The sequence below is a fragment of the Bacillota bacterium genome (assembly GCA_040755295.1).
Classification (GTDB): Bacteria; Bacillota; Desulfotomaculia; order Desulfotomaculales; family Ammonificaceae; genus SURF-55.
Map to the genome: position 1 here is coordinate 1 of JBFMBK010000018.1, position 48,769 is coordinate 48,769.

Genomic DNA, 48,769 nt, shown 5'->3' on the forward strand with positions numbered 1-48,769 from the left:
AGGCGTTGGACGTAATTCCTCTGGAAGGAAGTGATCTGTCGGCTAACAATCCGTAGGTACCTTAAGTATACCTTGGGGGTCAAATTTCGAGTGCCAAAAGGGGTCAATTTTCAAGCGCTGTTGACAGTCTTCCAAAGCAGTCCGTTGGGGTAATATTCGTATGTCGTTACTCTGTTGTTCCAGTCGGAAACGGTCTTTAAACGGTTGTCCTTGTAATATGTGTAATTAACCTGCTTCCCGCCGGGGTAGGTAAGGACTTTGAGGTTGCCGACAGGGTCGTATTCGTACTGGATCACATTGCCCCGCGAATCGTTGTATCTGTCAACCCGGTTTAGATCGTCATACCGGCGTGTAATCGTATAGACGCCTTCGGTGACGGTCTCGATGTTGCCGTTGGGGTCGTATTGATACGATACGGTCCCGTCAGGGTCGGTGAAGCTTGACAGCCGTCCGTCGTCATAATACTGATAACCGGTTGCCTGTCCACGGGCGTTGGTCATCTGCTCGACAAGATTTCTGCTGCTGTAATCATAAGTGATCGTGCTTCCCGGATACGAAGACCTCTCGTGCCGGAGCATCCCGTTGGGGTGATAGTCGAGCCCGGTCTCGTAATTGTTGGGGTCGACCATGGCCTGAAGGTTGCCGTCATCGTCAAAGCGCTGGGCGCTCTCGACACCCGGCACCGGCGAATATACGTGAACAAGCCGGTCCAGCGCGTCGTACTGGTACCGGGTAACCCTGGTTAAAGGGTCGGTCGTCTGCTCAAGGCGGTCAAGAGCGTCATATTCGTGCACGGTACTGCGGTAAACAGCGTCGGTAACGGTCTGGGTGTTGTTCAAATCGTCATAGGCGATGGTCTGTGTCTTTATGCCCCGCGCGTCCCATTTCCCGGTCAGCCTCCCCAGTTCGTCGTACTGAAACTCGGTAGTGTGTAGTTCGGGGTCGATTATTTTCCAGAGGCTGCCGTCGTCGAAATACTGGTACTCGGTGGTGTAGCCGTTGGCGTCGGTCACATTCTTCAGTTGGTCTTCTCCGTCATACTGGTACGTTGCTTCGTAATAAACCCCGTCTACTACGGTTGAGACCTTTTCGAGGCCGCGGTTATTGTTGTACTGATAATAAGTCGTATGATTTCTGGCATCCGTCTCGGTGAGTTTGTTGTGATAACCGTCATAGGTGTAACTGGTGGTATGCCCCAAGGGGTCGGTAACGTTTAGCAGGTTGTCGTTATCATCGTACTGGGTTACGGTTGTTTTTTCGGCCCCGTCGGTGGTCGTTTCCAGCCTGCCGGCGGCATCATAACCGTAAGCGGTTTTCTTTCCCGCCGCGTCGACAACTTCATAAACCTGTCCGGCAACATAGGTATACGTTGTTTCGTGGAGAAGGGGAGAGATGACCTTCTCCAACAATCCGTTTCCGGGGTAGTATTCATATCTTGTCTCTTTCGTCAGCGGGTTGATCTTCTTTGTCACGCAGTTGGGGTTGGTTGTGTCTTCATAGTAATAGTAGACCGTTTCAGATACGGCGTTTGTCAGCGACTCCAGATTGTCGTCCGCATAGTACGACATGTATGTGGAGCCTAGTTCGGTACCGTTTAGCTCGCGCACTTCGCTGGTGAGATTTCCACGGTCGTCATAACCGTAGGTGGTGGTAATACCTTTGGGATCGGTGGCGGTTTCCATATTTCCGTCTTCGTAGTAGGTGTAGGAATTGGTATGATTAAGCTGATCCTTAACGCTCAAAATATTGTAACTACTGTCATGTGTATATACTTTAATTTTGCCGTTGCGGTCGTAAACGGTAGTGATTACCGTACCGGGCTGTGTGGTTTCATCATAGTGGAATTCGTTAAGTTGATTCGTTGTGACACCATCGTCCTGGGTGGCCACCCGGCCTAGTTCATCGTAGGTGTCGTAAAAGATTTGTACGCCTTCGTCATCGTTCGCTCCTTCGACGCGTCCGTCGGCGTTGTATGTGTAATCGATATAGTGCCCTTCTGCATCTGTGATGCGGGTTAGGTTGTGGCTGCCGTCATAACCGAAACTTATGAAGCGGCTTAACGGGTCGGTAACGCTGTCGATCAATCCGTAGACGTTATAAGTTACTGTTAAAGTACGGCCGGAAACGGCCTCGGTAATAGTTTCAAGACGGTTGTCGACATTATAGCTGAGATCTATCGGCTGACCGTACTTGTTTTTCACTTGAACCAGACGGCCGTTAGAGTCGAACTCGTAAACGCTCTTGTCTTTACGCTGTAAAGTAAAGCTGCTGTCGGCATTCTTGGTTATAGTGTCGAAACGAGTTGCCAGGTCAAGTGATGAATACGTGTCCGTTCCGTTATACACGAAATGGTTTACCCGGTTTGCCGTCCAGTGAAGGTCAATATTACCGTCAGACAGCGTTTCGAGACGTGCCTCGAAATTATGTCCCCATCCTCTGCCGAGCGATCCTTCGTTTAACAGGAGGGAATTATAACTCGCAATGAACGATAATTCCTGAGCACCGCGGACGGTCAGCAGGTTGCGTTCCATGACATGAGCGCCGGTGCCGGTGTCGATCGGTTCCGCTTCGCACGATGCTTCGCGCATGGCGTCATCAAGCTTGGCTAGGTAAGGTAAGGCGGGGTAACCTGAAATCGGCTTTCTGCCGCTACCATCTAAAGCAACTAAATAACCTGAGCAGAAATCTCCAATGTATACAGTGCCGTCGGAATCAATAGCAGGGTTTGACCAGGAACATATCGGAGTACTAGGACTGATTAGTACATGAACATCATCCGCTAAACTTCCATCAGTGTTTAATACTATCAAATGGCCTGGGGAACCGCTATAATAAAGGACGGGAAAAAGAATTTTCCCTTCGGCATCGACCGTTAAGGAAGCCTCACAATTGCACTCCCCGCCGAAATACTGCTCGGAGTTAAAACTCCACAAATAATCTCCTGTCTCGACATCAAAGGCGCAAATATAACCGTGATCTGTAACTGCATAGTAATTCCCTCCATCCGGTGAAAGCGCCCCGGAAGCCGAGAAACTACAATCAAAACCCACGTTGGTCTCCCATTTAAAAGATAGGTCCGGGTTAAAAGCAAATACGGAGTTTCCATCTAATGTTGGGACTAACACAGTTCCGTCAGACGTAATCGTAGGAGCGGCAAACATGGAGGGTTCTTTACCTTGAGTAAAACTGTAAGTATGCTGTATATTACCGTTAATATCGATTGCATATATGTTGCTACTGCCAAGACTCCAACCACAAACATAAATAAGACCGTTGACCGGGCTGACGGCAGGCCAATGCTCACCAAAACCCTCTTCGCAATAGACTTGCCAACGGACAGTCTGGTCAGGGTACAGTGCACATAAACTAGTATCCGATGTAAATATTATTGTCCCGTCATCGTTAATTACAGCCGGCGAGCTTACCCATCTTTCCGGCGTCTGATACGACCAGATGATATGGCCGTCATTATGGTCAACAGCATAAAAAATGCCCTCGCGCTCTGTCCCAATGTATATCGTACCGTCGCTGCCAATTGTAGGGGAGATATTCCAGCCAATATAATCGTCTTCCGATAGCACAGTATGCCACTTCAAACTGCCGTCCGGGTAAAAGGCAAGCAAATCCCCGTTATTTCCTGCGATATAAATACATCCGCCCAAGCCGATAACAGGCCCAGCCTTTTCTGCAAAGATGGAGTTTTCACCGAGCCCTGCGACTGCGCCTAAATCCTGATACCACTTGATACAACCTTTGGGCCTGCTGACGTATGGGCTAAGTCCGGTCGAAGCATTGTCGCGGGAGATCTTCGGCCAGGGACTATCAGCTAAACCGCCGGCATAGGCGCTATCCGGCCGAATGAATAATACGCAAATAGAGGCTACCAGCATAAAAGTTATAATAAAAACAACAGGTGCGTTTCTATTAAAGCAGCCGAATTTTTTAGTTAATCCGTTGATTGATATTGTCGAACGTAAATGTTCAATAATACTGCAATTTCCACCCCATCCCCCTGATTGGTGCCTTTCACGCCTTTTGCATAGAAAGATCATGATATAACCACCTCCAGGAACATTTAATTTCTATAACCCGGGATATTGAAATAGTGCCAAAAAAATTATTCAAGCATGGTCTACGTAATAACCAATTAGTCTATGGATAATTATGCTATTATTCGTGTAACATATCATATCTCACCATAATTTTACTTGTCAACTATTATTTCAACAATATTCAATTATTTTTTGTGAATTGTGTAGAAATCACTAATATCAAGTAGACTTCACGTTATTTGCATTTTTTAGGAATATGAGGTTGTGAGGTGGGGCTTGCCGAAAAACTCAGGTAGATTTGTGAGATTGTCTGCAGTCGCGTCAGCTGTGAGAGAACCACGCCCTCTTTCTAGGCCGGGGGGGGAACGCATGGACCGGTACAGAAATTAAGACCTTTACATCTTTTATGTGTTTTATGGTTTCTTTCATTGGAAACATAGGGATTTTAATATGAGGTCGCATAATTGCCATTATCCGTCGTAAGGAATGCTTTTACGGCGGATAATTGTTTCAATCCACTATGTTAAGTGGCAAAAAATGAACGGCGTGTAAGAACGCTAAATAACTAAAGTGATTCGCCTGTGTGAGAGAAAGTTAAGATCCTTCAGACGAGTGAATCTACTTAATTATTTATGAATCAGGTTACCGATTTCACCGCTGACAAGCAGTAGGATAAGTATTACATCCCTAGGTGACATCCCTTATCAATCGGGTCATTGATTTCTACCAAGTCGCTATCGTAGGCCAGAACGATCTCCCGGACACCGAGCGACCCTGCAATTTCCGCCACGCTCCCACGATCCCATGCCGGGTACCGCAAATGTATGTTAACCTTTGTCCATCAGTCCTCTCAGTACTTCCAGGTTTTCGATGTCCTCCTCCAGCTCCGGCCCTTTAGGGGTTTCCAGCACCATGGGCAGATCGCGCAGGCGCGGGTCGTTCAAAAGGAGACGGAAGGCCCCGGCGCCGAGCTTTCCCTTCCCTATGTGCTCGTGGCGGTCCACGCGGCTGCCGAGGTCACCCCTTGAATCGTTGAGGTGCACCGCTTTAAGCCGGTCAATACCTATTATTGCGTCGAGGGCGTCAAACGTCTCTTTAAACGCCGCGGGCGTGCGCAGGTCGTAACCCGCGGCGAAGACGTGGCAGGTATCCAGGCATACGCCGATACGCCCTGGGTACGTGCTGTCTCCGATGATCCGCGCCAGTTGTTCAAAGCGGCCGCCCAGGTTGGAGCCCTGGCCGGAAGTGGTCTCAAGCAGCACCGTCACCCCCGACTCCTCCGTCCGCTTAAGAACCTCGTCCAGCGCGAGCCTGACCCGCGCGAGGCCTGTTTCTTCGCCTGCTTCCGAAGAGCCCGGATGGGTCACCAGATAAGGAAGACCAAGCGCCGCGCAGCGCTCAATCTCCTCAATGAAACCGGCCATCGACTTGAACCATAAGTCCTCGTCCGACACCCCAAGGTTGATGAGGTAGGAGGTGTGGGCGAAAACCGTCTGTATCTCGCTCTCCTCCCAGACCTTTTTAAAACGCGCCGTATCTTCGGCGGTTAGCGGTTTTGCCCGCCACTGCCGCGGGCTTTTGGTGAAAATCTGGACCGCCTCGCAGCCGATGCTTTCCCCGCGAAGGACGGCGTTTTCCACGCCTCCCGCGATGGACATGTGCGCCCCCAGTAAGGGCATCCTTAGCACCACTTCCTTTTCGGGGGACGCAACGATAAGCAACGCATTGCTGCGTCAGCCCGGCGTAGCCGAATCCTCACGTACGCACCCGGTACGCTCCGGTTCGCTCCACCGGTCTTCCTTGCACTACATCACTTCTCGTTGCGCTCCGTGTGCGTTACAATACTGTTTCTAAGTTCCAAGCTTACGGGTCCATATTTTCATGCCAGGCGTATTCCGAATCCCGGGCTGAGGATTGAAGACTTGACCCGTAACCCGTGGCTCAGGACTCTTGACTCATACGTACGGCTCGGCAGTAGCGTGAAACAGGGCACTCCCCGCAGTGCGGCGATTTTTTGAGACAAATCCGGTGTCCCAGCGCGTCTATCTGAGCGTGGTACTCGTTGAACAGTTTGACGTCCGCCGGCAGGTGCCGCATGAAGAACTCCTGCATTTCCCCGTATTTAATCCGTTCAGGGAAGTAGCCGAGACGGTTGAAAACACGGTGGGTATATGCGTCAATCACAAATATCGGCTTACGTGCCGCATAAAGAATAATGCAGTCCGCCGTCTCCGGTCCGATCCCGCGAATCGCCAGGAGACGCCCCCGCAAAAGCCCGGTTTCCTGCGCTAAAAATCCATTGAGGTTGCCGTTATACTCTTCCAGAAGGACGCTGCAAAAATCTTTCAACTTCTGCGCTTTCTGAAAATGATAGCGCGCCGGGCGCAGGACCTCGGCCAGTTTTTCCCGGGGCGCCGCAGATATGGCTGCGGCTTCGAGCCATTCTTCCGCCTTAAGGTTGTCTATCGCCCTTACCGCCCCCCTCCAGGAGACATTCTGGGTAAGGATCGCGCCGATAATCATCTCAAAGTCGGTATCCGCCGGCCACCAGTGCCGGGGACCGAAATACTCATAAAGACCCCGGTATATCTCCAGCAGCGAATCACGTGTATTCCCGTTGTTGAGGTTTTGTCCCGTCATTTTCTTATTTTCCCGATCGCCCCTTTCGCCAATTCGCCGACCGTGGTTTGTTTTAACGCGCCGTCGATGTATATGCTCAGGCTGCCGGAGTCCGCCGCAAGCGGCTGCAGCCCGCCGACCGCCTCTTCGGCTCCCATCTGCCCGAGGGCCCATGCCGCGAGCCCGCGAACCCCAGGTTCCGGACTTCGCAAAAGTAATATCAGTTCCGGTATCATCTCGAGGACCAGGTCTGATTTCAAAACCGCCATGCGCCCGAAGGCCCAGGCTGCTCCTGCCTGAAGAAAAGGCTCGTCGAGCGCCGTCATGATTATCAGGGCGTTCTCCCCAAAGACCTCCGGTGAGCGTGTAACCGCCTCTCCCACCGCCGGCGCCGCAAAACAGCCGCTAGTGCCGGATTCGTCGTTCAGCGCCCAGTAAAGACGCCGCATCCTGTCCCTGCAGAGTTCTACATTAACTTCTTTATAAGCCGCAATCGCGCGGCCGAACCCCTCCACCGCCTTCCATGCCGTCTCTTCGTCGTTCTGGTAAAGCGCCCAGATCAGCGCGTCGATAAAACGCGGGTTGGCCTTAACTTCCGCTTCAAGCCTGTCCCAGTCGTTTGCGCGTAAAAGTTGTAAAATTATTTCTTTTTCTTTCATGCCCCACCCGCGACTTAAAATCTCTCATACTGACAGGTCTTTGGGGTCCGTTCGACGTTCGACGTGCAACGTTCAAAGTTCAAGGTTCAAATTTTAAAGTTCTTCGACTTTGGACTTTGCACTGATCCTTCTACCTTCTACATTCTACCTTCTACACTCTACCTGCTACTTGTTATCTTCCTCTTCGCCGCCGCCGCCAGTTCTCCCACTGTAGTTTCCGTTAAACGACCTTCACTGTAAATTCTCAACGGCGCCGAGTCGTTTTTCAGGACCTCCAGTTCCGCAACCGCTTCCTCAGACCGCATCTCTCCCAGCGCCCATGCCGCGTTCCCCCGCACGGCGGGGTCGGAACCCCGCAGCAGCGGGATAATCCGCGGCGCCGCCGCCATTACCAGGTCGGGCCGGACGCCGCCGATTCGTCCTACAGCCCAGGCGGCGCCCGCCTGGAGGCAAGGGTGCGCCAAAGCGAACAAAAGCATGGGCGCGTGTTCGATGAAGGTTTCCGGCACGCGGGCGATCGCCTCACCGAGGGCAGGCGCCGTAAACCGCGCGCTCACGCCGCATTGCTCATCGTTGAACGTCCCTACAAGACGCGCCATTCGGTCGCGGCAGAGTTCCCCGTCGGTTCCGGAGACTATCGCGGCGGCGCGTCCGAACCCTTCAGCCGCCCTCCAGGCCATTTCTTCATCCGCCAGGTTGAGCGCCTGAATAAGACCGTTTAAAACACGGGTGTCTTTCCGGGCTTCTTCCTCCAGGCCTTCCCATTCCGCCGTCCTTACCAAAGAAATCACTTTGTCCTTGGCTCTCATCTTCTTTCCTCTGCTCTCTCCTGAAAATCGTGCTTCGTTCGGTGGGCGCGACGCGAAGTAACGCATTGCTGCCAACTGCGAGGCGGGAAGTGAGATATCGGAGCTGAGATGCTTGTCGGAATTCGCTTAATAAGCGAATTCCTTCGAGAATCCCACTTCCAACTTCCCACGTCTCAATTCCCAATTGCCCGGTTCTTCTCCACCGATCTTCCTTGCACTGCATCACTTCTAGCCGCGTTTCGTATATGTTACAATACTCCTTCTAAATTCCAAGCTTACGGGTCTATTTTTTCAGATTTCGTGGCGCCACAAAATTTGAATGCGCGACCCCCTATTCGTAAATCCTTACGCTAAGATTCTCTCCTCTTTCTAATAACCCTTTTAAAAAACCGCGCCTGACTTTTTCGGAGGTGAGAGGCGGGAGGTTAGAGGTTAGAGGGTCCAGAAACTGGTGGTCTGAAGTAGCAGGCCGTGGGACACCAAGAAGGAAAACCGCCGGACTCTGCCGAAATCTACGAAGAACTTAGTATACCGGTGAAACTCGATGATTTCATCCTCCATAGCCCAAGTTTTTGCTAAAATTGTGGGAACTAAATGGGTCCTTACTGACCCGGCCGAACTAACCTGTTACGCCCGGGACGCTTCGGTTGCTTCGGGCCGGCCCGCGGCGGTGGTAGTTCCCGGTTCCTCCGCCGAGGTGTCGGCGGTGCTGAAGGCCGCCGCGGAGGCGAGCATTCCGGTCACGCCACGCGGCGCCGGAACCGGCCTCGCGGGCGGCGCCGTCCCCATGGAAGGCATAGTCCTGGCGCTGACCAGGCTGCGCGGATTGTCCGTTCACAAGCGGGACCTCGTAGCCTCGGTTGGGGCGGGAGTGGCCACGCAAGACCTTCATGCCGCCGCCGAAAACGAGGGGCTTTTTTACCCGCCCGACCCTTCAAGCGCCTCAGTCTGCACCATCGGAGGCAACGTCGCCACAAACGCCGGCGGCCCGCACGGTTTTAAATACGGCGTGACCCGCGATTACCTTCTCGGTCTGGAGGTGGTCCTGTCCGACGGAACGTTGATCCAAACCGGCGGACGGACCTTGAAAAACGCTGCCGGTTACAGTCTCACCCAGCTTTTATGCGGTTCCGAAGGAACCCTTGGTGTCGTTACGAATGCCCTGCTCCGGCTGATACCGCTGCCGGAAGAAAGGGCCGGCGTTCTGTCGGTTTTTGACGACCTGGGCGCTGCGGCGCAAGCCGTACTGGAGATAATCAACGGCGGAATTTGTCCCTCGGCTCTTGAGATTATGGACCGCACCACGCTTTCCTGCGCGGCACGGGACATCTGGCCCGCGCCTCCGGCAGCCGCGCTGCTGGTAGAGATCGACGGTCCCCTCGAGGTTGTCCTCCGGCGGGCGTGGGAAACCGAGACCGTTTGCCGCGGCTGCGGCGCCAGAAAGGCCAATACGGCATCCGGCGGCGAAGCGTCTGACTTTGCCGGCCTCAGACGTGCCGTCTCCGGTTCCCTTACCCGTCTTTTTCCTTTAAAAATCGGAGAGGATGTGGCGGTCCCGCTGGGCATGCTGCCGTCATTCATCGATATGATGGGATCTTTAAGCGCGGATACGGGTGTTAAAATCGCCGTTTTCGGGCATGCCGCGGACGGCAACCTTCATCCCAACATCCTGTTCGATCCGCGCGATATCGACGCCGTTCAGGTTGAAGCCGCTATTGAAGGCATATTTCAGGCGGCTTTTAAATGCGGCGGCGCCCTCTCCGGCGAACACGGCGTCGGCATGCTGAAATCGCCCTTCTTCGAGCAAGCCGTCGGCCCGGAGACGATAGCGCTTATGCGCGGTATCAAAAAGGTTTTTGACCCGCATGGTCAATTAAACCCGGGTAAAATCTGGCCCCATGGTGAGTAAAACTACTGCCCTAAGTGGGTTTTTCGGGTCTCCAAGCCCGTACCGGTGCATCCGCTGCGGTTTCTGCCTCTCCGCCTGCCCCACCTACCGTCTTGAGCCGTTAGAGCCGGATTCCCCGCGTGGCCGCCTTGCGCTTCTCGAAAGCCTTGCCGGCGGGACGCCTCACTCCCCGGCATCGGTCTCACACCTGGACCGCTGCCTCGGGTGCCGGTCCTGTGAGGCATCGTGCCCGGCGGGCGTCAAAGCCGCGCTTGAAATACACGCTGTAAAACTACAGAACGACCAGGACTTTCCCGGCCGTTTTTTCCGTCGGGTATGGCGGCTCGGCTGCCGGACGTTCCTGACCGACAACGCAAGACTGTTCCGACTGCTTAAAACACTTATTTTTCTCAAAAGAACGCTGCTCCTTGAGACCCTCGCGCGAATCCCGGGCTTTGCCGCCTTCGGCGGCCGCGAGGGCCTGGCCGCCCTTCTTCCTTCCGCCGTTCACCGTCCGGCGGCGCGCCCGTTAATCATGCCCGCCTTGAAAAAGGAAGTGTACCGGGTGGCTTTTTTCACGGGCTGCGTCATGGAGATCGTACTCCGGCCCGCAAACGACGCCGCCGTAGAACTCCTCCGGTCCGCCGGATGCGCGGTCATCCTTCCAACCGGACAGGTCTGCTGCGGCGCCCTATCCTGCCACGGCGGGGATACAAAGACCGCCGCCGGCCTCGCGCGGCGCAACATCGAAGCCTTTTCCGGCGCCGGACCTTACGACTTCCTGGTTTGCGCTTCGGCTGCCTGCACTGTGCATCTAAGAGAATACCCGTCGCTTTTCCCGGATGACCCGGCCATGCGGCAAAAAGCAGAACTGTTCGCCGCCCTTGTCCGGGATTTTTCCGAAATTATCTACGAACTTAAGCCGAATGTTGAACCGGTTTTTCCCGTCCCGGTCGCCTATCACGAGTCCTGCCTCCTCCGCAACAGCGCCGCCCCCGGCGCCATGGGCAAACTTCTGCTCGGCCTTCCGAAAGCCGAAGCTTTTCCCGCCCCGCATTCGGGCTGCTGCGGGAGCGCAGGCGGATACAACCTCCGCCATCCCGGCACGGCATTATCCCTTCTCGACGCTGAAATCACGGCGCTTGACCGCAGCGGCGCTTGTACTCTGGTTACAGACAACCCCGGTTGTTTGCTGTTCCTGAGTCACGGTCTCAAACGCCGAAACCTGTCGGGCAAGATAACGGTAAAACATCTTGCCGAATTCTTAAAACCGCGCGGCGTTTAATTCCGGCGTAACTATTCAGGTATTCCTGTCGTTTTGTGGCCTATTACCACCACAGTATAATCGTGCTGCGCCAAACGGGCATTGTTTAGGATTACATTCAACCGCTGAGTGTTTTGCTGGACAAAATTTGCCTGAAACGGCAGTTTACTCCATTCCGGTCGCACAAACCGCAAAAGCGCGGACGCTTCGCTGGAAGCGCTCCCGGAAGTGATCGCCTAGTTTCAGCAGCAGGGGTATTCGTTCGAAACGTTGGACGAAAACGTTAAACCCATCCATATGAAGCGGGTCCATGTACCGCAGACAGCGGCACCGATAAACCCATAATCAAAATTTTAACTATTAAAAAGGCCGCGCGGTGCTGCCGATAACCCCTACCGCCGTCGGCGCGTCCCTGCCTTTAAGTGACTTTTTTTCTCCTCAAGCGTAAATTATCTTTCTAAGATCGATAAACCTGTCAGTTACCCTTGTGGTGATTACTTCCATAACGTTTTCCACTTTATCGCTTAAATCCTCCGGCCGGTTTTCGTCAAACCGGATATTGACGGTCAAATCGGCGCCGTCCCAATCTACCTGCGCCTTCAACGCCTCGCTGACAAAGCGCAGCGGCACAAATGTTCTCCCACCGACAATCCTTGCCGGCACGGGAAGCATGACCTCTTCCCCGGCGATCAGCGCCGTTTTACTATTGACTTCAAGAAGGACATCGGTCTCGGCATATTTTATATTCACCGTTCGGCTCCCGCCGTCCCACGACACCTCCGCCCCCATGGCCTCCGCAAGGCTTCGCAACGGAACCAGCAAATGTCCTTCCTCCAGCAGAGGAGGGTTTTCAATAACCACTTCACGGTCGTTCAATAAGATTTTTACGTGCGGCAGTTCTTCCTGATACTCGTAAACCGCCCGTGAAATGCGCTGAATCGTCTGAAAAGCCTTTCCCCGGCTTTCGGTTCCCTCACTGAAAACAGAGAGGATATACGGATTTTCCGGATGCTCTATGTACCCGATATCGTTGTAAGTGCCGGTAAACGGCCAGTTGCCGATTTTGTGCGCCACTTTAATTCCTGCGGGCAGAGGTTCGGGTATCCGGTCGTTAAAAACCGTGTTTTCGAGATAACCGATCAATATGCCGCCCTGCTGCGGATGCTCCGAGGCAAACTTTAGAAGACAGAGCATGTATTCGGCCATGTCCTGCGGACAGGTGGTATTCCGGGCGTCATCTACCACCTTTCCCCCGAGTCCGCGCATGTACGTCTTTACGTTCGATCTTCCCAAATATGAAAGAAGTATGTTGGTCGCCACATTATCGCTCTGTGTTATTGAATACCTGGAAAGAGCGGCGATGCTGAATTTGCTTCCGATTGGTTTGTACTGCAGCACCCCGGTGCCGCCCTCATAGTGAGCCTGTTTATAGGTGAGGATCGTATCCGTTTTAACCCTGCCCGCCGCAACCTGTTCCCACAGGTAAAGGTTCATGGGCAGTTTAAAGGTACTGGCGGCGTAAAATGATGCGTCATGGTTTAGCCCCAGCCGTTCTCCCGATCGCATATCGATTAGGCAGACGCCGTATGTACCCTTTTCCTTGCTGATTATCTGATTGAGCTGCGTCGAAAGCCCTGCGTAACCGGCCGTGGTGGTAACGGCTCCCTGCGCCTGGGCCCTCCCGCAGGCGGGGATAACAGCCAGGTTAACGACCAATAGTATTATGACGGCTTTTGCTTTAATAAACAATCTTTCACCCTTACTCTGATTAATTGGCCTACACTAAAAATTATAAAACCGCCGTCCCCGCCTGGCCATAGCTATTTGCTAAACAGCTTTGTCTCGAACGTTTTTAATAAAGTGGAATCCTTAACCGGAAGGATTCCGCCGTTTCATTTTGAATTCAATTTATGAGCGCTTCATGCACGCCGCACGCAAATATACGATTCGGAGCACCGCCGTGTACGATATAGCGATAGTGGGCGCAGGCCCCGCCGGGGCTACATTGGCCCGTCTGGCCGCAAAGGACTACAGGGTATTAATCATCGATAAAAGACTTCTTTCCGGCCCGTCCAGTGAGGGGTGCGCTTCAAAGTGCTGCGGCGGGTTGCTGGCTCCCGACGCGCAAAAGACCATGGCCGGGATGGGACTGTCATTACCGCCGAGCGTCCTGGTCGGCCCACAGATCTTCGCGGTCAGGACAATCGATTTTGACAACCGCATCGAGAGGTATTACCAACGCTTCTACATAAACATGGACAGGGGCATTTTTGACCGCTGGCTGGTGTCCCTGATCCCCGATACGGCGGAGATACGCTGCGGTTTTTTGTTCAAATCGGCTAAACGGTCCGGCGGCGGTTTCGAGATTACCCTTTCAGACGGCGACAGGACCTATGTTGAAAAGGCAAGTCTGCTGATCGGGGCGGACGGCGCGGCCTCTACCGTAAGAAAGCGGTTATTCCCTTCCCTTCCTTTCCCTAAGAGTTACGCGGCGATCCAGGAATGGTTCCCCGTGAGTGAAGCCACGCCTTTCTATTCTTCGATTTTCGACCGCGACATTTCCGATTTCTATTCCTGGACCATCCCGAAAGAAGGTTTTTTGATTATCGGCGCGGCTCTCGATCCCGGCAACACCGCCTTGAGTAAGTTCGCACTTTTGAAACAAAAACTAAAGGAATACGGTTACGTGTTCGGAGAGCCGGCGCGTCGTGAAGGCGCCTATATCTTCCGTCCTGTTCGTTCCGATCAGATTTGTACGGGCAAGGAAGGGATTGCCCTGCTGGGTGAAGCGGCGGGTTGGATCAGTCCGACCTCTTCGGAAGGATTGAGCTACGCTTTTCGAAGCGCACTTGCGGCGTCTGAGGCTTTACGACACGGGCCGGACGATTTCTCCAGGAACTACGAGTCGAACACGCGCTTCCTGCGGCAAAACATCTTTCTAAAAAACATAAAATCCTCATTTATGTACAACAGGTTTCTTAGGAAAATGGTGCTCCGTTCGGGCATAGCCAGCATTCAGATTCAACAATCAAGATAGCAGGGAGAACCGCTGAAATGTCTTTGGTAAAGATAAAGAATTTCCCCAGCAGGCTGTTCGCGGAACAAGCCCAGCAGATCCTTGAACGCGAAGGGATCCCTTCAATCCTTCATTCCCCGGACGTCGGCATCACGGGAACCCTCGGGGCGAGCATCCCCCAGGGTGTCGACCTTTACGTCCCCTCGAAATTTGCGGAGAAGGCGCAGCGACTGGTTTCCGCCCTCTTTAACGGGATATAAGACCTCTTCCTTCACTCCTTAACGGAAACAGGAGACAGGTGATAATATCCAACCAAAATCTTTCTGATTTTCGCGACTAATCCTCGGGTGAATACTTAATCCCTTATTCGAGACACTTATCTAGTACACTGTTTAATACCCCTGCACCGCAATTGCTCCCACCAAGCAAGGTTGCTCCAAATAGTGTTAATCCTTTTGTACCAAAGACTGACTATTTTTACCCTCTGCGGGTAATAGAACTTTTTACCTTAATTGTGCTATTTTCAAATATAATCATACAATTTCACTAATTCTGCATCGTACTTCGTCTATTCCAATTTATATTAAAATGTTCCCGGTTAATCCAACTGCGGGGAGGGATGCATAACATCGGTCGATGAATGGGTAGCAAGTAGAATTTAAGGTCAAAACAAAAAGCGAGGTGGGGTTTTTTGAGAAGGTCTACTATTGTTTTGATCCTGGGACTCCTCTTAATCGGGCTTGCCGGTGTCGGAACAGCTTCGGCGGCAACCCCGGCGGTGGTCACGCTCGGCAATAACGGATGGAGCGTCGCGGGAATCGGCACCTGGGATGCCGGCACCGCCACAGGCACTCTTACTACAGATCTTAACAATACGACAATCCAGATAGTCAGCAGCTTTGTGACCCTTAACGGCAACGGCAAAACGCTGACCGGAACGGGTTCCGGGTGCGGCGTCATTGTTGCGGTTAAAACTGAGGTTGGCATTAAAAATATAACCGTTACGGGCTTCACGTACGGGATCCGCCTACACGCCACCGGGTACAGCGCTGTTTCGAACAACACGCTCCGGGATAACGACTACGGCATCTTTTTGCTGGGAAGCAGCAACAATGTTATAAACGGCAATCAAGTCATGTCCAATAACTTTAACGGGATTCATGCCCAAGGCGGCGGCACCAACACCTTCAGCGGCAACGCTTCAACAGACAATGGCGGCAACGGCGTCCACCTTCAGGGAAACGGCAGCAACACCGTAACAGATAACACCCTGGCCCGTAATACCGGTTCCGGGCTTTACCTTCAGGCCTCCCCAAACAACGCTATACAAGACAATGCCTCTGAATCGAACACCTGCGGCATCGCCATGCTGGCTTCGACTAATAACGCGATTACTGATAACAGGCTGCTTTCAAACGGCACCGGGATTCTTTTCATGAACTCCGATTCGAACACCGTTCGGGACAGCGAGATTTCATCCAATACCGCCAATGGGATTCAGTTCCAACAGATGTCCAATGCCAACACCATTACGGACAACGAGATCAAGTACAACGGCGGCTGCGGTATCCGCGGCTTTTCCTGCTCGGGCGGCAACATCATGGAAGACAACGCGCTGGAGTCTAACGTAAGCCACGGAATCTGCATGACCAACCAATCGGGCGGCAATACCATTACGGACAACAGCATCCGCTCCAACGGCGGCGACGGGATTAACTTCAGCGCGCTGGCGGGCGGCAATACCATCACGAGGAACATCATCGACCAGAACCTCAGCGGGATCGCCGTCTCCGGTCAGGCCGGCAACAACACCATCACTAACAACAGCGTTTCGAACAGCACGGTTTACGGACTGTTCATGTGGTGCGGCGGCAACCGGGTTTACGACAATAACTTCGTAAACAACGCCACCCAGGCATGGACCTGGTTCGCCAACACCTTCAACGATTCCGATGCGGGTAACTACTGGAACAATTGGACCTCACCCGATTCCGACCACAACGGAATCGTCGATCTGCCTTACAAGTTCAAGGGCGGGCAGGACAACCTCCCGCGGGTAAGCCCGGTGTAATTATTCCGGCGCGGTTTTAAGGACAACCAGGAGGTGAGGGTCCCCCGGCGGGGTCCTCACTTCTTCGTTTTAAAGGCGCATCGCACCTGCGGACAATCGCATTATCACGCAACGCGCCGATATACGTATTTCGTGCAGGGAATCGTTCACACACGGAGAAGTAGTCATCAGGTCTTCCGCGCTCGCATATTTAGGATGTACGTTTTATAAGGCCGTACAATCAATCAAATACCGCGTAAACGGTGGTGGTAAGAGTGACCGGTACGGTTGCCGCGGCGCAATCCAACCTCTTTTCGCTATACTTTCACGAATTGGGATGGCTCAGCAGCGAGATACAAAAACACTGCGAAGCCATTTTCAAGGATACCCCTGACCCCAAAGAAGGTTATTACATAAAGGTATCCCCCGAACTGCACGCGCACATTGTTTCGGTTCTCGTCAACGCCGCCAACCTTAAAAAGCTTGTATATACCGGGGAGAAAAGGTATAAAAACGAATCGATGGAGGTATTCCGCCTGCGCCAAAAGCGTTCCAGGTTACTGCGCGAGGCGCTCGCGGATTTAAAGCTGGAGGAAATCCTTAATAACAAGGTGCGCAACAGCCTCGAACACTTCGACGAATACCTCGACGAGAACATTGTGAGACTTTCGAAAAAACCGCCGTCAACTTTTGCGGCTTACAACATGGCGCTTTCCCACCGCGAGGTATTCAACCCTCAGGTTTACCCTATCCGACTCTACATAGTAAGCGAGCAAAAGTTTTATAACATGCGCTCCTCCATCGATATCGGGCGCATATACGCCGAGGCGTCTTCTATTTTAGAAAGGCTGCGCGAACTGGGCGCTATTCCTCACGGCGGTCCCGGGGGCGTGATGATTCCGCTCACGGACGCGAACCATGAAGATGGCCCGACACCCGAGTAATAAACCATCCGAACCCAAGGACGGATGGATCGAAGTAGACGGACTGCGTATTCATTATTTGCGTCTCGGCCTCCGTAACAGGTGGATTATCCTCAGGGCAAGCCTTTTTTTCGGCAGCGACCGCCGGGCGGTGGAGGGAAAAATCGATGAAATCCTCAAGCTTGCTGTCACCCCGGATATGGAAAGGGCATTCCTGTCCTGGCTCCGGAGCGAGTTCGGCCCTAACGGAGTCCGCAGCAACTTCGTGGAAAGGCTTCAAGAAAAAAGGGTCCCGACGCTGATCCTGCACGGTGCGCGGGACAGGTTGATATCCGTTTCCCACGCCTATCGCGCGCGTACGTTGATTGAGGGATCGGAACTGCACGTTATTCCGGAATGCGGTCATCTGCTTCCGCGCGAATGTAAAGGGAGGTTTATCCGGGTAGTCTCGGACTTTCTTTTAGAGAAGCCGCCCCCCTGAGGAACACCTTACCATACGCGCGCATATCTTAAATAAATAAGCGTCCCCGCAAACGCACCAACATCTATTAATTTTTGGTGTTGTAACATACACGGAAAGCGGCGAAAGAACGCTTATTTACGAGGGAGAAAAATGAATGGTATAGAAACCGCTGTATCCCTGTTCAAAGAAGGTTCGAACTGCGCGCAGGCTCTGCTTTCTACTTACGCGGTGGAACTTGGTCTTGAACGGGAAAAGGCCCTTAAAATTGCCTCTCCTTTCGGGGGGGGGATGGGCCGTCTCGGGGAAACATGCGGCGCGGTTATCGGCGCGTTCATGATTATAGGACTTAAACACGGCACAGCAAAAATTAAAGACCAGGGGCCGAAAGATAACACTTATGATCTTACCAGAGATTTTGTAAGCAGGTTTAAATTCCGAAACGGCAGCATCACATGCAAAAACTTACTTGGCTGCGATATCAGCACTCCCGAAGGCATGAAACTGGCAATAGAACAAAACCTCATTAACAACCTTTGCCCCAAATTCGTACATGATGCGGCGGAAATAATTGAACAAATAATCTGAACGCGCCATTGTCTAGAAAAAAAGAAAAGCCTCCCCGCGGAGGCTTTTCCATTAATTAAACCCGATGCTCTAACAGGATGAACATGAATCGGAGCACGACCCGCGCTTACTAGATGAAATGGAAAATCCGCCGCCGTACCAGGTCTTGGTGTAATCAAGAACAACATCATTGAGATAAGGTACCGTAGCTTTATCCACCGCGAACTTTATGTCTCCGGAAGTAAAAACGGCGTCCTCTTCTTTTGCCGACTCATCCAGAGCCAGTCCAAAATTGGGTCCGCCTCACCCAATGCCGTTTACATAAACCCTGATGTACGACTCCGGTTTCTTCTGCTGAACCAGATACTCCTTGAGCTTCTCCTGAGCCAAAGGTGTCACATTGATCATTCTTGTTCTCCTTCCCGGCAATTAATATTAAATTTAAACTAAATTCACTGACTATATATACCCCAGGGGGTATGTTATCACAATTATGTCCAAAAAGTCAACCCTGTTTTTAATTTTAAACTATTTTTTATTTGACAACCAGGGATTATACCGTTACGCTCAAAGGTATATACCCTGAGGGGTATAGGGAGGGATACATATGCACGCCTTACAAGACGAAGCCCGTACCAGTATCATCAACAGGCTGAAAAGGATTGAGGGACAGGTTCGCGGTATGTCCCGGATGGTGATTGAAGACCAGGATTGCGAAAAGATCCTCGATCAATTCAAGGCCCTCAACGCGGCCGTCCGCAAATGCAACAGGGTGCTCCTCGGATATTACATTATGCGTTGTGTAGAGGAAAGGGTGGTTTCCGACGAGGAGGCCACTTCTTGCATACGTAAGAAGTTAAGCGCAATCCTGGATACTCATCTCTGAAATTCGTCGTTGGATGAATCAACGACACCCGGGTAGTATTATTCGTTCGCAACCGCGCCCGCCGTGTTGCTGCCATGCTTTTTTTATCGGTTGCGCAAACCGATAGGTGCTTGGTTTTAATGGTATTTTCACTCGGCTGCGGCGCCCACCGGCAACACCCTGCTTTCGCCGTTTTTAATCTCCACCCTGTAAGCCAGCTCTCCGGTTTCTGCAAGCTCGCTGTTGTGGGTGATAACGATTATCTGGCGTCCGGCGTCTTCGCTCATGGCTCTCACAAGTTCCCCCAGAGGCCGGGCGTATTCCTCGCTCACGTGCTTTCCGGGTTCGTCGAGAATAAGCGGGCCTCCCATGCGCGTCCTTTCAAGAAGAACATTCCGCAGGGCCAGGGAGATTACGTCCACCACCCCGCCGCCGCGTGCTTCTGTGGGCTCGGTTCTTACGGGCGCTGTACCGCCGTAAGTGCTCACCGCAAAGAAGTCGGCTTCCGGCTGGTCGCGCCGCTCCTCCAGGGATACCTCAAATGAGATCTCGGAGCCGAAAACAGACTGAAGCGCCCAGGTGACCACCTTTTCCACGCCTTGTTTGGCCTGCTCCCGGGCTGTTTCCGCCGCCAGTTGAAAAACCTCCCGCGCCTGGGTCACGACAGCTTCCTGCGTTGCAACGCCGGCAAGTTCGTCTTGCAAAACGCTCTTGGTCTCTACAAGTCGATCGTACTCCCACCGGCGGCGAACCGCATAATCCCCGAACCGCTTGAGCGCTTCGGCAACCTCCATGACACCCGTCATCGTTTATCTTCCTCCGGCCTGGCCCCGACTTTTTTCCATCGAATGAATAAGCTCCCACGGTATGAGTTTTTCCGCTTCTTCGAGTGAGGAACGCGCTTCCGCCTCCAGACGCGCTATCTCTTCCTCCAGTCGGTCCGGTTCCACTCCCAGCGCCCTGACCTCGGCCTCTATTTCCTTCAGTTGCTGCTCAAGAACCTCTTTCCGGGCCATTGCCTGTTCACGCAGTCTTTTTGCCTTCTCGATCCCCTCTTTCAACCTGCTGATATCCTTTTCGAAATCGCCCGTCTTCAATTTTCCTCCCCCAATTCATTTCGTAAAATCGATTCGACCTGTTCGGAATTCAGGGGCGTGTGACACACCGGACAACGCCTGGCCTCCAGCAAAACCCGCCTGAGTTCAGAAGCCAGCCGTTCAACCTCCGTCCGTGCTTTGCCGGACTTTTCGCTTTCACTCGATAGGTCTTTCCGTATGGTAAGGCGCCGTCGTTGAAGTTCTGTCAATGTCGTAAGCCGCCGGGCATCTTCCGTCCCGCGTTCCCGGGACGCCTCCGCTTCCGCAACCCCTCTCAGCCCTGTCAGCACCGCCTCCACCCGCCGCAGCCGGGTAGAGCATTCCGTCCACCGCGCGTGCCGATCCTTTAATAAACCCGAAGTTGCGGCCCGTTCCACGAAAAGGTCCGCAACCTCCTCCGCCCGCAAAACCGCCTGCAGATGCCCCAGCATCTCGCTTATCCTTCTCTGTTCCCTCTGCCGCCCGATTAATTGATCGCTTTTAGCCTTTAGAACATGTATCTGCTCCGTAGAATTCTCGACTTCTCCTGCGGCTTTCTCGGTCTCTTTCATCCTCGCTGTCTGCGAAATTACCTCGTTAACCCGTAAGAGACCCTCCCTGAACTTTTCCCTTTTTTCGTAAAGATCCTTAATTTTTTCGAACAGCAGTGCATTACGGAGCACGGTTTCACAGCCCGCCTGCAGTTCCCGCGGGTCCGGTATTAACCTGATAAGACCGTCTTTTTGCGCGAGCTCCCCGGTCACCCGCCCGTACCTTTCCTTTAGCGCGTTCAGACTATCCGCCGCATTCTGCGCGTCCCGGCTTTTCTGGAAGAAATCTGCGCAACGTCTGTATTTCTCCTCGACCTCCGGCAGATCTTCGAAACCCTGTATTTCGACCTCTAACGCAGCCAGTTTCTCGTCGAGTTCCGAACGGGCACGTGACAGGACAGCGATCTTGCGGCCCGCCCTCTTTCCCGCGGCGTCGAAAAGATGAGTCCCCGACAGGTGCCCCACCGCCCGCGCCCGCACCGCAGGCGTTTCCCTCAGGAGAAAGGGAGGGTCCAATTGGTGGGACACATGCAGTTCGAAAACCGCCCCCTCGAGTTTAAGCGCTTGAACTTCCGTCAATTCCTCTATCTCTGAAGGCACTTCGCGGCCGAATCCTTCAAGTGGATACGGCTCAAGCCCGGGCCGTCTGATTTCGTAACGGTTTACTTTGCCCCGTCTTTCCCTGAATACGACAACCCCGTCGTCGAACTCCGCCGCCACCCGGCAATAATCGGAGCCCGCCCGCATGAAGTCGGCCCCGTGCGGTTTGTTGTAAAAAAGCCACCTGAGCGCCCGTACAACCGCCGATTTCCCCTGGTCCGACTCTCCGATCAACACCGTCAGCGTGGGCGCAAAAACAATTTCGGTATACCGGTGCGACTGGAAGTTCTCCAGTACCACCCGCTTAAGCCGCCTCAAATCCCTGTTTCCCCCCAATCACTCGACCGGGTCATTTGCGTTTAACGTTCTCCCCCATTACCTCGGACCAGAGGCTCGACACCTCGTCCTGAACCTTATGGAATTCAGGTTTTTCTTTCATACCCTCCAACACCCTCAGCAGTATCGCCTCGGGATCGGTGCGGGCGAAACCCGTCTGCGAGGTTATCTGACGGACCGACTGTAAAAACTCCTGCCGCTTCCGTTCCCGGAAAGCCGCATCCTCAATCCTGCTCCGGTCGAGCACTTCACTGCCGGGCCTGGCGCACTTAAGCTTTATGGTTTCGTGCCACACCCGGTCTCCTTCGATATAAAGAACCACCACCGACGGCCACCGGGCCATCTCGGCCTGACTGGCGGACAACCGCACCAGCGCCCCCGGGTTGATAAACCATTTCCCGTCCCGGAAGGCGTCCGGAAAACCAAGGTGATAGTGTCCGCAGAAGGTATAATCCGCCTCGGTCAACGACGCGATATCGTCGATAAGCGTGTACTTCACCATCGGCCCGAAGCTGCGGTCCAAAAGCGCCCCGTGACATATGTGGACCGCCACGTCGGAGTTTGTTTTCTTGACGATGTAATCCTCGCCGCCGTCATCGATCGAAAAATGATATGGCGCTCCGGAAACCTGAACCCTGACGTTGCCGTCATCGAAATAGATTATCTTTCTGTCCAGAATCCGGAGAACCTCCCATCGCCCCAGAAAACCCAGCAGCGTTCGCATCAGCGTGGCCGGGTTCTGTCCATGAAGGTCGTGGTTTCCCGGAACGATGTAAATCGGCGATTCGAGGCCCCGCAGGATACCGCCATACTCTCCGGAAGCCGCAAGACCCGGCATCGGCATGTCGAAGACATCCCCCCCGTGAAGAACGGCGGCAACCTTCAACTTATTGGCAAGGTCGACCACTTCGCGGAGTTTTGCCATCAGCGTGGCCACAAAATCATCGGTACGATTCCGCGGCGCCACCCCGCGCAGGTGAGTGTCGGTGACATACAGTAACCGCATGAGAAAATCCTCCGGTATCGGTAGTCGGTCAGTATTCAGTAGCCGTTAGCCAGTAGTCAGTAGGTGTAAGTCCCAAGTCCCGGACCTAACGTTGAACGTTGAACCTTGAACTATTTAATAACCCAGCGCATGCCGCCGAACGCCTTGCTCGGTCTCGCCTGGAGACGGCCTTCCGCCGACCACCGCTCCAAAACCCGCCGCAGTTCCGACTCCGTTACCCTCCGGTCAAGCGTCCCCTGACAATGGTTCAAGCACGCGGCGATGTCCGGTTCCGTTATAAACCCCTTGTTTTCGCCCAAAAAACCACGCACCGCCGGCCACAAATCCTCCCCCACCGAGGCGAGATGCCTCTGCCACTCGGCAAAAGGACTCTCACTGTGGGGGCTCCGCGTCCAGGACGCGCGTACGGTAACGGGGACCGTTCGCCCGATGATCGCCGAGGAAACGAAAGCGTTTCCGGAAGAAAGGTAAGGCAGGCGGGCGATCTCGTGTGGTCCGATGTCGGTCTCCCGGCTTATGGCATCAAGGTCCTGCGCCCTTACAGTCCTCAGAATAATCTTGGTGTTCAACTGCGCGTTAACCGTATCGTCCAAAAGCGCCGGGCGCTGTGTCGCAAGGACCAGAAAGACACCGTATTTCCGGCCCTCCTGCGAAATCTCGCGCACCACCGCCCGGGCCGGCGAATGATCCTTTTCCCCTTTCGGCTTCGGCGCCAGATTGTGCGCCTCGTCGGTCACCATAAAGAAAGGCGGAAAGAATGCCTCCCTCCCGTTCCCGTACTGCAGGCTGTCACGGTAACGCCGGCGCAGCCCGAAAAGTTTTCTTACCGCGTAGGTCGCGAAAATCCCCAGGTTGTGCGTCTCCCCGCGGACAATGCAGGTTTTTCCCTGCTTGAGTGTGTCTTCCAACACCTCAGTTCCCTGTGGACCGATAAGATTACCGTGCACCATATAGTTAAGACGCCGCAGTACGGCGTAAGCAGTCGCTTCCGCAACGCCGCTGTCACGGTACTCCCGGTATGTTTCCAGCCGGCTTCTGAATTCTTCCTGGCGCCCCGGGTCATTCGGATACAACCGCGCCGCCATATCCTCGCCTTTTTCCAGGGCTTCCAGCGCCCGGTCGTACCGGTTCTTTTGGGAAAGCGCGTCTGCCAGGGAAGTCAGCCGCCACCGGAAGGTTTCAAAGCTGTCGCCGGAACGCCAGAGTATCCGCGTCGCATGCTCCATTTGTTCGGTCCAACCCTCCATAACCGACCGCAGCAATGTCACCAGACCGCCGCGGGAAAGCTCCTCAAACTTCACACTTACGTTTTGGCCGAGGGTGAATACCGTAAACCGTCCGGCAAGCTGCTCTCTTTTCTCAATGAAAAGCTCGTCCAGGACCAGAGGCTGGTCAAAGCTCAGTTCAAAATGAGGATCGAAGACCACCGTGGGAAGTCCCTGCCGGATAAGCTCCTCCACCAAAACCCTCAGAGCGAATGATTTTCCGGAACCGGAACCGCCGAATATGCCGATGTGCGGGTACTGGCTGAATTGGACCCAGTCAAGATAAAAAGGCACCCCTTCAAGCTTTTCGGTGTAATCCTCCCGGGAAAGATAGCGAAAAACCGCGTGTCGGAGGTCCGGAGGCAGTAGAAATTCTTCGGTTCCCCGCACAACCCCGATAAGCGCCGAGCGTCCCGTATCCGCCGGCAGCAGGAGATCGCGCACCTCTTCGAACACGGCGGGGCGGACCTTTGCCCCGACTGAAAGCGGGCGCGAAAGTTCCATCGTAACCCGGACTTCCGCAAGGTAAAAGGTCTCGTTGAGCGGGCTGTATCCCAACGCCTGAAGGGTTCCCAGCGTCGCTTCGTCAATCAGTCCCGGTCCCCGCGTGGAATCCGGCAGTAAAGGGTTTACCGCGAATGTAGCCGCAACCTCGACCAGCACCTCAACGGTCCCGTCATCCACCACCAGGAACTCGTTGATCCTGAAAGGCCGTTCGCGTGTCGCCACCTTCGCCCGCTGCTGGTCCGTCGCGCCTATCAGCCTCAAAAAGCAACCCCTTCTTTACAATCAAAGTTCCAAGGCTAAAGTTTTAAGCTCAAGGTTTTAACTTTTCTTGACTTAGGACTTAGACTCTCGTCTTTCGACTCATGCCTACTGTCTACTTGAACTACACCGGCCGCCGCAGACGGTGCGGTTTTAAAAACATCTCCCTTAGCCCGGCAGGCACCGCCGCCGTCACCATCTGTTCCACCTCGGCCGCCGAAAGCCGCACGTACCTGTCGGCTATGTCGATTACAGCGGGTATTCCCCGCCCGTCATGCGGAGTAAGCGCCCGCAACGCTCCAAGTTTGGACAGTACTTCTTCCTCCCGGGAGGCCGGAAAATCTAAAGCCACGGGTTGCGGGTGGGCGGAAAACCTTGCGAAGACCGTGCCGATGGCTTCATCCTTACGCAGCGGCGCCGGCACCACAAACACCTCGTCCGGTTCAAGACAACCGTAAAGGATCTCCCGGTCGTAAGGCAGGCTGTTCCCTTCCCACAATCCCGTAACCGTCTCCTCCAACGACCGGCTGGATATCTCTTCAATCACACCGATTACAAGAGACCCGCTCTCCGCTGCGTGCTCGACCAATTGTTTGAACAAGACCCCGCCCCGTGCCCTAAAATGAATAAATCCCCCGTCGAGAAGGATAAGACCTTGTTTTTCTTCAACAGCAGCCCTGACGGCCGCGGAAAGTTCCGCCTGGGCCATCAACTCGCTGATACGGTTCTCCGCAACCACCTGTACATTTTGCAGATCAGTGGCCCGCGACTCCAACCCTTTTCTTTCCTCCGAAAAAAGCGGCGAAAAAATTCGGTGTTCCATATAAGCGGGACTTGACGGCGGCAGCCTGAGTGCCACCGCCTGGATGAGGGCAAGGTAATAGGGGTAAGTGGTCCCGACGGTCTGGCAGGAGCCGTCAACCGCCACAACCGCCTCCTTAGGGACTTCGGGCCTGACTTTAAGAAAACGCCCCGCGCGTGACAGAGCCGCGCGTAAAGCGCCGGGTTCCGGCCTCTTGAAACCGGAAAGCATCCTGCCGAAACGCCGCAGTTCCTCCAGTGCTCCTTCGTTGGCTACGAGCAATAACCCGCCCCCCTAACAAATAAATCAACCGACAACACGCCAAGAACGCCATTATAAAAAAACAATGCAACAACAGTTAAATCGCCATTCCAGCTTAACATCAGAACAGAAGTATCTCGTAACTATTCAGGCAGGGGTTCCGGGTCTGAATTCATCCAGCACTCAGTGTATAGCCAAACCAACGGGGGGTCGATGCCTTATCCAAGCCAGGTAATAATTTATTATCCTATCGGTAAATTAACACCTGAGTGCTGGTAGTAGCCACAATCCTGAATAGAGACGGGTTGGCCGAATCAACCTACCTTAGATTTCTGAACACGAGAAGCCCGATACTTGATACCGTGCAATGAGCTATCTTCCAAGGTACCCCAAGGTTTTTTCTTTTATTCTGACTACTGAATACTGGATACTGGATTCTGACCCTGAATAGATACAGTATCTCTTTGGGAGCTTCTAATTTGCATCCTACCATACACTTTCTCCAGCGGCAAGGCTGTATCGAAGGTAAAAAGACCGTATTATAATATGAAGAGTGAAGACTAAGGGTGGGAAATTGTGAAGATTATCGTGGACGCCGACGCCTGTCCGGCTGGCGCTTTGAGGATATGCCGCAAGGCGGCCGTGGAAAACGATGTCCCGCTGTGGACGGTAGCCAGCTTTAACCACAACATCGAATCCGAAAAGCATATCGTCGTCGGCAACGCCCCGCAAGAGACGGACATCGCTGTCGCGAATGCCGCATGCGCCGGTGACATTGTTGTAACGCAGGACTGGGGCCTTGCCGCCCTCGTCCTCGGCAAAGGCGCGTCCGCGCTTTCCCCCGGCGGGCGCATGTTCAAACCTGAAACCATCGCCTTCCTGCTTGAAGAACGCGAACTGAAGGCCCGCATGCGGCGCGGCGGCTTGCGTACCAGGGGACCGGCGAAACGCACACCGGAGGATGACCGCCGGTTCGAAGCCGCACTTAAAAGCCTGCTGACACGTCCTTAAGGATTTCCTCGACACCGTTTTCCGTATTTTAAGAAATCCCATTCGTTTGGCCCAGCACGCGCCGCGGCGGCACAATACCGCTTCTTCTGTATTCTTACCAGGGGAACCACTCGAAAGTTGCCCTTATGCTTATTTTCTTTGACAAACCTTCCGATAGATTTTTTAACGCACTCCTACGAGTCAAATAACTCACGAAGGTAATCCCGCCGACCATGCAATATACGATGAATGATCACCGTATTGTCTTTTATCCTGTAAAAGACGAGATACGGCTGTACAATAATAAAGCGGTATCCACGCTGAATGATCGTATACTCCTCATCCGATAACAGTGAACCCATATTAGGAAACTCCGTTAGTTTAGTTATTCCTCCGTTTATCTTTTCCAGCATCATTTCTGCGTTAGCAATATTATCCTGTGATATGTATGAGAAAATCTCATCCATATCATCAACTGCTGCAGGAGCATATTTGATTTTATACTTTCGCGGCATTGATCTTTTCCCGAATCCTATTAATGACTTCATCATGTTCAAGCAGGTGAGCACCTTCAGCAATTTGCTTTTCTGCTACCAGCAACTTGGATTGCAGTTTAATGCGGGCCTCCATACGTCGAAACGCCTCATAACTCATAACAACCAAGTCGGCTTCGCCGTTTCGGGTAAGCACTACCGGCTCGTCAAGCTCGTGGCAAAGTTTTGAAAAGCCATTATAATCCTGACGGATTGTTGTGGAAGGTTTAATCTTCATTCTCCGCAACCCCTTTCTCATATCTTTATTCTAACTATAAACTATCATATTTATGACATCGGCGGCAAGTGAACCTGCCTTCATTCCCAAAAAAAGCCCCCTATCAGATAGAGGGCTTTCAAACACATCATTTATCCAATTAGATCAAGCAATCGTACGATCATTAAAGCTGTTTCGGCTCGCATGCATGGGGTCAGGTCTTGAAATATCAGTTTATCCTCCGGATCTTCTTGAGAGATTACCTTGCTGAACATAGCGCGAGCTTTTTCATCCTTCCCCTTTCGTCCCTTCCAACTATGCACTAGCAACTCGCGACTCGCAACCCGTAACCCGAAACTCGTAACTCGTAACTCGTAACCCGTAACCCGTAACTCGTAACCCGTAACCCGAAACTCGTAACTCGTAACTCGTAACTTACCGATAGTGCCGGTTCAACTCCGATGCGTACCTCTTGCCGACCGTCGCAGAATTCCGCGTCAGCCAGTCGCTTAGTCGTGTATACCCCGTGGGAGGGCTGGTGGTAACCAGAAGGTCGGCCATAAGCCCCTTTACTTCGTCCCAGGTCAACACCACATCCTTTACTATATGACCGATCAACTGGGAAAGGGCATAAGCCAGTCCGGGCTCTAGGTGAAGAAGTTTTACCCCGCTTTTTACCGTTTCGGCGATAAGCCTTACGAGTTCATTGAACGTATAAACCTCCGGGCCTGCAGCGTCCATCACCACGTTGTCCTTCGCTTGCCCTGCTTCAACAGCCATCCGGGCCATGTCTTCCACAAAGACAGGCTGCAGGCGGTAGTCTCCCGAACCCGGAACCGCGAACACCGGAAACCGGCGAAGCAGCCACGCCATATTGTTAATCAGAATATCCTCACTCCCGAAAATCACAGTCGGCCTTATTACGGCGTACGACATTCCTGAACCTGCGATGAATTCCTCCAGGATCCCCTTTCCCCTGAAGTAAGGGAGGGGTGAATCCGGCGAAGCGTTTGTAATACTGACATGCACAATCCTGCACACACCGGCTTCCCGGGCCGCCTTAACCAAAATCCCGGTGTTTTCAACGGCCTTGTCATACGTCAGGTCACCATGCGGGAAGCGCACCCAGTATGTATTATATAATGTTTCAGCCCCGCAAAGGCTTCTAATCAATTCCCTTGGATTGTCGAAGTTGAACGGAGCGGCACTCACCCGCCCGCCGAACGGATTCGTGCGGCGGGGACGTCCCGTTAATGTTTTGACGCTTTTCCCGAGCGACAAAAGTCGTCTGGTGATATGCTTGCCGGTATATCCGAATGCCCCGGTAACCACGTTCAATTCCGACGTTTCCATATCCTCACCTCTTCCCGTCTGAGGAAAACCGCCGCTGATACGTTCACAACCCGTGTCTTACCGTCTTTTTTTTGCTCTGTTATTTGCATCCGTATTTCCTTTTTTGCTGCCGCCGATCTGCTGTAGCCTTTCAACAACCTTCACCAACCAGGAGAGCTTTTCGGGACCGATTATCAAAACCGTCTCCACAATCTGATCCAGTTCCTCGTAAAACTCTTTCAGCCGTTTCAGCCTGGCCGACACAAAATCACGCTTTCCCCCTGCTTCGGCCTCGCCTGCCTGACGCAGACCATCCTCGATCATGCCGAATGATTCGTCAAACTCCGGTTTCTGACGCTGTTCCAGCACTCGTCTGGCGATCAGCCAGAAATCGAGTTCCGCTTCGAAAAAGACCCTGCGGTCGCCGGGACGCATGCTGCGCCGCACCATGCCGAGCTGTTCCAGCAAACGGATCGCCACGCTCACGTTTCCTTTGGTAACACCGAGCGCTTCCGCTAGTTCACCGAGGCTGACCGGCTTTTCGGAAAGATAAAGTACCGCATATAACTCACCGGTGATTTTCCCCAGCCCCCAGAACGCGCTCTGTCTTCCGAACGCTTCAATCAAACGACCGCGCGCCTTTTCCAACGCATCATCCATGTTGAACGAATCACCTCCAATAAGCCATGCAAAGATTAAGTACGTTTAGAACATTATAAACGTAATATACCTTATTTTCAATAGTCTTTTAATACTGATATCACCAACATTATTTTTTAAAGGATTCAAGCTCTTTTATAATCGGGGATATCCGGGAGGGCGGTTTTTATTTTCTTAAGAGTCCCACATGCCGCATTCAGCGGCGCCACGAAGGATGGAAATATAGACCCGTAACAGTGTTACTTGGCTGAATTAATGTAACACAAACGAAACGCCGTGAGAAGCACAAAAGAAGTACTGTTTTCTTAAGACGGATGGGGGTTACTCATAGCTAAGAAAAACATCCCATTTCCTGAAACAGTCCGGTTTATACGGGGGTCATTCCCGGAGGACTCCGAGAAACGCCGCCCAATCGTCTTTAAGGACGATTTCTTTTATTGAAAAATACTTTTTCAGCTCTTCTTCCACCTTGTCCGCCCGGGCGGCGGCGATTCCTCCGGCTACGAAGACTCCTCCCGGATTGAGTCGCGCGGCGGCTTCCGGCGCCAGACTAATGATAATCCCGGTGATTATATTGGATACGATCAGGTCGGCCATGCCGGTCATTCCCTTCAGCAGGTCCCCTTCAACAGTGTCCACCACGTCTTCAAGGCCGTTGTGCGCTATATTCTCCGAGGCAACCCGCAGCGCTGTTTCATCCTCATCCACCGCCACTACATTCGCCGCCCCGAGTCGCGCGGCAGCGACCGCCAGTATACCCGATCCGGTGCCCACGTCGTAAACCACCATCCCCGGTTTTACCGCCCGTTCCATCAGTTCAAGGCACAACCTTGTGGTTGGGTGCGTGCCGCACCCGAAGGCGATGCCGGGATCTATGGTTATGACCAGATCTCCGGGCAGCGGGGTGTATTTCTCCCACGGCGGCCTGACCACCAGACTTCTTCCGACCCTGAAGGGTTTGTAGTGCTCGCGCCAGGTTTTCAGCCAGTCGGTTTCGGGAAGTTTTAAAACGTCGACCGTTCCGATGGCGTAGGGTGATAGGGCAGCGCAAGCCTTTTCTATTATTCCGGCGGCCTGGGCCGGAAGATAACCCTTTATAATCGTCGATTCAAATAAGGCAGGGTGGCCTTCGCCGTTAAAGTATCCCGGCTCAATCACCACCCCGCGACCGGTTGATTCATAAACGATCAAGGCGACTAAGTCCGCATCTTCGGATCTGACAGTCACCCTTAGTTCGAGCCATTTCACGGCTATACTCCCTCGAAATTACTTCTACTTCCGGTGGGCTTGGCGATAAGCAACGCATTGCTGCCAACTGCGAGGTGGGAGATGCCACCTCTCACTTCCTAATTGCATAGTTCGTCCCCGCAGGTCTTCCTTCACTCCATCACTTCTCGTCGCGTTCCGTTTGTGTTACTCTTCCGCATCTAAGTAACCAGCTTACGGGTCGCCTATTTTCATTCTCGTTATGCCACCGTAAGCGGCGTGGGGACTCCCTTAATGTTGTACGGCGTCTTACACGAAAGCGTCACGGACCTTTTCAAAGAACCCTTTGTCCTTTTCTGTCTTCGACTCCTCTTCTCCGGAAAGCTTCGCCAATTCGTTCAGCAGCTCTTTCTGCTTTTCCGTAAGCCGGGTCGGCGTTACCACCTTTATCTTAATAAGCAGGTCGCCCCGACCGTAACCGCTCGTACTCGGCACCCCTTTTCCTCTGAGCCGCAGTACCGTTCCCGACTGCGTTCCTTCCGCCACCTTAATTCGCGTCGAACCTTCCAGGGTTGGGATCTCGATTTCCGCCCCGAGGGCCGCCTGCGTAAAGGAAACCGGGGCCTCGCATATAACGTTTTGATTTTCACGCCGAAAGATCGGATCCTGCCGTACCCTCAGGTAGACATACAGATCGCCGGCAGGCCCGCCGAATACGCCGGGCTCGCCTTCGCCCCTCAAACGGAGCCGCATGCCTTCGTCCACCCCTGCGGGAACCTTCACGGTCACCTTGCGGGTGCGCCTTACGTTACCGGTACCCCTGCAGACACTGCAGGGACTAGCGATAAAGCGCCCCGTCCCCCTGCACTTATCACAGGTAGCGGTCTGAATAAACTGCCCGAAGGCGGTAGAGCGGGAAAAACTCACCTGTCCCGAACCGTTACATTTGTTACATTGTTCAGCACTTGTTCCCGGAGTTGCGCCGGAACCGCCGCATCTGTCGCACTTTTCGGTCCGGGGAACGTTAAGTTCCTTATCGGTTCCGAAAACCGCCTCCCTGAAAGGAAGCTCGACCTCCGCTTCCAGATCAACCCCGCGCTGCGGCCCGCGCCGACGCCTTCCGCCGCCGCCGAACAAGGCGTCGAAAAGGTCTCCGAAACCGAAGTCAAAACCGAGATCCTCAAAGTTGACATTCCCGAAGTCAAAGCCAAAACCCTGTCCCTGCGGCCCGGCATGACCAAAACGGTCGTACTGCGCCCTCTTTTCGGCATCCGACAGGATAGCATACGCCTCGGTAATCTCCCTGAATTTCTCCGCGGCCTGCTCCTTGTTATCCGGATTTGCGTCCGGATGATACTGCCGCGCCAACTTCCTGTAGACCTTTTTTATTTCATCCTGGGTGGCGTCCCGCGAAACTCCCAGAACCTCGTAGTAATCACGCTTTGCCATTAACCACACCATTCTCCCCGGTATTTCAGAACTATTTCACATAGCAACTATTCAGCCGTCACCTACACTTACGGAACGCGGCGAGAAGTCATGCAGTGCAAGGAAGATCGGTGGAGACGAATCGGAGCGTACTAAAATACGTACGTGAGGATTCAGCTTCGCCGGGCTGACGCAGCAATGCGTTGCTTATCGCCGTGCCCCTCGTGAGCACCTGAATAGTTATTTCACATCATAATCGGCGTCCACCGTTTTGTCACCCGGCGGTTGATCCGTCTGCTGGCCCGCGTCGGCGCTTGAAGCCTGCCGATACATCTCCGCCGTCAGCGCGTGCAGCGGCTCGGTTAAAGCCTCAAGCTTTTGCTTGATGGCCTCTATATCAGTGCCGGAAAGCGCCTCTTTAAGTTCGCCGACCGCCTTTTCAAGCCGTTCGATCTTTTCCTTGTCGGCCTTGTCGCGGAAGTCCTTGATTACCTTCTCCGCCTGGTATACCATTGACTCTGCCTGATTTCTGGTATCGACTTCTTCCTTCCGTTTCCTGTCTTCCGCGGAGTGCTGCTCGGCGTCCCGTACCATCTGCTGGATATCTTCTTCCTTCAGCCTGGTGGAACCGGTGATGGTAATACTCTGCGCTTTTCCCGTGCCCATGTCTTTCGCCGAGACGTTAACGATACCGTTCACGTCTATATCGAAGGTCACTTCAATCTGGGGCACCCCGCGCGGCGCTGGTGGGATACCGTCCAGGTGGAATCTGCCGAGTGTCTTGTTGCCCGACGCCATCTGGCGCTCCCCTTGCAGCACATGAACCTCCACCGACGGCTGGTTGTCCGCCGCTGTGGTGAACACCTGGCTCTTCCGGGTCGGGATGGTGGTATTACGCTCGATGATCCTGGTGAATACCCCGCCCAGGGTCTCAATGCCCAGCGACAGCGGTGTCACGTCGAGAAGGACGATGTCCCGCACTTCGCCGCCGAGCACACCGCCCTGGATCGCGGCGCCGATCGCCACACACTCGTCCGGGTTGATCCCCTTGTGCGGCTCCTTTCCGAATAAACGGCGGACCGCCTCCTGGACTGAAGGCATTCTGGTGGCGCCGCCGACCATCAAAACCTTGTTGATTTTCTCGGGACCAAAACCGGCGTCCTTCAGCGCCTGACGGGTCGGACCCATCGTTTTTTCCACCAGATCGGCGGTCAGCTCGTCGAACTTAGCCCTTGTTATATTGATATCAAGGTGCTTGGGACCGGATGCGTCAGCGGTGATGAACGGCAGATTAATATTCGTTGAAGTAACCCCGGAAAGCTCCACCTTGGCCTTTTCCGCCGCTTCCGTAAGCCGCTGCAGCGCCATCCGGTCGGCGGCGAGGTTAATCCCGTAGTTTTTCTTGAACTCCGCAACCATGTAGTCCACCACACGCTGGTCGAAGTCGTCGCCGCCCAGCCGGTTGTTGCCGCTGGTGGCCTTAACCTCAAAAACCCCGTCACCGATCTCAAGGATGGAAACGTCGAACGTGCCTCCACCCAGGTCGAAGACGAGGATAATCTGTGTTTCTTCTTTATCCAGGCCGTAAGCCAGCGCCGCCGCCGTGGGTTCGTTAATGATCCGCAGCACTTCCAGTCCCGCGATTCTCCCCGCGTCTTTGGTCGCCTGACGCTGCGCGTCATCGAAATACGCCGGTACGGTGATTACCGCCTGGGTTATTTTTTCTCCGAGGTAAGCCTCGGCATCCGACTTCATTTTCTGCAAAATAAATGCGGATATCTGCTGCGGGGTGTATTCCTTATCATCAATCTTCACCTTGTGATTCGACCCCATATACCGCTTAATCGACGCGACGGTACGTTCCGTGTTTGCAACGGCCTGACGTTTTGCCACCTGTCCTACCAGTAGTTCACCCGTTTTGGAAAACGCCGCCACAGACGGTGTCGTCCGTCCACCTTCAGCGTTCGGGATGATTACTGATTCTCCGGCTTCCATAATGGCCATACATGAGTTTGTCGTACCCAGATCGACACCGATGATTTTTCCCATCTTCCCGTCATCCTCCTACAATTAGTTTTCTTAATCATTCAGTAAACCCCCACGGAGCAAGGGCGATAAGCAGCTTTTAGTTGCAGCCTCGTTCCGCGATTCTTCCGTGTTTTAAAATTGACGGCAATCTGCAAGCATATGTGGTTTACTGAACATTCACTTGGTTTTACCTGACCACCTTAACCAGTGCCGGTCTCAAAACCTTGCCGCGAAAGACATAACCCCGCCGGAATTCTTCCACAACGGTATTCTCGGGTCCCTCTCCGGCCTCTTCGAAGGCTACCGCCTCGTGTCGCGTTGGGTCGAACACGTCACCTACCGTGGGGATTACTTCCAGGCCCTCCCGGGTTAAAGTCTCACTAAGCCGGCGGTGAATCATCTCCAGGCCGGCTAAAAAATCCTCAATTTTATCCCCGGGGGATTTAAGCGCCCGTTCAAAATCGTCAAGGACCGGCAGAAGCGCCGCCACCAACGCCTCTCCGGCGAGATGGAGAAACTCCTCCCGCTCTTTATTGACCCGCCGTCTGAGGTTTTCAAAATCAGCCCGGAGCCTCAGAAGCTGCTGGTAGTACTCCTGTGCCTTGTTTTCAGTCACCCCGAGAGCCCCTTCGAGTTCCTCGATCCGCTGCTCCGGGGAAACCGCCAGGGTCTTTGTAATGCCGTCGGCTTTTCTTTCCGGTTCGTCAGCCGCTATGGACAGGTCAGATTCGCCGTTATGTCTCTCCTGCCTACCTTTATCCTGCTCCGCCATCTTTAACGGAATCCCTGCCTTCCTGTTTATCTTCACGCTTCCTTATGATCGTATCGATCCGTAAAATCGCCTCCGCTATCTCCCCCGCGGCTTTCAGGGCGTGTATCTTAACCGGCGTCGGATCCAATACTTCGTCCTTGATCATATCCTTGACCTCACCGGTGTCGCAGTCTATCCCCAGGGTGTTCTTCCGACGCGCCACCTGTGCGGCAAAAACATCCCCTGCCTTCTCGAGGGGGTTAAAACCCGCGTTCGCAACAATCTGCGCCAGCGGACGCTTAAGCGCCTCTACCACGCAGTCTACGCCATACGCTGCCATTCCTTTGATGCGGCCCCGCATCTTTTCGACTTCACGCGCCACGGCCAGTTCAAGGGCGCCGCCCCCCGGAACCACACCACCCTTAACGGCCGCCTGCACCGCCGCCGCCGCGTCTTTGGCGATGCGCTCCCGCTCTCCGACCACTTCCGCGGTCGCGGCGCCGACGACTATCGTGGCCATGGGTTTGCCCCCGCCGGAATGGATCCAGACCTGTTCCAGTTTTTCGTTGTTGTTAACGGCCCCGGCGCTTCCGAGATACTTTTTAAGTTCCGAAACATCCCTGGCCAGACCGGTTCGTTTGATCATCCTGGCGCCGGTGTGCTCGGCCGCCCGCCGCAGTTCTTTCTGCAGCACGCGCTGTACCACCATCACATTGGCGTCGGTTAGTTTCTCTTCCGCAATATCCGAAACTCCGCGGTCGACCAGTACAAGCCCGACCCCCATGGCCTTTATTTTATCAATATTCAGTTTGAACTCTTCCTGCAAAGCCAGGAACCGGTTGAAACCGGATTCCGTTCCCAGCGCTTCCTCTTCTACCTCCTCGGGTTCCAGGGCGTCGTCTATCACCATAACCTTAACGCCCGTAAGATGCTCCGGCATCTGCCGGTTTATCCGCTCTTTGCCGATTATCACGCCGTCGAAAACCTGATTCTCGGCGCCTTCCTCGGCGACAACTATATCCGCGAGTTTAAACGCGGGCTTCATCAGTTCGTCCCGTCCTACAAGTCGGGCCGCGGTAACGACCAGGTCGGAAATGTCGGAATGTCCCCGCCCGGCGATAAGCGCCACCGAATTCAGCCGCAGGTCGTCAAGTCCGCTTAGGATGACGGACTGCTGCCGCATCGTTTCCACGGCCAGGTTTATTCCCTGCCGCATGCCCTCGATCACCTTTGCGACAGGCACTCCCTTAATCACCTGCTCCAGTCCGTTTCCGACCATAGAGCCCGCCATAACCGTGGTGGTGGTGGTGCCGTCGCCAACTTCCTCCTCCTGGGCTTTGGCGATGTTAATAACCATCTTCGCCGCCGGGTGGGTGGCCTCCATATTGGTCAGAATGGTCACTCCGTCGTTGGTGATTACGACCTCCCCAAATCGGTCGACCAGCATCGTATCGAGGCCCTTCGGCCCCAGGGTCCCTTCCACGGCGGAGGCTATTGCCCTAACGGCGTTAGTGTTGGAGATGAGCGCTGCAAGGCGCTCATTAATTTCGGAACCGTTTGTAGACTGTTGTTTTAAGCTCACTGGGACGTTTCCTCCTGCATACCTTCTACCTTCTTACTACTCATTCCCTACCTGCCGAAGATTTTATCCAGTTCCTCGGAAAGATTCTCAGCCGCGTAACGCAGCAATCCCACCACCCGCGCGTAGCGCATCCTGGTAGGGCCCAGGACCGCCAGCACACCGCCGATCCTCCCGCCTATCTGGTAGTCCGTAGTCACCAAACTTAACTCGCTTATATCCTCGCGGTTAAACTCGCGGCCAATACGGATGTCGATTCCTTTTCGACTGCTTCCGGCCGTTAAAAGACCGCACAAGAATTCGTCCTGCTCCAGCAGCCCCATCAGCGTCCTGAGGCGTTCCACATTCTTGAACTCCGGCTGGTTGAGGATGCTGTGAATCCCACCGCGGTAAACATAATCCTCCTTGGTGGTAAGACTCTCATGAATGAACTCGAATGCCAGATCAAGCACATCCCTGTACCGCGATAGTTCCGCATAGATCTCCTTGAGGATCGTGAATTTAATATCTTTAACCGTGAGACCTTTAAGGTTCGCGTTAATAACCCCGGAAATACTCTCTAAATCGTACGACGTAATCCCGTCAGGGACCGGTATCACCCGGTGCAAAACCTCGCCCGACGCTAAAACCACCAGAACCATAGTCTGACCGGGTCCAAAATGCACGAGTTGAACATGCCGGTATACACCCTTTCCGCAGGGTGATACTGCAAGTGCGGCGCAACTGGTCAACTGCGCTATTATGGATCCGGTCTGTTTTATTACCGTAGCGATCTCCTGTGCCTTTGTCTGGATATGCGCCGTTACAAGCTCTTTCTCCTCACCGCACGGCTCCTCCGGTTGCATCAGGTTATCGACGTAATACCGGTATCCCCGTTCCGAAGGTATTCGTCCGGCAGAAGTGTGAGGCTGCTCAAGGTACCCCATTTCTTCTAGGTCGGCCATTTCATTCCTGATCGTGGCAGGGCTTAAACCCAGACCGTGCTTTCTGGCGATCGTCCTTGACCCGACCGGCTCCGCCGCATCGATAAAATCTTCTATTAACGCCGCAAGGATGCGCTCCTGTCTATTATTAAGCATAGACCTCACCCTTTATTAGCACTCTCATCTATCGAGTGCTAAAGCTTTAATATAAAATTAACAGTTAGATCTCGCGTTGTCAAGTCTCATTCTCCAGAATATGTCACACTCGGGCGTCACAACACTCTTCTAAACGAATGCCGCAAAAACCACGTTTGCGACAGGCAGCGCCTCCCTGGTCAAGCGCAGGGAGTCGCCCTCCCGGCGTAAAAGGCCCTGGGTGAAAAGCTTCTCTATTACCGGACCGTAGACCTTCTCAGGCCCGCGGCCGAAACGTTCCTTAAAACGCGCGCATGACACGCCTGCAATCTCCCGCAGTCCCAAAAACATGGCTTCCGACATCTCTTCCTTCACGGACAGGCGGGTTTCTCCGGTTGCAGGCAGCCCGTTACGGTCTAGAATCTCACAGTATTTTTTAAGATCTTCGACATTCGACCAGCGGGTACCGTTTATACAGGAATGAGCCGCCGGGCCGAACCCCAGGTACGGTTCACCCTCCCAGTAAAGCCTGTTATGACGGGATGACCGGTCGGAAAGGGCAAAGTTCGAAATCTCGTAATGCTCGTAACCCCTGGCGCATAAAAGGTCGATGGCCGTAAAATACATTTTTCGCTCGTCTTCTTCGGGGCATGGACTTACCGTACCCGCCGCCACCTCCCGGCCGAGCGGGGTTTTATGATGGATCTCCAGGCCGTACGCAGAGATGTGCTCCGGACTTAGCGCCGTTGCTTCTTCGAGGCTTTTCTCCCAAATGCGAATACTTTGACCGGGAATTCCGAATATAAGATCGAGATTAATATTATCGAAACCGGCAGCGCGGCCGGCTTCCACCGTCTTCGCCACGTCTTCGGGCGTGTGACGCCTGCCTAGGAACCGCAGCAACTCTTGCTCGCCGGTCTGCATACCGATACTCAAGCGGTTCACTCCCTCGCCGCGGAGCAGTTCGAGCAAATCTCCCCCTGCAGTCCCCGGGTTTGCTTCCACCGTTATTTCGGCTTGCGGCAGAACCATAAAATTACGCCGGATAACGGCGAGGATGCCGCATAAAACCGTTCCCGGAAGACAGGTGGGCGTTCCGCCCCCGAAGTAGATGCTGCCGACAACGTTGTGCGACCGAAATTCTTTACTACGCAGGATTATTTCCTGTTCCACCGCGGCGGCGTAACGTTCCGCCGCTTCTTCGGTATAAATGTACGAGATAAAATCACAGTAAGAACACTTCGAAAGGCAAAACGGTACGTGGATATAAAGACCCGCCGCCCTCACTGGTCGTCGACCCGCAGTACCGCCAGGAAGGCCTCCTGCGGTATCTCGATATTGCCGACCTGTTTCATGCGTTTCTTGCCTTCCTTTTGTTTTTCGAGGAGCTTCCGCTTCCGTGTGATGTCGCCGCCGTAACATTTCGCCAGAACGTCTTTTCTCAAAGCCCTGATGGTTTCCCTGGCGATAACCCTGCTGCCTATCGCGGCCTGGATGGGGATCTCAAAAAGGTGTCTTGGGATAAGCCCCCGGAGGCGCTCAACCAGTTGTCGCCCGAGGTAATAAGCCCGGTCCTTATGAACGATCGAGGAAAGGGCGTCCACCAGTTCACCGCCGACGAAGATATCAAGCCTGACCACTTCGGACTCGCGGAAACAGTAAAACTCGTAATCGAAGGAGGCGTACCCGCGGCTGACGGATTTCAGACGATCAAAGAAATCGTAAATAATTTCCGCCAGTGGAAGTTCATATGTAAGGATAACCCGGTTTTCGCTGACGTACTCCATGTTCTTGAAGGCGCCGCGACGCTCGTTACAAAGTTCCATCACCGGGCCGATATACTCTTTGGGAAGCATGGTGGTCGCCTTAACCACCGGTTCTTCGATACAGGTTATCTCGCCGGTGGGCGGCAGTTTGGCCGGGTTTTCCACCTCCACCACGGCGCCGTCCACTCTTATCACCCGGTATACTACGTTAGGCGCCGTGGTTATAAGGTTTAACCCGTATTCACGTTCAAGACGTTCCTGCACCACTTCCATGTGCAGCAGTCCCAGAAAGCCGCATCGGAAACCAAACGCCAGGGCGGCTGAAGTCTCGGGTTCGTATTGGAAGGCCGCATCGTTAAGGCGCAGTTTGTCAAGCGCGTCCCGCAGCCGTCCGAAATCCGCCGTTTCTACCGGGTAAAGCCCGCAAAAGACCATCGGTTGAACGGGTCTGTATCCGGGGAGGGCCTTTGCCGCCGGATTCCTTGCCTCCGTAACCGTATCCCCGACCCGGCAGTCCTGAACATTTTTAATCTGTCCGACAATAAAGCCCACCTCGCCGGTTTCCAGTATTTTTACCGGGGTAAGCTGCGGCTTGAATATCCCCACCTCGGATATCTCGTATTCCTTTCCCGTGGCCATCATCCGGACGATCATCCCGGGCCGAACAGCCCCGTCAACCGCACGGATGTATGCGATTACGCCCTTGTAGGAATCGTAGTGCGAATCGAAGATCAGCGCCCTTAAAGGTCCTGCCGGTTCTCCGCCGGGAGGCGGTATGTCGCTGACGATCCGTTCCAAAACGTTTTCGATCCCGGTACCCAGTTTTGCCGACACTATTACCGCTTCATCGCCCGAAATCCCGAGCGCCGTTTCAATCTCCCTGCGCACCAACTCCGGATCGGCGCTCGGCAAATCCACCTTATTAATCACCGGTATTATCGCCAGGTCGTGGTCCAGCGCCAGGTAAGTATTTGCCAGAGTCTGCGCCTCTATTCCCTGAGCTGCGTCGATAACAAGAAGAACCCCCTCACACGCCGCCAGGCTGCGGGAAACCTCATAGGAAAAGTCCACATGCCCCGGAGTGTCGATGAGGTTAAGCTGGTACTCCTCGCCGTCCTTTGCCTTGTAGGGAATGCGCACCGCCTGCGCCTTTATGGTTATTCCCCGCTCGCGTTCTATATCCATGCGGTCTAGCACCTGCTCGGTCATTTCCCTCGGTTGGATCGCCCCTGTATACTCCAGCAGCCGGTCAGCCAGAGTTGACTTTCCGTGGTCTATGTGGGCGATGATACAAAAATTGCGGATTCTTTTCTGGATCACGTGCCGTCCCCCATTTTGAACTCAAAAAGGGATCACTCAGCATCAGCCTCTGTTTTCCCCAATGTTCCTAAATTATATCATATTTCACATGAACCCAGGCGATTGTTGCGACACACATTAATCATATAGCAAAAACCTACGTCTCAGCCGTCCGGGGTCGACAATTTCACGAAGACCGTGAAAAAGCCCGGCCTTCTCTCCCCCCCGGACAGCTGTTTAAGCGCCTGGCGAAGTCGGAGACAGGGTTTTTATCGTTCCGCGCCGCTTTCGAGCGGTCCGATCCCTAGGATATCCCCGTAACGCCCTAACCATATAGCCGCCTCATTCCCGGCATCATCCGGGAGTACGGGAACCTTGAATTCGAAAGATGCATTCAGGAGCTTTACGCGACAGGAATGCCCGGGCAAACAGGCGAGGGAAACCGCCTGTATCTCTCTGCCCGGACCAAGGGTATGATTAAGCACCGTCAGGCAATGGGTCACGCCCACGGCAACGATGCATAACCAGGTCATCAGAATAACGGTATATCTTGCGACCATTTTAAACCTCCGGAACTATTATTATCCCGGAGGGCCGGAATTATCCTTTTTATGGTCGTTATCCTCCAGCACTACATCCGCCAGAACATTTGCCAGCAGCGCCGCCGCCGCTTCCGCTTCCTCCAAGGTGTTGTTCACCCCGCCTATCTCAAGCACAAGCAGCCTGGGACTCAGAAACTGGTTATAACGTCCTTCCTTGACCCTTACCCCGCGGCACAAACCCGGATAAAACGCATCCGCGCGTTCCGCAATCCGTTTTGCAAAAGCGAGGTTTTGCCGCCATCCGGGAAAGGGCTGCCGCGCGTCCGAGCCTACGACGATCAACACCTGCGCCACACGACTGCCTCCCACGTCCACGGTGGCCATACTCCTGGGAAGCTTCGAATCACGGTGAACATCGAAAAAGGCATCAATCTGAGGGTTATCGTAGAGCATCGCTCTTACGGTTTTTTCCGACTCCAGATAAGAGGTGGCATAAGAAGCATCGTGTATCATGTCCGAACATAGAACTGACACACCCCGCTCCCGCAGGCCGTTTCCAAGCGCTGCCGCCGCCTTGAACACCCCGCCCCTCCCTTTTACCCTTTCGACTCCGTCGGTCAAGGCGTATGTCTCCGCGGTGTGCGTATTATAAATCGCCACCAGCGGTGGAGGCGCCGACGGTGCAGCTTCTCTGACTTCCGGAAGGGCAGGGGGCAAAGACGATACCGCAGGCACAGCAAGAGGCGCGCTCACAACAGGCAGCGCGGAACGGATGAGACCTTTTTTTGTCAGCTCGACCTGTGACGCGAACCTGCCCGCGCCGGCCAGGAGCAACGAGGCGCCGGTCGGTTTTTTATCGGGCTGCGGCATCAGGCAGGATTCCATTATTTTTCTCGGGCCGGCGATGCGTAATATCATATCCGCCCCCTTGGCCCAGGACAACGAACAAATCCAGAGCACAAAAAACAAGACCATGGTTGCTAAAATCCGGCGCGACATAGACAGGCCCCCCCGCGTTATACTTATGCCGTCGGGAGTGGGACAAGACCTCCAATGAAATAGTGCTGCTTTCGGTGGGCGCGACGATAAGCAACGCATTGCGCATTTCTTCTCGCCGCGTTCCGTATATGTTACAATACTGCTTCTAAATTCAAAGCTTACGGGTCCATATTTTCATGCTTCGTGGTGCCGCCACGGCAGCATGTGAAACTCCCTCAAAAATAAGCGTTCTTTCCGCTGGGCGCGACTACGCGACGATAAGCTCCGTATCACGCTACGTTCGCGAGCTGCCATTCCGCTCATTTTTCATTCTTCTGATGGAGCAGCCTTCGGCCCCGTGATTAACTCCAATGAAAAAAGAACGCTCCCTGAAGGAGCGCTCTCGTCTTTCGCTTCATTAAAGCCTTAACTCTGTTTCATTTAACCGTAAGCGATGTAATAACGCCGTTTTCCAGCCGGACTTCCACCATGTATCCTTTTGTTTCCGCCAGCGCCACTTCTTTACCCAGGATATCCTTCGCCACAACACCGTTCAACAGGCTGTAATTGTGCAAATAGCCGTTGACCTCCAATGCGACACGCCTGGTGTCTTCGTTAACGCTGCTGACCCGTCCGCTGAACGTTATATTCTGGTCGTCAAGGACCTCTATTTCCGTTACCCTGTGTTCCTCTACCGTAACCCGTACTTTGGCTCCGGGTATAATCTCTATCAGGTTGATCTCATCGCCGTTACGGAAGAAATGCGCGTCCCCCGTGACGTCGTAATCCAGTTCCAGACCGCCGATATCAAAAGATATGGACCGGGGTGAATCCGTCAGCATCGTAATCGTTCCTTCGAATTCCCCTTCCTCTTCGTCGATAACCTCTATATACGTTATTGTTTGTTCGTTGTTTAGCTCGAAAATAATATAGTCGCCGCGTTTCAATTCTTCTAGATCCATTACCCGGCCGTCCTTGACTATTTCCGCTTTTTCGTCCAGGTCGTAGCGTTTTTCCGTCCCGTTTATATGGATGGAGATTTCCTTCGTGTAATTATTAAGAACCATGCCGCTGTAACTCGTCACGGTCCCGGAGAGCACGTTAATTTGCAGCACGGTGTCTCCCGCCACCCAGAGGTCCGCCCGGTCTCCCGATTTAAGATCGCTGTACGGAATCTCTCGTATTATATTCCTTGTCACCTTGGTGTTCCCCGTAACCCGGTAATCACTTTTCACGCCCCTCGCTCTTAGAGTGAGCGAATTCGTGCCTACCCGGGTAATCGTTCCGCTGATCTGATTCAGTTCATGCAACTCTATTTGAAATACCCGGTTGTTTCCATCCATGCCGACTTTAACGTAAGCATCGGGCGCCAGGTCGGTATAGCCGACATTCTTTCCGTCTCTGATCAGCCTCGCATCGGGAAATACGTCATAAAACGACAGGTTTCCGGAGTCGTTTTGCAGGGTCAACCTTAACATCCCCTTTTCACCCTGCGCAAGGGAATAAACAATCCCCGATGTGGTGGCACCCGGTTCGCCGTACTCCCCCGGAGCGCAGGCATACAGGACGTGTCCCCGGCTGTCCACGATAAGCCTTACCCTTTCCCCCTCCACCAATGAGTTTAATTCAACCGCCTGGTTCCCGCGGTTCACCCGGTAATCCGCCGGAACAGCAACCGCACGTTCGCCTGTCAAATTGCTGACCGTGAGCATAAGCCCGGCGACACCGTTCGCCCTCCCGGTCAGCCGCGTCATCGGCGGCGGCGCGTTTACCCAACCGTCCTCAATAATTCTTTGCAGCATCGCGCACATCTGCGCGCGCGTGACATTCATCTGCGGCGCGAACAGGTTTCCCGGAAGGCCGCGCATAATACCTTTTTTAGCGACCGCTCCAACATGCCCCCGGTATTTTTCAGGAATGCTCGCGGCGTCGGTGAAGGACAAATCCGTTTCGGGAGACAGATTCAGCGCAAGGCATAATAATGATGCCGTTTCGTACCGGCAGGCTTTTCTTTCGGGGTCAAGATAAGGTAAACCCTCTTTGGTCAACATACCCTTTTGTACGGCGAGAGCAAGATATTCCTTCCCCCAGTATACTTTTGGGTTATAGCTTAATCCGGAAATATCCGTTTTCCCGGCCTCGTCACCGAGCCCGAGGGTGTTAAGTATCATTACCACCGCCTCAATGAATGTCACCGTGTTATCGGGCGCAAACTCCCCCCCCGGGTAACCGTGGACAATGTCGTAAGCGCTCATCTCGGTGATCGGCTGCTCCGCCCAATGTCCCTTAACGTCGCTAAACCCGGTCCCCGCCGCGGCCGTCACCGCGGGAACCAACAAAACCAGTGCTGAAAACACCAGTGCCAAGACCTTCCCGGTGATTTTCCCAGTCTGGCGCACTATTCCCACCCCTCCCACGCATTTCCTAATTTTTTCGACATTCCCGGGAAGAATCCTGCTATTATAAACCTTTCAATAGACAGAAAACGAATTACTCTGTGTATTAGTTAAACCTTATCCGGCAGACGAATAGAGGAGTTTTCCATAGGCGGCTGTGTCCGCTCCATCTGAAGAACAAAAATGGGGGAAATGGCAGCTCACAAACGCATCGTAATACGGAGTTTATCGCCGCACCCTGCGGAAGAACACTTGAGTAACCTACACGGAACGCGGCTAGAAGTGATGGGCAGTGCAAGCAAGACCGCCGGAGACGAACCGGGCAATTGGGAAATGAGACGTGGGAAGTTGGAAGTGGGATTCTCGAAGGAATTCGCTTATTAAGCGAATTTTCACAAGCATCTCACCTCTGACATCTCACTTCCCACCTCGCAGTTGGTAGCAATGCACTGCTTATCGTCGCGCCCTACGAAAGAATGCTTGTTATCAAGAGGTAAAAATAGATCCCCCTCCACCCGGCACGCCGGCCCGTTGAAGGGGGACGATTAAAGAAATTTCTGATGTTCCGGCGCAATTACCGCAACATCGTAGGTACAAACGCATCGATGAGGCCGATGACAAAGGCTGCAATCAGCGCCCCGATAATGCTTACACTCAATAACCCGGGGATCACGAACTGCGCCAAATAAATTACCACCGCGGCAGTTATAAACCCTACGAGACCGCGGCTTTGCGGCGAAATGCGCTCGCCCAGAAGCGATTCAGCGATATAACCGAGAATGGTGATTACCGCCGCAGCGATAAGCGCCCCAAGAATACCGCCTTTAACCACGAAGCCTGGAGATACCCAGCTCACGATCATCAGCACGATGGCTGAAACAACGAATCTGACGATTGCGCCGATCCACGTCTGACGTTCCACTATATCACCTCCTTCAACGCATTTGATGATATGATTGGCCAAAACAGGTAATATTATTCTTGTCCTGCGAAAAAACTATATTTTGCATACTATTCAACCCCGCGCCCGTCCGTTTACGGTTCGCTGTGAAAAAATTCACCCCTACGTAAACCGGTGCTTGCAATTAACTGTAAAGCCGTGTTAAAATGGCCGTTAGGAATATTAGTGGTATGTATGGCAAAAAATTTTGTGGGGAGGTGAGATATTGGCCAAAAAATCCTCGCTAAAGCGTTTGCGGCAGATTCAAAAGCAGACTCTCCGGAGCGCCGGCATGCGGTCCGCGTTGCGGACAGTCATCAAAAAATATAAGACAGCGCTGGTTTCCGGTCAGGAGGATATGGAGGGGAAATTGCGGAAAGCTTTACAGGCACTTGACAAGGCTTCCACAAAAGGCATCATTCACAAGAATACTGCAGCAAGAAAGAAATCCCGCTTGGTTAAAGAGTTTAACAAGAGTAGCTCAGCGGTTTAATCGACGTTTGCCTCATAAAGTAAACGTGTTTAGGACCCTGGAATTTGCTTCACTATTAAATGCCGCCAGCGGCACCGAATATGCCCGGTGGCTTTAAAATTTTTATGGGAACTTCCGTTTGTATATATTCAGATACTCCGGTGGGCGCAACGATAAGTAACGCATTGCTGCGTCAGCCGGGTGGAGCCGAATCTTCATGTACTTCTATGTACACTCCGGTTCGCCCCCACCCGGTCTTCATTGCACTGCATCACTTCTCGCCGCGTTCCGTCAATGTAATGTGGGCGGCTGAATAGTTACCCTAGTTATTTACTTTCCAAGACGGTATGCAGTGCCCCCTGACTTTTTCCCCAGGCTCAACAGCAGAAGACGTCGTTCCAGTCCCTCATAAAAATCTTCCCGGCTTGTTTTTGTCGACATGTCGACTTCAAGTAAGCTCCGGAACAGTGCTTCCAATTCCGTTCTCGGGAAGCGCAGCGCCTGTGCCGCGGACTTCTTCGCCACAAAAGGATGAACACCGCCGAGATCCCGGGGTGAGACCTCGCGGCCTTTTCCCGAAACAAGAATGTCCTGCGCAAGGATTATCAGGCGTAACTGCCGCGCCAGAAGTGAAAGAACGACACCCTGCGGTTCTTTTTCCAATAACGTCTTTATCTTCGCCAGTGCATCCGGGTAGCGCCGTTCCCCCAGGGCGTCCGTCGCCGCAAAGACCGTTTCTTCGATTGAAGGGTTCAATACCGCCGCCACGTCGCCGGCGGAGATAGCAGCCCTGTCCCCCGCGTAGGCAAGCACTTTTTCGACCTCATTATTTAAAAAGGTCAGATCGCGGCCACCCGACAGCAAGGCGCTGACGGCCGACGCTTCGAAGGTCTTTCCGACCTGTCGCGCTTTTTTTTGAAACCATTTCCTCAGGTCTTCAGGCGCAAGATGGATAAACTCCACCACCCTCCCGCGCGCCTCTACCAGTTTATAGACCTCTCTTCTTTTATCGACCGACCCGGCCGTACAGAAAATGAGGCAGGTGGCCTCCTCCGGCTGCCTCAGGTATGAAACTAATGATGAATGCTCTTTCGGCCGCCCGGATAAAAAATAGGGGGCGTTTCTTACGACCACCAGCCGGAAGTTCGAAAAAAGAGGTGGAGTGCCCGCGATCTCGGCGACTTCCGCTTCCGAAACTTCCTCACCGTCCAGCACCTCGAAATTGAAACTCGGCTCTTCCCCGACCAGTGCCGCCCCGAAACGCCTTACGGCCTCCCGCTGGAGGAAAACCTCCGGACCATGGAAAAGGTAGAGCGGCTTAATCTTTCCCTTTTCTAGCTCGGCAAGAAGATCCTTGAAATACTGCAATTGATTCATCTCCGTTATTCGCAAAAGACCCTAACCCGGACAAGCCGGATCCAAAATATTTTACCACAGAGGCACAGAGTTCGCAGAGAACAGACATGTCGAGATGAAAACAAAAACGAATACCCATATTTCTGTCTTTTCCCCTCCGTGTGCTCTGTGTCTCTGTGGTTAATTTTTCTTGCCATTTTGTGTTGATCTAGGCGTCAAAGCGCCTATTGAGCCGAAAAAAATTTTGTCTTTTTAACGTCGGCCGTCGCACGTCGGACCTTGTACCTGTGTTTCGCCCAACCGCAGCGCCACCGCTTCCACCTTACTCTTTATTGTAAGCTCCTTGTCCCGGCGCTCATCAATCTTGACCGTGGTAACCACCCGCTGAGCCCCTGCGTCAAATGGTATATCGTGCATACGCCGCGTCACCGCAAGGACTTCTTCCAGTTCCCCCTCCAGTATGGTACCCATGGCGGTTACCTCGTATTTCAGCCCGCTTTCTTTTACGACGCTCACGCAATCCGCCACATAACCGCTTACGCTCGCAGAACTCGTCCCGAGCGGCACCACTGAGACTTCTGCCACCACCATAAATAACACCCCGTTTCCTTGCATTTATTTCGCCTTATACTCCTTATTCCCTTTAGCATGTCGTAATTGACGAAGAAAATTGTTAACTATTTCCCGTAAAAAAAAGAGCGGTCTCAATACGTTCCGCTCTTTTATAACCGCGCTACGGATTAGCTGTTCTATGGTGCAGGGTACGGCGCCGGATTGCCGTCTTTATCCTCCCTCGGGCCTTTTATGGGCTTATCGGCTTCCTTTGTTCCCTCCCAGCTAATCGAGTAACCAAACCTTAGGTTCTTTACGTTGAAACCGTCAGCGCCCAGCACACCACAGGCCAACCCAGCCGTATGTGCAGTAAAGCAGTACACCAGGACTTCATTCTTGCCGCCGTTTGCAACGTGCGTTTCAAGGGCCTGACGCAGGGCCTTCATGTTGCTGTCCCTACCCATATCCTGAGCGGATGCTATAAAGATCGCTCCCGGGATGTGCCCGGCATCGTAATCTTTCCGGCCCCTTGTATCCAGCACGAGCGGGTCGTTGGCAATGTTGTCTCCGCCGTTGTGTCCCGTTCTATAGTCGCATAAGTCCCCGTCATCGTCGTCATCCAGAGCGGTTTTAAGGGCACTTGCCGTAACGAAGTTGGAATGAATGCTGGGTTCCTTCGCAGTAGGATCGTTTAATCCATTCAGGAATTTGTCCCCGTTATCATCCGTTATGGTGGCCGTGCTGGTATCCGCATCCCACGAAATGCTGGCCCCCAGCGCCTCTACAACGGCCCTGACCGGTATCAAGACCCTGCCTCCGAGAATAATCGGCGCCTGATCAAAGCTGATTTCT

General features: G+C 53.5%; 43 protein-coding genes and 1 pseudogene. 11 read left to right on the plus strand and 33 right to left on the minus strand.

Annotation, left to right across the window (positions count from 1 at the left end; genetic code table 11):
• Nucleotides 1-110: 110 nt before the first annotated feature.
• The 6 genes and pseudogenes from AB1500_11410 to AB1500_11435 all read right to left on the minus strand — a co-directional run bounded on the left by AB1500_11410 (nucleotide 111) and on the right by AB1500_11435 (nucleotide 8,139).
• Nucleotides 111-2,588, minus strand: coding sequence for a DUF6531 domain-containing protein (locus AB1500_11410; GenBank protein ID MEW6183757.1), 2,478 nt, complete (start codon nucleotides 2,586-2,588; stop codon nucleotides 111-113).
• A 336-nt stretch (nucleotides 2,589-2,924) separates the two neighbouring features.
• Nucleotides 2,925-4,052 (minus strand): annotated as a pseudogene (locus tag AB1500_11415) (PQQ-binding-like beta-propeller repeat protein).
• Nucleotides 4,053-4,879: 827 nt separating this feature from the next.
• Nucleotides 4,880-5,731, minus strand: a complete 852-nt coding sequence (locus AB1500_11420; protein ID MEW6183758.1) for a deoxyribonuclease IV — start codon at nucleotides 5,729-5,731, stop codon at nucleotides 4,880-4,882.
• Nucleotides 5,732-5,993: 262 nt separating this feature from the next.
• Nucleotides 5,994-6,692 (minus strand): endonuclease III domain-containing protein, encoded by a 699-nt coding sequence (locus AB1500_11425; protein MEW6183759.1) that lies wholly within the window; start codon nucleotides 6,690-6,692, stop codon nucleotides 5,994-5,996.
• Complete coding sequence (locus tag AB1500_11430; GenBank protein MEW6183760.1) at nucleotides 6,689-7,330, minus strand: DVU0298 family protein; 642 nt, start codon at nucleotides 7,328-7,330, stop codon at nucleotides 6,689-6,691. The genes AB1500_11425 and AB1500_11430 overlap by 4 nt, the downstream gene beginning before the upstream one ends.
• A 158-nt stretch (nucleotides 7,331-7,488) precedes the next feature.
• Nucleotides 7,489-8,139: a DVU0298 family protein gene (locus tag AB1500_11435; protein ID MEW6183761.1), complete on the minus strand. Its 651-nt coding sequence runs from the start codon at nucleotides 8,137-8,139 to the stop codon at nucleotides 7,489-7,491.
• 544 nt (nucleotides 8,140-8,683) lie between these two features.
• Here AB1500_11435 and AB1500_11440 point away from each other — a divergent pair.
• Nucleotides 8,684-10,048, plus strand: coding sequence for an FAD-linked oxidase C-terminal domain-containing protein (locus AB1500_11440; GenBank protein ID MEW6183762.1), 1,365 nt, complete (start codon nucleotides 8,684-8,686; stop codon nucleotides 10,046-10,048).
• Complete coding sequence (locus tag AB1500_11445; protein MEW6183763.1) at nucleotides 10,038-11,312, plus strand: (Fe-S)-binding protein; 1,275 nt, start codon at nucleotides 10,038-10,040, stop codon at nucleotides 11,310-11,312. Before AB1500_11440 ends, AB1500_11445 begins: the two co-directional genes overlap by 11 nt.
• Before the next feature lie 417 nt (nucleotides 11,313-11,729).
• Here AB1500_11445 and AB1500_11450 read toward each other — a convergent pair whose 3' ends face one another.
• Nucleotides 11,730-13,040 (minus strand): serine hydrolase, encoded by a 1,311-nt coding sequence (locus AB1500_11450; GenBank protein MEW6183764.1) that lies wholly within the window; start codon nucleotides 13,038-13,040, stop codon nucleotides 11,730-11,732.
• Nucleotides 13,041-13,188: 148 nt separating this feature from the next.
• On the opposite strand from AB1500_11450, the gene AB1500_11455 reads away from it, so the two are divergent.
• The 6 genes from AB1500_11455 to AB1500_11480 all read left to right on the plus strand — a co-directional run bounded on the left by AB1500_11455 (nucleotide 13,189) and on the right by AB1500_11480 (nucleotide 18,328).
• Nucleotides 13,189-14,328 (plus strand): FAD-binding protein, encoded by a 1,140-nt coding sequence (locus AB1500_11455; protein MEW6183765.1) that lies wholly within the window; start codon nucleotides 13,189-13,191, stop codon nucleotides 14,326-14,328.
• A gap of 17 nt (nucleotides 14,329-14,345) precedes the next feature.
• Complete coding sequence (locus AB1500_11460; GenBank protein MEW6183766.1) at nucleotides 14,346-14,567, plus strand: DUF2007 domain-containing protein; 222 nt, start codon at nucleotides 14,346-14,348, stop codon at nucleotides 14,565-14,567.
• A gap of 431 nt (nucleotides 14,568-14,998) precedes the next feature.
• The gene (locus AB1500_11465; protein MEW6183767.1) at nucleotides 14,999-16,378 is read left to right on the plus strand and encodes a right-handed parallel beta-helix repeat-containing protein; all 1,380 of its coding nucleotides are present in this window, start codon (nucleotides 14,999-15,001) and stop codon (nucleotides 16,376-16,378) included.
• Between the two features lie 254 nt (nucleotides 16,379-16,632).
• Complete coding sequence (locus AB1500_11470; GenBank protein ID MEW6183768.1) at nucleotides 16,633-17,301, plus strand: hypothetical protein; 669 nt, start codon at nucleotides 16,633-16,635, stop codon at nucleotides 17,299-17,301.
• Entirely contained in the window at nucleotides 17,276-17,761 is a 486-nt protein-coding gene (locus AB1500_11475) for an alpha/beta hydrolase (GenBank protein MEW6183769.1), read from the plus strand. Before AB1500_11470 ends, AB1500_11475 begins: the two co-directional genes overlap by 26 nt.
• Nucleotides 17,762-17,893: 132 nt before the next feature.
• Nucleotides 17,894-18,328 carry a C-GCAxxG-C-C family protein gene (locus AB1500_11480; protein MEW6183770.1) on the plus strand — a complete coding sequence of 145 codons (435 nt, stop codon included), beginning with the start codon at nucleotides 17,894-17,896 and terminating at the stop codon, nucleotides 18,326-18,328.
• Nucleotides 18,329-18,397: 69 nt separating this feature from the next.
• Here the strand turns inward: AB1500_11480 and AB1500_11485 are convergent, their stop codons facing one another.
• A complete protein-coding gene (locus AB1500_11485; protein ID MEW6183771.1) occupies nucleotides 18,398-18,715 on the minus strand; it encodes an iron-sulfur cluster assembly accessory protein in 318 nt (105 codons plus the stop codon).
• 199 nt (nucleotides 18,716-18,914) lie between these two features.
• Between AB1500_11485 and AB1500_11490 the strand changes: the two genes are divergently transcribed.
• A complete protein-coding gene (locus AB1500_11490; protein MEW6183772.1) occupies nucleotides 18,915-19,193 on the plus strand; it encodes a metal-sensitive transcriptional regulator in 279 nt (92 codons plus the stop codon).
• 128 nt (nucleotides 19,194-19,321) lie between these two features.
• Here the strand turns inward: AB1500_11490 and AB1500_11495 are convergent, their stop codons facing one another.
• From AB1500_11495 to AB1500_11520, 6 genes are all read right to left on the minus strand, one after another.
• Complete coding sequence (locus AB1500_11495) at nucleotides 19,322-19,978, minus strand: ATP-binding protein (GenBank protein ID MEW6183773.1); 657 nt, start codon at nucleotides 19,976-19,978, stop codon at nucleotides 19,322-19,324.
• Between the two features lie 3 nt (nucleotides 19,979-19,981).
• Nucleotides 19,982-20,269 carry a hypothetical protein gene (locus tag AB1500_11500; GenBank protein MEW6183774.1) on the minus strand — a complete coding sequence of 96 codons (288 nt, stop codon included), beginning with the start codon at nucleotides 20,267-20,269 and terminating at the stop codon, nucleotides 19,982-19,984.
• Nucleotides 20,266-21,717 carry an AAA family ATPase gene (locus AB1500_11505; GenBank protein MEW6183775.1) on the minus strand — a complete coding sequence of 484 codons (1,452 nt, stop codon included), beginning with the start codon at nucleotides 21,715-21,717 and terminating at the stop codon, nucleotides 20,266-20,268. Before AB1500_11505 ends, AB1500_11500 begins: the two co-directional genes overlap by 4 nt.
• A 31-nt stretch (nucleotides 21,718-21,748) precedes the next feature.
• On the minus strand, nucleotides 21,749-22,741 hold the full coding sequence (locus AB1500_11510; GenBank protein MEW6183776.1) for a metallophosphoesterase: 993 nt from the start codon (nucleotides 22,739-22,741) through the stop codon (nucleotides 21,749-21,751).
• A 110-nt stretch (nucleotides 22,742-22,851) separates the two neighbouring features.
• Nucleotides 22,852-24,774 carry an ATP-binding protein gene (locus AB1500_11515; GenBank protein MEW6183777.1) on the minus strand — a complete coding sequence of 641 codons (1,923 nt, stop codon included), beginning with the start codon at nucleotides 24,772-24,774 and terminating at the stop codon, nucleotides 22,852-22,854.
• 121 nt (nucleotides 24,775-24,895) lie between these two features.
• Nucleotides 24,896-25,855 carry a DNA double-strand break repair nuclease NurA gene (locus AB1500_11520; protein MEW6183778.1) on the minus strand — a complete coding sequence of 320 codons (960 nt, stop codon included), beginning with the start codon at nucleotides 25,853-25,855 and terminating at the stop codon, nucleotides 24,896-24,898.
• Nucleotides 25,856-26,410: 555 nt separating this feature from the next.
• Here AB1500_11520 and AB1500_11525 point away from each other — a divergent pair.
• A complete protein-coding gene (locus AB1500_11525) occupies nucleotides 26,411-26,845 on the plus strand; it encodes a DUF188 domain-containing protein (GenBank protein MEW6183779.1) in 435 nt (144 codons plus the stop codon).
• Nucleotides 26,846-27,018: 173 nt separating this feature from the next.
• Here AB1500_11525 and AB1500_11530 read toward each other — a convergent pair whose 3' ends face one another.
• The 16 genes from AB1500_11530 to AB1500_11605 form a co-directional block, all read right to left on the minus strand.
• Nucleotides 27,019-27,339 carry a type II toxin-antitoxin system RelE/ParE family toxin gene (locus AB1500_11530; GenBank protein ID MEW6183780.1) on the minus strand — a complete coding sequence of 107 codons (321 nt, stop codon included), beginning with the start codon at nucleotides 27,337-27,339 and terminating at the stop codon, nucleotides 27,019-27,021.
• Nucleotides 27,323-27,595 (minus strand): type II toxin-antitoxin system prevent-host-death family antitoxin, encoded by a 273-nt coding sequence (locus tag AB1500_11535; protein ID MEW6183781.1) that lies wholly within the window; start codon nucleotides 27,593-27,595, stop codon nucleotides 27,323-27,325. The genes AB1500_11530 and AB1500_11535 overlap by 17 nt, the downstream gene beginning before the upstream one ends.
• Before the next feature lie 414 nt (nucleotides 27,596-28,009).
• Nucleotides 28,010-28,927 carry an NAD-dependent epimerase/dehydratase family protein gene (locus AB1500_11540; protein MEW6183782.1) on the minus strand — a complete coding sequence of 306 codons (918 nt, stop codon included), beginning with the start codon at nucleotides 28,925-28,927 and terminating at the stop codon, nucleotides 28,010-28,012.
• Between the two features lie 57 nt (nucleotides 28,928-28,984).
• A complete protein-coding gene (locus tag AB1500_11545; GenBank protein ID MEW6183783.1) occupies nucleotides 28,985-29,566 on the minus strand; it encodes a MarR family transcriptional regulator in 582 nt (193 codons plus the stop codon).
• A gap of 378 nt (nucleotides 29,567-29,944) precedes the next feature.
• Nucleotides 29,945-30,814 carry a 50S ribosomal protein L11 methyltransferase gene (gene prmA, locus AB1500_11550; protein ID MEW6183784.1) on the minus strand — a complete coding sequence of 290 codons (870 nt, stop codon included), beginning with the start codon at nucleotides 30,812-30,814 and terminating at the stop codon, nucleotides 29,945-29,947.
• Nucleotides 30,815-31,081: 267 nt separating this feature from the next.
• Complete coding sequence (gene dnaJ, locus AB1500_11555) at nucleotides 31,082-32,221, minus strand: molecular chaperone DnaJ (GenBank protein ID MEW6183785.1); 1,140 nt, start codon at nucleotides 32,219-32,221, stop codon at nucleotides 31,082-31,084.
• Nucleotides 32,222-32,440: 219 nt separating this feature from the next.
• On the minus strand, nucleotides 32,441-34,249 hold the full coding sequence (gene dnaK / locus AB1500_11560) for a molecular chaperone DnaK (GenBank protein ID MEW6183786.1): 1,809 nt from the start codon (nucleotides 34,247-34,249) through the stop codon (nucleotides 32,441-32,443).
• Between the two features lie 166 nt (nucleotides 34,250-34,415).
• Nucleotides 34,416-35,000 (minus strand): nucleotide exchange factor GrpE, encoded by a 585-nt coding sequence (gene grpE, locus AB1500_11565; GenBank protein ID MEW6183787.1) that lies wholly within the window; start codon nucleotides 34,998-35,000, stop codon nucleotides 34,416-34,418.
• The gene (locus AB1500_11570; GenBank protein ID MEW6183788.1) at nucleotides 34,984-36,561 is read right to left on the minus strand and encodes a TCP-1/cpn60 chaperonin family protein; all 1,578 of its coding nucleotides are present in this window, start codon (nucleotides 36,559-36,561) and stop codon (nucleotides 34,984-34,986) included. The genes grpE and AB1500_11570 overlap by 17 nt, the downstream gene beginning before the upstream one ends.
• Before the next feature lie 47 nt (nucleotides 36,562-36,608).
• On the minus strand, nucleotides 36,609-37,637 hold the full coding sequence (gene hrcA, locus AB1500_11575; protein MEW6183789.1) for a heat-inducible transcriptional repressor HrcA: 1,029 nt from the start codon (nucleotides 37,635-37,637) through the stop codon (nucleotides 36,609-36,611).
• A 129-nt stretch (nucleotides 37,638-37,766) separates the two neighbouring features.
• The gene (gene hemW / locus AB1500_11580; protein MEW6183790.1) at nucleotides 37,767-38,903 is read right to left on the minus strand and encodes a radical SAM family heme chaperone HemW; all 1,137 of its coding nucleotides are present in this window, start codon (nucleotides 38,901-38,903) and stop codon (nucleotides 37,767-37,769) included.
• Nucleotides 38,900-40,702: a translation elongation factor 4 gene (gene lepA / locus AB1500_11585; protein MEW6183791.1), complete on the minus strand. Its 1,803-nt coding sequence runs from the start codon at nucleotides 40,700-40,702 to the stop codon at nucleotides 38,900-38,902. The genes hemW and lepA overlap by 4 nt, the downstream gene beginning before the upstream one ends.
• A gap of 248 nt (nucleotides 40,703-40,950) precedes the next feature.
• Nucleotides 40,951-41,241 carry a hypothetical protein gene (locus tag AB1500_11590; GenBank protein MEW6183792.1) on the minus strand — a complete coding sequence of 97 codons (291 nt, stop codon included), beginning with the start codon at nucleotides 41,239-41,241 and terminating at the stop codon, nucleotides 40,951-40,953.
• 21 nt (nucleotides 41,242-41,262) lie between these two features.
• Nucleotides 41,263-42,222, minus strand: a complete 960-nt coding sequence (spoIIP, locus tag AB1500_11595; GenBank protein MEW6183793.1) for a stage II sporulation protein P — start codon at nucleotides 42,220-42,222, stop codon at nucleotides 41,263-41,265.
• A gap of 416 nt (nucleotides 42,223-42,638) precedes the next feature.
• A complete protein-coding gene (locus tag AB1500_11600) occupies nucleotides 42,639-44,600 on the minus strand; it encodes an S-layer homology domain-containing protein (protein MEW6183794.1) in 1,962 nt (653 codons plus the stop codon).
• A gap of 571 nt (nucleotides 44,601-45,171) precedes the next feature.
• On the minus strand, nucleotides 45,172-45,519 hold the full coding sequence (locus tag AB1500_11605) for a phage holin family protein (protein MEW6183795.1): 348 nt from the start codon (nucleotides 45,517-45,519) through the stop codon (nucleotides 45,172-45,174).
• Between the two features lie 244 nt (nucleotides 45,520-45,763).
• On the opposite strand from AB1500_11605, the gene rpsT reads away from it, so the two are divergent.
• The gene (rpsT, locus tag AB1500_11610; protein ID MEW6183796.1) at nucleotides 45,764-46,030 is read left to right on the plus strand and encodes a 30S ribosomal protein S20; all 267 of its coding nucleotides are present in this window, start codon (nucleotides 45,764-45,766) and stop codon (nucleotides 46,028-46,030) included.
• A gap of 309 nt (nucleotides 46,031-46,339) precedes the next feature.
• Here the strand turns inward: rpsT and holA are convergent, their stop codons facing one another.
• The 3 genes from holA to AB1500_11625 form a co-directional block, all read right to left on the minus strand.
• Nucleotides 46,340-47,377, minus strand: a complete 1,038-nt coding sequence (gene holA, locus AB1500_11615) for a DNA polymerase III subunit delta (protein ID MEW6183797.1) — start codon at nucleotides 47,375-47,377, stop codon at nucleotides 46,340-46,342.
• 240 nt (nucleotides 47,378-47,617) lie between these two features.
• Nucleotides 47,618-47,956 carry an MTH1187 family thiamine-binding protein gene (locus AB1500_11620; protein MEW6183798.1) on the minus strand — a complete coding sequence of 113 codons (339 nt, stop codon included), beginning with the start codon at nucleotides 47,954-47,956 and terminating at the stop codon, nucleotides 47,618-47,620.
• 158 nt (nucleotides 47,957-48,114) lie between these two features.
• A partial coding sequence (locus AB1500_11625; protein MEW6183799.1) for a rhodanese-like domain-containing protein occupies nucleotides 48,115-48,769 on the minus strand: 655 nt, incomplete at its 5' end.

Bases quoted from the DNA above. Each gene is read 5' to 3' on its own strand.
- AB1500_11410 (MEW6183757.1), bottom strand. From the start codon at position 2,588: ATGCGCGAAGCATCGTGCGAAGCGGAACCGATCGACACCGGCACCGGC.
- AB1500_11420 (MEW6183758.1), bottom strand. From the start codon at position 5,731: ATGCCCTTACTGGGGGCGCACATGTCCATCGCGGGAGGCGTGGAAAAC.
- AB1500_11425 (MEW6183759.1), bottom strand. From the start codon at position 6,692: ATGACGGGACAAAACCTCAACAACGGGAATACACGTGATTCGCTGCTG.
- AB1500_11430 (MEW6183760.1), bottom strand. From the start codon at position 7,330: ATGAAAGAAAAAGAAATAATTTTACAACTTTTACGCGCAAACGACTGG.
- AB1500_11435 (MEW6183761.1), bottom strand. From the start codon at position 8,139: ATGAGAGCCAAGGACAAAGTGATTTCTTTGGTAAGGACGGCGGAATGG.
- AB1500_11440 (MEW6183762.1), top strand. From the start codon at position 8,684: ATGATTTCATCCTCCATAGCCCAAGTTTTTGCTAAAATTGTGGGAACT.
- AB1500_11445 (MEW6183763.1), top strand. From the start codon at position 10,038: ATGGTGAGTAAAACTACTGCCCTAAGTGGGTTTTTCGGGTCTCCAAGC.
- AB1500_11460 (MEW6183766.1), top strand. From the start codon at position 14,346: ATGTCTTTGGTAAAGATAAAGAATTTCCCCAGCAGGCTGTTCGCGGAA.
- AB1500_11475 (MEW6183769.1), top strand. From the start codon at position 17,276: ATGAAGATGGCCCGACACCCGAGTAATAAACCATCCGAACCCAAGGAC.
- AB1500_11480 (MEW6183770.1), top strand. From the start codon at position 17,894: ATGAATGGTATAGAAACCGCTGTATCCCTGTTCAAAGAAGGTTCGAAC.
- AB1500_11490 (MEW6183772.1), top strand. From the start codon at position 18,915: ATGCACGCCTTACAAGACGAAGCCCGTACCAGTATCATCAACAGGCTG.
- AB1500_11495 (MEW6183773.1), bottom strand. From the start codon at position 19,978: ATGACGGGTGTCATGGAGGTTGCCGAAGCGCTCAAGCGGTTCGGGGAT.
- AB1500_11510 (MEW6183776.1), bottom strand. From the start codon at position 22,741: ATGCGGTTACTGTATGTCACCGACACTCACCTGCGCGGGGTGGCGCCG.
- AB1500_11530 (MEW6183780.1), bottom strand. From the start codon at position 27,339: ATGCCGCGAAAGTATAAAATCAAATATGCTCCTGCAGCAGTTGATGAT.
- AB1500_11535 (MEW6183781.1), bottom strand. From the start codon at position 27,595: ATGAAGATTAAACCTTCCACAACAATCCGTCAGGATTATAATGGCTTT.
- AB1500_11540 (MEW6183782.1), bottom strand. From the start codon at position 28,927: ATGGAAACGTCGGAATTGAACGTGGTTACCGGGGCATTCGGATATACC.
- AB1500_11545 (MEW6183783.1), bottom strand. From the start codon at position 29,566: ATGGATGATGCGTTGGAAAAGGCGCGCGGTCGTTTGATTGAAGCGTTC.
- dnaJ (MEW6183785.1), bottom strand. From the start codon at position 32,221: ATGGCAAAGCGTGATTACTACGAGGTTCTGGGAGTTTCGCGGGACGCC.
- dnaK (MEW6183786.1), bottom strand. From the start codon at position 34,249: ATGGGAAAAATCATCGGTGTCGATCTGGGTACGACAAACTCATGTATG.
- grpE (MEW6183787.1), bottom strand. From the start codon at position 35,000: ATGGCGGAGCAGGATAAAGGTAGGCAGGAGAGACATAACGGCGAATCT.
- hrcA (MEW6183789.1), bottom strand. From the start codon at position 37,637: ATGCTTAATAATAGACAGGAGCGCATCCTTGCGGCGTTAATAGAAGAT.
- AB1500_11590 (MEW6183792.1), bottom strand. From the start codon at position 41,241: ATGGTCGCAAGATATACCGTTATTCTGATGACCTGGTTATGCATCGTT.
- spoIIP (MEW6183793.1), bottom strand. From the start codon at position 42,222: ATGTCGCGCCGGATTTTAGCAACCATGGTCTTGTTTTTTGTGCTCTGG.
- AB1500_11620 (MEW6183798.1), bottom strand. From the start codon at position 47,956: ATGGTGGTGGCAGAAGTCTCAGTGGTGCCGCTCGGGACGAGTTCTGCG.